This is a genomic window from Bradyrhizobium sp. Kon69, from assembly GCF_055807515.1.
Map to the genome: position 1 here is coordinate 110,076 of NZ_JBVVOS010000021.1, position 54,214 is coordinate 164,289.

Genomic DNA, 54,214 nt, shown 5'->3' on the forward strand with positions numbered 1-54,214 from the left:
AGGTCTTCTGGAAGTCGATCAGTCGCGGCAGGATCCAGAAATTGCCGGGGCCTTCCGTCACCGCGACGCGCACGGTGCCTGACATGTCGTTCGACGATCGCGAAGCACGCCGGAACACGTTGAAGGCATGACGCTCCATATGCGCGACGTCGGCGATCATCGCGCTGCCTTCGTCGCTGAGCGTGAGCCCGCTCTGGTCGCGCAGGAACAGCTTGCAGTCGATGCTCTCTTCAAGCCGGTCGATCCTGCGCATCAGGGTGGTGGAGGTGAGCCCGAGCTCCTCGGCGGCGTTGCGGAAGCTTTTATATTTTGCGCAAGCTAAAAAGAGTTTCAAATCGTCCCAGGACATCTCCAGGGCTTCTTCACGGTGCTGCATCATCGCAGCACCCCGGTGCAATAACTGCTGCATACGCCTGATCCCCAGCCGCTAAGCTCTTGGTCATAGCGGGGTACGAAAGCCGCGAACGATAGAGGGGTGACATGGGTATTGAAAGGGGCTCGTTTGCCGCAAGGCATGATTTCGACGCATTGCCGCTCAGTCCGGATGTCGACGTCCGTCGCGCCCAATTTTCCGAAATCGCCGCGCTTTCGCAGTTGGCGCACCGGCTGGTGCCGGGCGTCCGGATCGGGGCGGCGGAGCTTGCAAAATATTTCGCCTTCGATCCCGAGAGCATCCTGACTTTCAGCCGGAAGGGTAACCTCGTCGGCGGCATGGCCTTCCTGTTTCTCAACGATCGCGGGCATGATGCGCTGCTGCTCGACGAGATCTGCCTCACCGCGCCGGAGACGCGCCATCTCGCGTCCGCGAAGGAAGACGTTTCCGCCATCTACATCTGGGCGATCGCGGCGACGGGGCGCGGCGTCGCCGGTCTCGGCAAGGCCGCGGCTCATCTGAGGCAGCTAAGGTTTCGCAACGCGGATTGCTATGCGCAGCCGTCAACCGTGGCCGGACGCGACATCATGAAGGCGACGGGATTCGAGCCTGTTCCAAGCTTCCAACCCGACCTCTGGTGCTACGAGCGGCCTTGGAATCGGCAGCCGATGCGCATGCCGGGCGCGATCATTCAAGCAAGGAGTTTTGCAGATGCACGGTACTAGGATTCCTCTCGCGAAGCCCGATTCCCGCGCCATCACCATTCGCCTCGCACGCGATCTCAGCGATCTCATGCTGGTCACCTCGATCCGCTCGGCCGTCTATCTCGCCGAGCAGGATTGCCCGTTCGACGAGGAGTTCGACGGCAACGACATGGTCGCCGCGCATTTCATCGGCTATGTCGGCAACGAGCCTGCGGGCTGTCTGCGAGTGCGGTTCTTCGGCGATTTCGCCAAGGTCGAACGACTTGCGGTGCGGCACCAATATCGGCGCTCGCGGGTCTCGTTCAAGCTGGTGCAGGCCAGCGTCGACTATGTGAAGCGCAAGGGCTTTCGCAAGATCTACGGCCAGGCGCAGGACCGGCTGGTCGATTTCTGGGCCCATTTCGGCGCCAAGCCGCTCGGCCACAATCGCAAGATCACTTTCTCCGACTTCTCCTACACGGAAATGCTGCTGGAGATCGAACCGGGCCCGGATGCCATTACGCTGGACAGCGATCCGTACGTGATCATCCGCCCCGAGGGCGATTGGGACCGGCCGGGCGTGCTCGACGCCTCGGCAGGACGGGCCGTGACGTCGCCGCTGCGGGACGTCGCGCTCGCTGGCCGTTGAAACTGGTGCAGCTGCGCGCAAAAACATGCTGGTTTCCATCTCCGACGATCCGCCGATCCTGGTCTGCGCGGATCTCCAGGTCGAATATCTGACCCCCGGCCGTCGCCACGTCATCCTCGACGGCGACGCCGCGACAGCGCGCTGCGTGGAACTGTTGACGTTCTGGCGCGACAATCTCTGGCCAGTGATGCATCTAAAGCGCATCGCACAGGCGGCCTGGTTCAATCCGGCATCCAAGCTGACCGATTGGATCGCGGAGGCGAAGCCGCGGCCTGGAGAAATGACGTTCGAGCACCCGCTGCCGTCGGCCTACAGTTCGGCGCGGTTTGTGGACTACATGTCCAATATCCGCAATGTCCGTTGCGTGCTCGCGGGTTTTTCCCTGGACGAAACTGTCTTGGCCACCGCCATCGACGGGTTTCACCGCAGTCATCGCTTCCAGGTAGTGGCCGACGCGGTGGCCTGCCGGCAGCCGGGGACCGGCGATGCTGCCGCCTACAAGCATGCGGTAGTGAATGTGATCGGGAATTTTGCTACAATCCAGTCCAGCGCCGAACTGATCAGAACCAGCGGCGCCGTTGCGGTGTAGGCGGCCGCGATCGACGGATGGAGTGGGACATTGTCACGGGGAGATCAGCTCAAGGAGCTGGCAAGCGACCTGTCGCGTGCCGCCGAGGCGGCGCGCCGTCTTGGTCTGCCCACGACGGTGTATCTGCTCTCGATGGCGCTGGTGGAGGTGCGGGAGGCCGCTGCCGGCGATAGCGATGGAAATGACGACGGCGCGGCGTGACAGCTGCCCGATGTGCGGCTTTGTGCAACGCTGCTGAGCGCTTGCTGCCGACGAATTGACGTTGCAAGTTTTGCGCGGTGGCAATAGCCAAGGAGCTGGATCATCGAGTGATGACGCTGGCCGCGCCGGCGACGTGACGCTTTCAAGGATGCCTGCAAATGTCCATGCTGCCCAATTCGCAAGAGGCCCGGGATGTGGCCTATCAGCTCCATCCCTACACCAACGCGCGCGCCCATCAGCAGGCCGGTCCCCTGGTGATCGAACGCGGAGAGGGCCCTTACGTGTTCGACGCCTCGGGCAAGCGCTATTTCGAGGCGATGGCAGGCTTGTGGAGCGTCGGGCTCGGCTTCAACGAGAAGCGGCTGGTCGAAGCCGCGCACAAGCAGATGCTCGCGCTGCCGTTCTATCACACCTTCTCCGCCAAATCGCACGGGCCCTCGATTGATCTCGCCGAGAAGCTGGTGGCGCTGTCGCCGGTGCCGATGAGCAAGGTCTTCTTCACCAACTCCGGCTCGGAGGCCAACGACACCGTTCTGAAGTTGATTGCCTATCGCTCCAATGCGCTCGGCCAGCCACAGCGCAAGAAGGTGATCAGCCGGATGCGCGCCTATCACGGCGTCACGATTGCGTCCGCCAGCCTCACCGGGCTGCCGAACAACCACCGCTCTTTCGACTTGCCGCTCCCGAACATCCTGCACACCGGCTCGCCGCATTTCTACAAGGACGGCGCCCCCGGGGAGAGCGAGGAAGCCTTCGCGACGCGGCGGGCCGAGGAGCTCGATGCGCTGATCCAGAAGGAAGGCCCGGACACGATCGCGGCGTTCTTCGGCGAGCCGGTGATGGGCGCGGGCGGCGTCATCGTGCCGCCGGCGACCTATTGGGAGAAGATCCAGAAGGTTTTGAACAAGTACGACATCCTGTTGGTCGCCGACGAGGTCATCTGCGGCTTCGGCCGCACCGGCAAGATGTTCGGCTGCGAAACCTACGGCATCAAGCCCGACGCGATCGTGGTCTCCAAGCAGATCACCTCGAGCTATTTTCCGCTGTCGGCCATCATGATGAACGATCGCATGTTCGAGCCGATCGCCGACGAGAGCAACAAGATCGGCGTGCTCGGCCACGGCTTCACCGCGGGCGGCCATCCCGTCGGCTCGGCGATTGCGCTGGAGAATTTGAAAATCATCGAGGAGCGGGGCCTGGTTGCGCATGCCGCCGAGCTCGGTGGCTACATGCAAGGCAAGCTGCGTGAACTCACCAGCCATCCGTTGGTCGGCGAGGTCCGCGGTGTCGGCATGATCGCTGCGATCGAACTGGTGCTGGACAAGGCGCGCAAGACCGCGGCGGCGACGCCGGGCGCCGTCGGCGGCATGGCCAGCCGCATGCTGCAGGAGCGCGGCGTGATCTCGCGCAACATGCTCGACGCCATCGCCATCTGCCCGCCGCTGATCGTCACCAAAGCTCAGATCGACGAACTGATCGCGGCGATTTCAGGTGTGCTGGACGACATGAAGCCGGAAGTGGCGAAGCTGACGCCGGCGTAGAAGGAGCTTTCAGCTTTCACCTCGTCATTGCGAGGAGCGAAGCGACGAAGCAATCCAGACTGAATCCGAGAAAAGATTCTGGATTGCTTCGCTGCGCTCGCAATGACGATGTAGCGAGAGCGAGGGATCGGGGGCTATTCCGCCCGCTGAACCCCGATCACGCGGCCTTTCTCGACCGCCAGCGCCAGCTCGCCGCGCTTCAGTTTCAGTGCGGCCTCGCCGAACAGCTCGCGGCGCCAGCCGCGTAGTGCCGGCACGTCGGCCTCGTCGTCGGCCGCGATCTCCTCGAGATCGTCGACGGTCGCAATCACCTTGCTGGCGACCGCATGGCGCTCTGCGGTCATGCGCAACAGCACCTTCAACAGCTCGACGATCGCGGCGCCATTGTTGTTGTTGCGCGGCTTTTCCAGCTTCGGCAGCGTGGCGTGATCGCGCGCCAGCCCGCGCTCGACGGCGGCGACGATGTCGGCGCCCCATTTGGATTTTTCAAAACCCTTCGGCACCGAGCGCAGGTTTGCGAGCTTCTCGATCGTATTCGGCGCGTGGGTCGCGATGTCGCTGACGGCCTCGTCGCGCAGCACGCGGCCGCGCGGCACGTCGCGGCTCTGCGCCTCCTGCTCGCGCCAGGCGGCGACCTCCATCAGGACTGCGAGGTCCTTGGGCTTGCGCACCCGCGTCTTGAGCCGTTCCCAGGCGCGCTCCGGGTGGAAGTCGTAGGTCTTGGGCGAGGTCAGGACCTCCATCTCGATCGAGACCCATTCGCTGCGCCGGCGCTTCTTGAGGTCGGCATCGAGCGCTGCGAACACGTCGCGCAGATGCGTGACGTCGGACACGGCGTAGTGCATCTGCTCCTTGGTCAGCGGCCGGCGCGACCAGTCGGTGAAGCGATGAGTCTTGTCCGGGCGGTGTCCGGTGACCTTCTCGACCAGCGCGTCGTAGGCGATGCTGTCGCCGTAGCCGAGCACCATGGCCGCGACCTGGGTGTCGAACACGGGGTGCGGAATGATGCCCGCCTGATGCCAGATGATCTCGATGTCCTGGCGGGCGGCGTGGAACACCTTCAACACGGCCTCGTTGACCATCAGCTCGAAGAACGGCTTGAGGTCGATGCCGGCAGCCAGGGTGTCGATGACGATCGCTTCCTCGGCGCTGGCCATCTGCACCACGCACAGCAGCGGGTAATAGGTGGTCTCGCGCAGGAACTCGGTATCGACGGTAATGACGGGGTGCTTGGCCAGCCGGCTGCAGGCAGCCGCAAGGTCAGCGGTGGTGGTAATCAAATCCATGAACGGCCCATGACAAGTCCATCAGCCGTTCTGCCGAAAGCGCTGTGATGTCAAGGGGCTCGAAGCGAATTCGAGCCTTGCATTTGGGCCGGAATCGCATTTTCCGACGAAAATCCTATTCGTAGCGGACCCGCCGGGAGGGTTTGCGCGCACAAGGCAGTGCCACCACGATCACGCACATGGCGACCAGCGCCAGCCCCAGGAACTCGAAAACCAACAGATCCACGGCAAAAACCCCTCAGAAACATTGCTAGACTTGTCTGGGTTGCGTTGATGGTCTGTTAATTGTCGTGGTTACCGGCGGCGGCCCGGACTGAATGGTGGACGGGGAGTTAACGGCGCTCGGGGGGACTAGTCAGGCGCCCCCGCCAAAGGCTCCGTCGGGCCGTCGACCCATTGAACTTTTTCGGATCTGAACCGGGCCCATTTGCTGAGGCCGTGCTCGGGATCAACCTTGAGGCGGTCGCCGATCAGTCTCGTGAGTTCGTCGTGGCGTTGCCGTTCCTCGGGCAGGGCGGGGTGAGTTTTGTGGGGGGTCTTGCCCTGCCGATACGCACTTTCCCACCGCAGCCAGATCTCCCAATCCTCCAGCACCAACGAAAGCAAATCCGGATCGATAGGGCTCAGCAGGAAGCGCGACGAGTAGTCGTCTCTCTCCGCGTCGAACTGCCTTTCGTAGACGTGCGGCTTTCCCAGATAGTCGGCAACGCCAAGTTCTGGTCCGTCGTAATATTTGTTGACGGTGTAAATTTGGTCCCAGACATCTGTGCTCATCGTGCCAGCATGACAGGATCGATCGCACACCTCCAGCAGGTCATCGGCTTCATGTCATCAGCTTCGGCAAGGCCCCGGCGAGGATGTCCACGGCGGCGCGGACCTTTGGCGGCATGCGGGGTGAGCGGGGCCACAGCGCGTGGCAGTCGTAGAGGAATGCGGGCTGGCCGTCGAAGAGGCTGACCAGAGCGCCGGCGCGGATGCGCTCGCGAACCAGCCAGTAGGGCAGCCAGGCTAGCCCCATACCTTGCGCGGCGGCATCGACGATCGCCTCCAGATCGTCGAGCCTGAGCCTGCCGGCCGGCATGATCTCGCGCTGCGGCTGGTCCTCTTGCGGGAACAGCCAAGGCCGCACGCGACCGGAGCGGCGATAGATGATCGCCTGATGTGCAGCGAGATCGTCGAGCGATTTCGGCTTGCCGTTGGCGCGCAAATACGAGCGCGCGCCGCACACCACCATGCGTTGGCTTGCGATGCGCCGCGCAATCAGGCCGGACTGGTCGTCGAGATCGCCGGTCCGGATCGCAAGATCGTAGCCGGCCTCAATGATGTCAGCGATCGGATCGCCAAATGAGAGGTCGAGCTCGAGCTGCGGATATTTCCGCGCGAGCTTCATCAGCGAGGGCGCGATGCAGTGCCGTCCGAGCAGGGCGGGCATGGTGACGCGCAGCCGGCCGCGCGGCTCGGAGAGCTCGTCGGTAACGACGGCGTCGGCGGCATCGGCCTCGCTGAGTACGGCGCGGCAGCGCTCGTAATAGGCCTGGCCCGCCTCTGTCAGGCTCTGGCGTCGGGTGGTGCGGTTGAGGAGGCGGACGCCGAGCCGCTCTTCGAGGAAGCGCACATGTTTGCCGACCATCGGGCCTGAAATCTCCAGGGCGTCGGCCGCAGCCGCGAACGAGCCGAGGTCGACGGCCCTGACGAACACGGCCATGCTGGTCAGGCGGTCCATGATTGCAAACTCCTGGTTTCGACTGTTCGCACCATTCGGCGGTTTATCCGCTTCCGTGGGTTCGGCATAGCTCCATTCAGTTCAACTGTTTTGGAGTGTATCCGTGGCCCGCGTCGTTCGCTTTCATCGCCATGGCGGTCCCGAAGTGCTGCACATCGAGACGGTCGACGTCCCACCGCCGGGAACGGGAGAGGTTCAGCTTCGGGTCAGGGCCCTTGGTCTCAACCGCGCGGAAGCGCTGTTACGAACGGGCACCTATATCGAGACCGCGACATTTCCGTCGGGCCTGGGTCTGGAGGCGGCGGGCATCGTCGAGGCGGTCGGAGAGGACGTTGACGGCTTTGTGCCGGGCGACGCCGTCAGCATCGTGCCGCCGCTGTCGATGGTGCGATGGCCGGCCTACGCCGAACTCGCGAATTTTCCGGCCGATCTCGTCGTCAAGCATCCGCCCGAGCTTGGCTTCGAGGCGGCGGCTGCGGTGTGGATGCAGTATCTGACGGCTTACGGTGGGCTGGTCGATATCGCCGGACTTGGCCGAGGCGACGTCGTCGCCATCACGGCGGCATCAAGCAGCGTCGGGCTTGCCGCCATCCAGATCGCGAACCGGATCGGCGCGGTCCCGGTCGCGCTGACGCGAACCACCACCAAGCGGCGCGCCTTGCGCGATGCCGGCGCTGCCCACGTGATCGCCGCGGACGAGGAGGACACCGGAGCGCGGCTCGCGGAGGTTGCCGGTTCAAACGGCGTCCGCGTCGTGTTTGACGCGGTCGGCGGTCCTGCATTCGAGCCGCTGACCGCGGCGATGGCGCCGGGTGGCATCCTGATCGAATATGGCGGGCTCAGCCCCGAGCCGACGCCATTTCCGCTCTTCAACGTCCTGACCAAAAGCCTGACGCTGCGCGGCTATCTCGTGCACGAGATCACCCGCGAGCCCGCGCGGCTCGCGAAGGCCAAGGCTTTCATCCTCGATGGCCTGGCGGATGGGACGTTGAAGCCGATCATCGCCAGAACGTTCCGGTTCGAGGACATCGTCGCAGCGCATCGTTTCCTGGAGTCGAACACGCAATTCGGCAAGATCGTGGTGACGGTTTGAACCGGCCCGTCCAGACGAATTCGGCGCTCCGCATGGCGGAGCGCCGACGTTCGTTTGACGGTTGCAGCCGGCCTTACGGCAGCTTCAGCGATGTCTCCGCATTGTACGGTTTCAGCGTCTCGTCGGCGGCCTTCTGGGCGGCGACGAGCGCCTCCTTCGGCTGCTTCTTGCCGTTGAGAACCAGCATCACCTCGTCCTCCAGCGTCTTGCGCACCGGCACGGTCTTGTAGGTCGCAAACCACGGTTTTGCGACGTCGAGCTGCTCGACGGCGGTCTTGGCGTCCGGGTTCTTGTTCAGGAATTCGACCATGTCAGGCGTCTTGTAGGCGGCCATGTTGGGCGCGAAATATCCGGTGGCGCGGCTCCACCAGCCGCTCTTCTCGGGCGAAGTCATCCACTTGATCAGCATCCAGGCGGCCTTCTGCTTGTCGGCTTCCTGGCCGGCCGGAACGATCAGCGAGGCGCCGCCGATCGGCACGGCGTTGCGGACGTTGCGCGGGATGAAAGCGACCTTGTAGGCGAACTTGGCGTTGTCGCGCACGTAAGTGAGCGAGCCCGTCGAGAGCATCATCATCGCGGCATTGCCGGAGATGAAGGAGGTGCTGACGGCCGGACCGGGCGTGGCGCCGGGCGGGTGAACCTTGTGCTTGGTGACGAGGTCGTTCCACCAGGTCAGCGCGCCCAGCATCGAGGGCGTGTCGTAATAGACCTCGCCGCCGAACTCCTCGTTGTAATAGCGCCCGCCATTGCTCATGGTGAGCGTCTCCATCATCCAGCCGCAATAGTCGTAGGCGCAGGGGATCGCGATGCCCCATTGGGTCACCTTGTCACCCTCGCGCTTGGTGAGCTTCTTGGCCCAGTCGGTCAATTCAGCCCAGGTCTGCGGCGGCTTGCTCGGATCGAGGCCCGCTTCCTTGGCCTTGTCGGCGTTGATGTAGAGCAGCGGCGTCGAATTATGGAATGGCACGCCGTAGACTGAGCGGTTGATCACCGCGTTGCCCTGCAGCGCCGGAAAGAACTGGCCCAGAAACTGCTCCTTGGTGGTGCCGTCGGCGGCAATCAAGGGATCGAGGTTTGTGAGCTCGTTCTCGATCTGCATATCGAGCAGGAAGTTTGCCGACATGATCACGGCAGCCGGCGGCTTGCCGGCCTTGATCGAGGCGCGCGTCTTGATCAGCGTGTCGTCATAAGAGCCGGTGTAGACCGCGGTTGCCTTGATCGCCGGATGAGTGTCGTTGAATTCCTTGATCAGGGTGCCCATGTCGCGGGCGAGCTTGCCGTCGACAGGAACGGGGAAGAACAGGTCGATCTCGGTCGGGCCTTCGGCCAGCGCCGGGAAGGTGAGGGCGCTTGCCAAAGTGCCTGCAATGGCAAGGCCAAGCATGAGCCTGCGGGAAAACAGCATCGAGAAATCTCCTATTTGATGCCTGAGGTGACGAAAGAGCTGATGAAGCGTTTCTGGAAGATCAGGAAGGTGACGAGCAGCGGTGCGATCACCATCAGCGTGCCGGCGGCGATGGTGCCCCAGGCCTGCGTGCCTTCGGCGGTCGCGGTAAACACCGAGAGTCCGACCGTGAGCGGCCGCTTGTCTGGCGAATTGATCACCATCAGAGGCCACAGGAAGTCGTTACAATGGCTGGTGACCGAGATGATCGCGAAGGCGGAAAAGCTCGGCATCGACAGCGGCACGTAGATGTGGCGGATGCGCTGGAGCAGGCTGGCGCCGTCGATCAGGGCAGCGTCTTCCAGCTCGGTCGGGATAGCCTCGAACGCTTGCCGCATCAGGAAGGTGCCGAAGGCGGAAGCGAAGAACGGCATCATCACGCCGGTGAGCGTGTCGTAGAGGCCGAGCTGCGCCACCAGGCTCAAATTGGGCACGATCAACAGCACCGGCACCAGCATCAGCTGCATGAGGAAGAGGTAGAAGATCAGCGATTTTCCGGCGAAGTCGAGCCGCGCAAAGGCAAAGCCCGCCAATGTGATCGTGACGAATTGCACCAGCAGGATGCCGGTGCAGATCATGATGGTGTTGAGGGCGTAGCGTGGGAAATCACCGATCTCCCAGGCGTCCCTGACGTTGTCGAGCGTCGGCTTCAGGCTCGGCATCAGCTCGGCCATCAGATTGATGCCTTCGGATGCCGGACGCAACGTCGCCACGCCCATCCACAGGAACGGGATCAGCCAGACCACCGCGAGTAGCACGGTCAGCGCAAAGCCGAGCTTTGGCGTGATCTCACGGCGGGTCGCGAGCGGGGCGTCCTTGAGCAGCCAGTCGATCAGCTTCATGCGCCGCCCTCGCGGTTCGCCATCGCCCGGAAGGAGAGCGCGGTGAGGCCCATCAGCGCCGCAAGCGTCAGCAGTGTCGCTGCCGAGGCCTTGCCGATGTCGTAATGCTCGACCGCCTGCTGGTAGATGTAGAACAGCACGAGATTGGTCGCGTTGGACGGCCCGCCCTTGGTCATGACGAAGACATGGTCGACCTGCGTGACCGCGTTGAGCGTGGCGATGACCGTGACGAACAGGAAGGTGGGCTTGAGCTCCGGCAGGATGATGTGGCGCAGCCGCTGGTACGGCCCGGCGCCGTCGAGATGCGCGGCTTCCATGACATCTTCCGGCACTGCCTGCAGGCCGGCCAGGAAGAACAGCATGTAATAACCCGCGTTCTTCCAGATCGTGATGACCATGATCGCATAAAGCGCGATGTCGGAATCGCCGAGCCAGTTCGGCAGCACCGGAAGCAGGCCGCCGATGTAATAGTCGAGCAGCCCGACATTGGGCAGGAAGACGAACAGGAACAGCGCGGAGGCCGCGACCATCGGGATCAGCACCGGCAGGAATAGCGCGGCGCGCAGCGCGCTGGTCACGGCGTTGGTGCGCGACAGCGCCAGCGCGAACAGCAATGCGAGGGCGATGCTCGGGACCGCGGTGCCGACGGCATAGACGAGATTGTTGACGACCGCGCCGGTGAAGGCGGAGTCCGCAAGCACCGCTGCGATGTTGTCGAGACCGACGAAACGGACCGGCGCCCTGGGCGTGGCGCGCTGATAGAGCGCGTCGACGAGGACGCGGCCCATCGCACCATAGGTGAACAGCGCGAGGAAGACGAGCGAGGGCAGCAGCAGGAGATAGGCCTGCAGCGAGGTTTTGAAGCGGTGAGAAAACCGATTCAGGATATGCAGGCGCGGCGGCGCCGAGGCCGCGACCGGGAGAGCCGCGGGTTCTGCGAAGCTCATCTCATCGCGCCGGGAACTTGAGCGCATAGTCGCGGCCGTCCACTCCCGCCGGTGGCTCGAAGGGAAAGCGCAGACTGGTGTCGAGGAAGTCGTGGCTGTGCACGACCAGGTTCTCGCCGTCGATCAGCGCCACGCCGTAGGCCGGCGGCTCATGGCTGGCGAGATGCTCGGCCGCGGCGGCGTCGAGCTCGAACCAGACCTGGTGATTGGTGCCGCGGAGCGTCGAGAACGGGATCTTGCCGTAGCTGCCGAAGATCGGCCGGTGCACATGGCCGAAGAAGAGGTGGCGGATGCGCGATCGGTAGGGCGCGATCACCTCGGCGAACTCCGCGCTTTGCTTCAACGCGATCTCGTCCATGGCGTGCACGCCGACCGGGAACGGCGGATGATGCATGAAGACCACGAACGGCATGTCCGCCGGCGCGGCCGCGAGCGTGCTCGCGAGCCAGCCGAGACGCTTGGCGCACATCTCGCCGGCGTGGCTGGTCTCGTCCAGCGTGTCGAGGAAGACGAACAGGCCGTGCTCGGTGGTGCGTGTGCCCTGCACGAAGCAGTTGGGATCGCGCGGGGCGGATTTCAGGCTATCGAGGCAGCTGACGCGGCGGTCGTGATTGCCGACCATGGCGATGTACGGGATTCTCAGCGCGGACATTGCGTCTGCGAAATTGGCGTAGGATTCCGGCTCGCCCCAATGGGTGAGGTCGCCGGTCACGACCGCGAAAGCCGCATCGGACTGATGCTCGTTGATGTCGGCAATCGCAGCGTCCAGTCGGGCGCGCGGGTCGAGGCCATACAGCTTCAGCCCGGGATTCGCGAGATGCGTGTCGGTGACGTGGATGAATTTGAACGGCATGTCGCGCTTGTCAGGACCCTTGGAGGATGGACGCCTCCGGCAAGGCGGCCCTGACAGGCCGTTAGAGCGCGAGTGTTTCAGTTTGATGACAGCGGTTCCGGTGGCGCCAGGCGTCCACAAGCTCGGCTCGCTACGCCTTGCTAATCCACCCTACGCACCGAGTTTGTCGTTACGTCCCGCAGAACGTCTGCAGCACCCGCTGGTCCGGCAGCGGGGGATCGGCGTGGGCGGCGTAGTCCGGCTGGTCCTCGAACGGCTTTGCCAGCACCTTCACCAATTCCTCGAACGGCGCGTAGTTGTCATCGTTGACCGCGGCCTGGATCACGGCCTCGATGCGGTGGTTGCGCGGGATGAAGATCGGGTTGACGGCGTGCATGGCGGCTTGCCGTTCGGCTGCGCTCTGCGGCTCAAGCGCCGTGCGATCGTGCCAGCGCCTGGCCCACTCGTCGAACGCCGCGGGGTCCATGAATTGCGCGCGTGCATCGTCGGCAGTTGGATCGCCAGCTGCGTCACCGAGTTTGCGGAAGGTGAGGGTGAAGTCGGCCTGGTTCTTGGCCATGGCATCCAGCAGGTCCTGGATCAGCGCGTCGTCGCCGTCGCGCTCCGTGAACAGGCCGACCTTCTTGCGCAGGCCCGCCTGATAGGTGTCGCTGAACGTCTCGGAGAAGGCGCCGAGAATGTCCTGGGCTTCGGCGACCGCCTTTTCCTGATCGTCGGAGAACAGCGGCAGCAGGCATTCGGCCAGCCGAGTCAGATTCCACAGCGCGGTGCGCGGCTGGTTGGCATAAGCGTAGCGGCCCATCTCGTCGATCGAGGAAAACACCTGCGCCGGATTATAGGAATCCATGAAAGCGCACGGACCGTAATCGATGGTCTCGCCTGATATCGACGAGTTGTCGGTGTTCATCACGCCGTGGATGAAGCCGACCAGCAGCCAGCGTGCGACCAGATTGGCCTGGCGCGCGACGACGCCACCGAGCAGCGCGTGATAGGGCCGCTCGGCGCCGAGCAGCTCCGGATAGTGCCTCGCGATGACATGGTCGGCGAGCCGGCGAATGGCATCGGTGTCGCGGCGGACGGCGAAGAACTGGAAGGTACCGACGCGGATGTGGCTCGAGGCAACACGGGTCAGCACCGCGCCGGGCAGCGCGGTTTCGCGGATGACGTGCTCGCCGGTGACGACGGCAGCGAGTGAGCGCGTGGTCGGAATGCCGAGCGCGAACATCGCTTCGCTGACAATGTATTCGCGCAGCACCGGCCCGAGCGCGGCACGACCGTCGCCGCGGCGGGAGAACGGGGTGGGTCCCGAGCCCTTGAGCTGAATGTCGCGGCGGATGCCATCCTTGTCGATGACCTCGCCGAGCAGGACCGCCCGTCCGTCGCCCAGCTGCGGAACGAATTGCCCGAACTGGTGGCCGGCATAGGCCATGGCGATGGGATCGGCGCCGGCGGGAACCGTCTTGCCCGCCAGGATTTCGGCGCCCTCAGGGGTCTCCAGCACATCTGGATCGAGCCCTAGCTGGATCGCCAGCGGCCGATTCAGCTTGATGAGCCGGGGCGCCGCCACCGGCGTCGGTGCGACACGGGCGAAAAAGCTGTCCGGCAGCGCCGAATAGGAGTTCTGGAACGGGAAATGGACTGTCATGGCCTCAAGATAGGCGTGGAACGCCTGATGGCAAAGGCTTGAGCCCGGATTGAGCAAAAATGGGCACTTCCAGCCGAAAACGGGCCGTTCCCTTGGTTGCCGCCCCGGGCCTCGTCGGGTAAACCCTGCCGAACTTTTGGATAGGCCATTTTGGCCTACTCGATTCGACCCCTCCGACATTGATTTTGGAACGACCATGCATCGCTACCGGTCACATACATGCGGCGCGCTCCGCGAGAGCAACATCGGCGAGACGGTCCGCCTTTCAGGCTGGGTCCATCGCGTTCGCGACCATGGCGGCGTGCTGTTCATCGACCTGCGCGACCATTACGGCCTGACCCAGTGCGTGGTCGACCCGGACTCGCCGGCATTTTCGCAAGCCGAGAAGCTACGCTCGGAATTCGTGGTCAAGATGGACGGCAAGGTCCGCCGCCGCCCCGAAGGCACCGACAATGACGATTTGCCGACCGGCAAGATCGAGATCTATGTCAGCGAGATCGAGGTGCTGGGACCCGCCGGCGATCTGCCGCTGCCGGTGTTCGGCGACCAGGAATACCCTGAAGACATCCGCCTGAAGTACCGCTTCCTCGACCTGCGTCGCGAGAAGCTGCATCAGAACATCATGACGCGAGTCGAGATCATCAAGTCGATGCGCCGGCGCATGGAGGGGCAGGGCTTCTTCGAGTTCAACACGCCGATCCTGACCGCATCCTCGCCGGAGGGCGCGCGCGACTTCCTGGTGCCCTCGCGCATCCATCCCGGCAAGTTCTACGCGCTGCCCCAGGCGCCGCAGCAGTACAAGCAGCTGTTGATGATGTCGGGCTTCGACCGCTACTTCCAGATCGCGCCCTGCTTCCGCGACGAGGACCCGCGCGCGGATCGTCTGCCGGGCGAGTTCTACCAGCTCGACGTCGAGATGAGCTTTGTCACGCAGGACGACGTATTCGCCGCGATGGAGCCCGTCATCACCGGCGTGTTCGAGGAGTTTGCCAAGGGTAAGCCGGTGACCAAGGGCTGGCGCCGGATTCCGTTCGCGGAAGCCTTGCGCAAATACGGCTCCGACAAGCCGGACCTGCGCAATCCGATCGAGATGCAGGATGTGTCCGAACACTTCCGCGGCTCCGGCTTCAAGGTGTTCGCGCGCATGCTCGAAGATCCGAAGAACCAGGTGTGGGCGATCCCGGCCAAAGGTGGTGGTAGCCGCGCATTCTGCGACCGTATGAACTCGTGGGCGCAAGGCGAGGGGCAGCCAGGCCTCGGCTATATCTTCTTTGCTCAAGAAAAGGGACCAGAAGCCGGCAGTGTCCGCGAGTCCATCATGAAGGCAGTACGAGAGGAGGGGCACGAAGACGTCGCTAAATGGATGGAACTGCAAGACTTGGTCGTGGGAAGAGGCCCGGTTGCGAACAACTTAGGGCAAGGGCGGACAGAAGTCCTTCGTCACCATTTGGGATTAGAAGCTGGCGATGCCGCGTTCTTCGTCGCCGGCGATCCCGACAAGTTCTGGAAGTTTTCAGGGTTGGCCCGCAACAAGGTCGGCGAGGAGTTGAACCTCACCGACAAGGAGCGGTTTGAGCTGGCCTGGATCGTCGACTTCCCGATGTACGAGTACAACGAGGAAGACAAGAAGGTCGACTTCTCGCACAACCCGTTCTCGATGCCGCAGGGTGGCCTCGATGCCTTGAAGGGTCAGGACCCGCTGACCATCAAGGCGTTCCAGTACGACATCACCTGCAACGGCTACGAGATCGCCTCGGGTGGCATCCGCAACCACGTGCCGGAAGCGATGGTGAAGGCGTTCGAGATCGCCGGCTATGGCGAGCAGGAAGTCGTCGATCGTTTCGGCGGCATGTACCGCGCCTTCCAGTACGGCGCCCCGCCGCATGGCGGCATGGCCGCCGGCGTCGACCGCATCGTCATGCTCTTGTGCGGTACCAACAATCTGCGCGAGATCTCGCTGTTCCCGATGAACCAGCAGGCCATGGACCTCCTGATGGGCGCGCCGTCGGAGCCCAGCACCAAGCAGCTCCGCGAGCTGCATGTGAAGGTGAATCTGCCGCAGAAGTGAGGCTGTCTCCACAGCGTCATTGCGAGCGTAGCGAAGCAATCCAGAATCTTTCGGCGGAGGGACTCTGGATTGCTTCGCTACGCTCGCAATGACGGGAGGGATTTTAGCCGGTCCAAACTGCCATCCCCGCGCGCAGCGTCGTTCCCTACAGCCCCGTCGATGCCTCGATCCTGAACTGCGCCAGCGCGCTCTGTGGGTCGGTTTGCAGGAGCTGCATCAATTGCAGCAGCGGTGCCTTGGCGCGCGGCGACAGCTTGATGGAAAGCGTCTGACCCGGCGTCTCGACGAAGCGGGCGATCGCGTCCACGGCCGCGTTCGCATCCGGATTGGCGGAAGCAACTTGCTCGCGTTTGGCTTTGATGCTCTCGACGAGCGCCTGGCGTGCGGTATCGCGGCTGACATTCTGCATGCGCGCGAACTGCGCCGCGACGAGATCGACGACGCCGCTGTCGCGCAATGAGAATTCGAGCGTGCCCGCCTCGATCCGGGCCGCCTGGCCCATGAGCTGGGCCGGATCGGCCGAAAACACCTCGCGTGGTACGTTGCCGAGCGCGATATGCAATTGCGCTCTTGCGACCCCTCCGATGTCGAGGGTCGCTGGCGTCAGAGCGAAGCCTTTTGACGATTCTGTCCAGACAGCGCCGAGATCGAGGTCGATCGCGAGCTTGTCTAAGCCGGCGGCTAGCAATGGAAGCTGCTTCGGATCGGAAGGATCTGTGGGCGTGACAAATTTGGCAACCACATGCGCCTTGCTCGGGATCGAGCCGACCAGCTGCCCCCAGTCCAGGCTCAATGTGTCGATCATCACCAGCTTCTTGGTGGTCTTGAACGGCGCCGTCACGCCCTTGATCTCCGCGCCCGAGAGCACGCCAAACAGGCCCAGCATCTGATCCGGCGAGGGCGGCTGTCCGGGATGGGTGAGGCTCGCCGCCCACCGCATAAGGTTCGTGATGCTGAACGATTTGAGTGCGAAGCGCTCCATCTTGATTTGCCCTTGTGGCGTCGGCGCATCGAGGCCTTCGAGCGCGAACTCGCCCTCTTGGTATCTGATGGCCCTAAGCCGGGGCGTCCCTTGCGGGGTCGTCATCGACATGGTGCCGATCTCGATCTTGCCGACGCGAAGGCCTTCATAGAACCCGGCGAGCTTTTCCATGATCGCGCGCGATTGCGCCGGCGTGGGCGGGGCCGAGCTGTCCGCCGGCAGCAGCGCCAGGATCTCGGCGGGCCGGAATTTCGATGGTTGCACCGCGATGTCGCTGATGGCGATCCCGTCGACCTGCATTCGGATGCCGAGCGTCGAGGTCACGACATAAGTGCCGCTGGACATCTGCCCGTAGATACGATGATAGCTGTCGTCGTCGGCCTTCTGGGGATCGAGCGCAGCGGCGATCGCGGTCGAATCGAAATCATTGATGATGATGTCGGACACCTCGCCGGTCAGCTTGTCCGCCTTGCCCGGCTGCGGCACGTTGATCGTGAAACTGGCGCGCTCCGCCTTGATCGCGGCGATCTTGCCTTGGTCGAGCTTCTGGATCGCGAGACCCGAATAGACGACCTCGCCACTGCCTCCGGCGCTTTTGCCCGCATCGAAGGCGACTGCGAGGGTTGGCGCTATCACGGAAGAAGCCGTCACGTTTGCGTACTGGTCGAGCACGAAACGGTACATGTCGAACAGGGAGCCTGACGCCGGCGCGTTCTGAGCATGAATGGGACCGACGTAATCCCGCATGGTCAACCGCGGGACCTTGTAAGAGACTTTCAGCTTCCCGGCGCCAACCTCGTCGAGCGCGACTTCGAAGCCGGAGATATCGATGCTGTCGGCCGCGAAGCGTGCCTCCTCGACCTGGCGGATGCCCGCGCCCTTGATAGCGGCGATCTTGACATGAGCCTGTGGCTGGTTGGCAGGCTCAACCGCGATATCCTCGATCGTCAACGTCCGACTCGTCAGATCGAACACCACCTTGCCGTGGCTTGCCTTGCCGCCGCTGGAGCGGATGTGCGCGAAGGCCGCCTCGATCTCGGCGGTGACGCGATGCTTTGCGTAGAGATTGAAGCCGAACCATCCGCCCGCGGCCACCACGGCCGCGACGATCAGGCCGATCAGGATTCGCTTCATTCCCAGCTCCAGTTGCTCGTTTTGCACTGCGCAACCTGCCATATTCGCAAAGCAACGCGCGGTCCAGGGAAAGTGAGCGCTATCAGATATTTGACCGCGCGCGCTGTTGATGGGGCCGCAATCGGATGTTGCCACCGGGGCGCCCGGCGTGCTTCATCCCGTTTCCATGACCCGGAAATACCACCCGAAGGCGGGCCGGTCAGGACAACGTAGTTTGAGGCCGGTAACGCGAGGCGAGACACCGCATGTCGTCTTATTCCGATGATCTCCACCAAGCGGCGCTGGCCTATCACCGGCTGCCGCGCCCCGGAAAGCTCGAGATCCAGGCGAGCAAGCCGCTTGCCAACCAGCGCGACCTCGCGCTGGCCTATTCGCCGGGCGTCGCCGCCGCCTGCCTGGAGATCGCCAAGAACCCGGCGGAAGCGGCGACGCTGACGATCCGCTCCAATCTGGTCGCCGTGGTTTCGAACGGCACCGCCGTGCTCGGCCTCGGCAATATCGGTCCGCTGGCCTCGAAGCCGGTGATGGAGGGCAAGGCGGTCCTGTTCAAGAAATTCGCCGGCATCGACGTGTTCGACATCGAGATCGCGGCCGACACCATCGAGCGCGTGGTCGAGACCGTGGCCGCGCTCGAGCCGACCTTCGGCGGCATCAATCTGGAAGACATCCGCGGACCGGAATGCTTCGAGATCGAGGCGCAGCTGAAAGAGCGCATGAAGATCCCGGTCTTCCATGACGACCAGCACGGCACCGCGATCATCGTTGCCGCCGCCGTCACCAACGCCCTGCGACTCAACGGCAAGAAGCTCTCCGACGTGAAGATCGTAGCATCGGGGGCAGGGGCCGCGGCGATCGCGACCCTGAACCTGCTGGTGTCGATGGGCGCGCAGCGCAAGAACATCTGGGTCTGCGACATCGACGGCCTTGTTCACGAAGGCCGCAACACCACGATGGACCGCTGGAAGGCGGTCTATGCGCAGAAGACCGACAAGCGCACGCTTGGCGACGTCATCGGCGGCGCCGACATCTTCATCGGCCTGTCGGCACCGGGCGTGCTCAAGCCCGAGATGGCCAAGGCGATGGGTGACAAGCCGCTTATCATGGCGCTCGCTAATCCGACGCCGGAGATCATGCCGGAGGAGGCGCGCAAGGTGCGCCCCGACGCCATGATCTGCACCGGCCGCTCCGACTTTCCGAACCAGGTCAACAACGTCCTCTGCTTCCCCTTCATCTTCCGCGGCGCGCTCGACGTCGGCGCCAGCGCGATCAACGAGGAGATGAAGCTCGCCGCCGTCGAGGCCATCGCGCAGCTCGCGCGCGAGGCGCCGTCGGATGCGGTCGCGCAGGGCTTCGACACCGGCGAGACGCAAGGTTTCGGCCCGGGCTCGCTGATCCCGTCTCCGTTTGATCCGCGGTTGATTTTGCGAATCTCGCCGGCGGTCGCCAAGGCTGCGATGGATTCCGGCGTCGCGACCCGGCCCATCACCAATTTCGACGAGTACACCGCGCTGCTCGAGCGCTTTGCCTTCCGCTCCGGCCTCGTCATGAAACCGATGTTCGCGAAGGCCAAGACCCAACCGGTGCGTGTGATCTACGCCGAAGGCGAGGACGAGCGGGTGCTGCGTGCCACCCAGGTGGTGCTGGAAGAGAAGCTGGCGACGCCGATCCTGGTCGGACGTCCGTCGGTGGTCGAGGCCCGCATCGAGCGCTTCGGCCTGTCGATCAAGGCCGGCAGGGACTTCGATCTCGTCAATCCCGAGGACGATCCGCGCTACCGCTCCTACGTGCAGTCCTATGTCGAGGTCGCCGGCCGCCGCGGCGTGACGCCGGATGCGGCGCGCACGGTGGTGCGCACCAACAACACCGTTATCGCGGCGCTCGCGGTGGTGCGCGGAGAGGCGGACGCCATGCTCTGCGGCGTCGAGGGCCGCTACATGAGCCATCTTCGCCATGTCCGCGAGATCGTCGGGTTCACGCCGGGGATCAGCGACTATGCGGCGCTGGCACTGCTGATCACGAGCAAGGGCGCCTTCTTCATCGCCGACACCCAGGTGCGGCCCAATCCGAGCGCCGAAGAGCTCGCCGAGATTGCCTCGCTCGCGGCGGTCCACGTCCAGCGCTTCAACATCAAGCCGAAGATCGCCTTCGTCTCGCATTCGGATTTCGGCAGCTACGACACGGAATCCTCGCGCAAGATGCGCCGGGCGACCCAGCTTTTGAAGGAGAAGCATCCGGAGCTCGAGGCTGACGGTGAGATGCAGGGCGACACCGCGCTCTCGGCCGCGGCGCGCAAAATGGTGCTGCCGCACTCCAACCTCGAGGGCGAGGCCAACATCATGATCATGCCAAGCCTCGACACCGCCAACGTCGCCTATCAGATGATCAAGTCGCTGGCGGACGCGCTGCCCGTCGGTCCGATCCTGATCGGGCCGGCGCGTCCAGCCCACATCCTCACCCCGTCCGTGACGGCGCGAGGCATCCTCAACATGACCGCGGTGGCTGTGGTGGAAGCGCAGGAGCGCGCGTCGCGGCAGCAGCCAACGTTGTTTACGTAAGGCTGGGCTCTTCACCTCGCCCCGCTTGCGGGGAGAGGTCGAATTCGCGCGCAGCTCGAATTCGGGTGAGGGGGACTCTCCGCGAATCCAACTTTCACCGTCCCCGCTGAGGCTCCCCCTCACCCCAACCCTCTCCCCGCAAGCGGGGCGAGGGAGCGCACTTGCCGCGCGTCGGCACTTCAATGCTTTCAAAACGACTTTCGCCATTTCCCCGTTTGTAAACCGGCGAAGGACTCTCCATAATCCTTCAGTGCTTTCGCAAAAATTCCGGTTTCAAAAAGCCTGAGCAAAGAGGCCGATCATGCCAGCGTTCGTGACTTTCGGGCGGATCCTGTTCGCCGTGCTGTTCATCTACACGGGTGCGGCAAGACTGTTTGCCATGCAGGCGACCGTTGATTTCATCGCCGCCAAGGTCGTGGTGCCCGACATGATCGCGCCTTACGCCAAGCAGGTCGAGACGGCGACGGCCATGACGACGCCGCAGCTGCTGGCGATCGCGGTCGGCGTGCTCGAGATCATCGCGGGGGTGATGATCGCGCTGAATTTCGGCGCGCGCTTCTTCGCGATGCTGATGATCATCTATGTCGCGGTCGCGACCTTCCTGTTCTACGACTTCTGGAACCAGGTGCCGCCTGACAACGGCAAGATGCTGGTCGACGCGCTCAAGAACCTGTCGATCATCGGCGCGCTGTTCATGATCATGGGCTACGGCCGCGCCACGCGTCCGGCCGAGGCGGCCTACGGCGACGTGTGACGGCCAAACCACTACGTTCTGCGCCAAGGCGTGACAGTCACGTCATGCGCGGCGTCGAGCAGATACGGCGCGCCCGGCTTCAGCCCGTGTGAGGCCAGCACCTGCTGAGGCGTCCACGCCGGTACTTCGACAAAACAGCCCTCGCCGCCGGGCAGCCGCAGATGCGGGGCTTCCGACAGCCAGAACGTGTCGTAGCGGTCCATGAACATGTCGAACACGACGGGGCCGCCGATGATTGCGACGGTGCCGGAGGCGACATCGGCGAACGCGCAGGCGTCTTCGAAGCTGGCGTGGTCCGGATTCCACAAGGTCGCGTTCGGCGTTTCGGGATCGACGGTCAGCGTCTTGATCTTGCGGGTCAGGATCAGGCGCTTGCGCTTGGGTGAATTCGGCTGCTGCTCGTGCGAGTGACGGCCGTGCACGATCAGCGCAGCGCGATCGAGCGCCTGCTCGAAGAACAGCTTGTCGCCTTCGAACTTCAGGCTGTCGGGCATGACATGCGCCGCGTCGGCGAGCATGCCGTCCGCGGAGACGATGACGTAGCCCTCGATGCGAAAGGACAAGGCGTGGCTATTCGGAAACCGTCGTCACGACGCTGTTGACCGGCCGGGTGCTCACCGTCGGCAGCTTGACGTCCTTGAGCAGCTCCTGGTCGTATTCCGGCAGCGTAGAGGCCGGGAACTTGGCGCGCATCGCCACAACCTTGTAGCCGCCGGCCTTCAGGCGCTTGAGCAACTCGGGCAGGGCCTCCGCAGTGTGCTTCTGGAAGTCGTGCATCAGGATGATGCCCTTGCCCTTGCCGTCCAGCTTCTTCATGACGGTCTCGACCACCTTCTCGGGCTTCGAGGCCTTGAAGTCGAACGAGTCGATGTCGCAGGAGAAGATCGCCGTGTTGCGGTTGCCGAGATAGGTGACCATCTCCGGCGGATGCTGGAGCGCCGGGAAGCGGAAGAACGGCGAGGGCGAGATGCCGCCGAGCGCCCATTTCACTGCGGAAAGACCCTTCTCGATCTCTTCCTTGCGCTGCGCTTCCGTGAGCTTCTTGTTGTTGAGATTGGCGTGCGACCAGGTGTGGGTGCCCACGGTGTGGCCGGCCGCGTAGACCTGCTTGAGAATCTCCGGCTCGTAGGTCGCGTGCTTGCCGATCGAGAAGAAGATGCCGGTGGTGCACTCGTCGGCGAGCGCCTTCAGCACCGCGGGCGTGTTCTTGGGCCAGGGGCCGTCGTCGAAGGTCAGCACCACCTCCTTGTCGCGCAGGAAGTCGAGCTCCTTGAAATGCTCGAAGCCAAAGCCGGGGCCACCGGTGGTGTCGATCTCGACCGTGCGGGCGACCCCGAGCGCGCCCGGCGTGTTGCAGGCTGCGCGGGCGGGCTGCGGCGCCTGTTTTGGCGGGGGCGGATTGACGAAGCCCGCCGGCGCGGCTGCTGCTGCTGGAGCGGGTGCCGGAGCCGCAGCGGGTGCAGCCGCAGCCGGTGTTGCCGCCGGTGCGGCCTGCGTCGCGACAGCGGGCTTTGCAGCCGGGGTCTGCGACCATGCCGCGCCCGTCATCGCCAGAGACATCGCGCTCGCCAATATCAGTCCTGCCGCCACACGCATGGTGTTGTCCTCGAGATTGATCCCGTTGTTCCGCCGCGGCTTTTCGCCTCCGGCAAAACCATCCTGCCCCTAACGATCCTAGCCTAGATGGTGGGCCCTCGCCATTGCAACGGCTGTTTGGCGCGCCAGCCCAATTGTGCCCAACCGGGTTGGGACGCGTGGCGTCAAGTGTCGGCCAACGCCTTGGCGATCGCCGTCTTGATTCGCGTGTCGGCCGGCTCGACGGTGGATGCAAAGACGTCGGCGATATAGCCGTGCCGGCCGATCAGATATTTGTGGAAGTTCCAGCGTGGAACATCCTTGGGGCGCGCCTCTGCCGCCCATTTGTAGAACGGATGCGCCTTCGCACCGACCACGACAGCCTTGGCCGCGATTGGGAAGGTAACGCCGTATTGGTGGTGGGCGGTCTCCGAGATCTCGCTGGTGCCGCCGGGCTCCTGTCCGCCGAAGTCGTTGGAGGGCACGCCAATGACGGTGAGGCCGCGTTCGCGAAACTCGCCCCAGATGTCTTGCAGGCCGGCATATTGCGGCGTGTAACCGCAGAGCGAAGCGGTGTTGACCACCAGCAGCGGCTTGCCGGTGAAGGCCGCAAGGCGGATGTCGTCGCCTGACAGTGCCGGGAAAGAGAAGGCGTAGGCGGAGATTCGGCTCATGCCGCCCTCCGCCACTGCACGCGTCGCCGGCGCCAGCGTGCCTGCAACCGCGGCGATGAGCATGGTCCTGCGGTTCATCATGACGGCGTCCCCCGAAATGATCCAGGGCGCATGTTACCCCGCCGCTGTGAGCGGCGTCGTCAACACCGCGTTATCTGCCGCGATGAAGCGCGTCAGTACAGGCGGACGATGAAATCGGTGCCTTCGCCAGTCTCACCCTGGTTGATGCCCTGGTCGGAGACGATAATCGAGCCGCCTGACGTCAGCATTTCGTTGATCTTCGCGATCGTGTCGGCCGGGATCGAGACGCGGTCGAGGGCCTCGGCCGGGCTGTCCGGCGTGACCACAGGCTTGGCAGCGACGGGAATCACGGCCGCGCCTCGGTGGCGGCCTGTCATGCGGCCGTCATCCTCGCGCGCGGCAGAGCGGACCGACACCGGTAAGGACACCACCGACCAATGCAGTGCATTGGAATCGGCCTTGTCGAGCTCGGCGGTAAAGACATGCGTGCCGAGTGGCCGATCGCTCGCGGCGATCGTGACAGGCACCTCGAACAGCGGCGCAAAGTTCTGCCGCACGTAGAGCTTGGAATCCTTGCGGCTGATGAAGACCGCGATCTGGCCCGCCCGCTTGGGCGCTTCAGGTTTTGCCACGGGCGCCGGATCCGCGACGCGGGTCTCGTCCTTCTTGACGTCGGGTGTGGCCGCCTGCACTGCCGCCGCGGCCGGTGCATCGGGCGTCTTCGCGGGTTCGGACTTGGCGGTTTCGGACTTCGGCGTCTCCGCGGCCTCGACAGGCCTCGCTTCGGCGTTCGCAGGCTGCGCGGCGTCTCCGGCCTGGGGCTTGGCCGCGTCCGCTGCCTCAGCGGTGTTGGTCTCGGGCTTTGCCGTTGTCTCGGTCTGGTCGGCCGATACCGGGGCCTCCTCGCGGGCCGGGGCATATCCGGTGGTCACGTCCGACATCACGGTGTGGCCGACCGACGAGCGCAGCTCGAGCACGCCGTCGGCGCTGGCGGTCTTCGTTTCGGCCGGGTTTGCTGCGGCGGCTCCGGTATTGGCGGCGCCCTTGTCGGCCTTGTCGCCGGCATTGGTCTGCGGCTCCAGGCTGGCCGCGGGTTGCGGCGGAATGCGCACCGAGGCAAGCAGCGGATGTGAGAAGTTTTGCGGCGACATCTGGCCGGGCGAAACGATCACGCGCGCGCCCATCCTGGTCCAGTTCCACATCTTCACAGCGAACGCCATCGGCATGCGGATGCAGCCGTGCGAGGCCGGATAGCCCGGCAGCACACCGGCATGCATGGCAACGCCCGACCACGTAATCCGCTGCATGTACGGCATCGGCGCGCCGCTATAGATGTTGGAGTGGTGGAATTTGTGCTTCTGGATGACGCTGAACACACCCATCGGCGTCGAATGGCCCTTCATGCCCGTCGACACCGGGGATTCCGCGAACACGCCGTTGGTGTCGTAGACCGTGACCTTCTGCCGGTCGATCGAGACGACGATGACGAGGGGACCTTGCGGTTTCGTGCCGGCTTCCTTTTCGGCAACGAGGTCCTTCTTGCCGGCCGCTCCGCGCTTCTGCGGCTTCTGGCGCGGGACGTCGGGATGGCGCTCCTGGCGCCCGTACGACCCGTCGGAATAATCCGTCCAGTAATAAAATGCCGCGTCCGCCTGGCTCACCGTGCCGATCGCACCCGCCGCCGTCAAAATGGCGACCTGCCAAAATCGCGCCGGCTTGGCAGAAAAACCAGACCCGTTCACGCTGTTCATCATCGAATCCATAATCCAAATCAGATGTTAGTCTCTCAGAGGGGATACGCGTTCACCAGCACGGCGGTTCTGCGATCAGCTACTTTTGTCCAAAGCGTAGCAAAAAAGCCTCACGGAGCGGTAAACGGGCGGCCGTATCGGCCTGCCGATCGTCTTCCTGATCGGTCGCCTCATACCTACATTGCTGGGACTTGTTACTGGAGAACTTCATGTCATCTCGTTTCCCCGGTCTTTCCAGCATCCGCTTGAAAGGCCTCGCTTTATTCCTCCTGGCGCTGACCGTGCCGGCAGCGTCCGCATCCGCCGCGGACGAGCCGGATCTGATCTTCCGCCGCTCGACCGTGTTCAAATGGATGAGCCCGAACGACAAGCTTGCGACCTATGGCCTCGACGACCCCGAAGTCGAGGGCGTGGCCTGTCATTTCACAGTGCCGGAGAAGGGCGGCTTCAAGGGCTGGCTGGGCCTTGCCGAGGAGGTCTCGGACATTTCGCTCGCCTGCCGTCAGGTCGGCCCGATCAAGTTCAAGAACAAGATGGAGCAGGGCGACGACATGTTCCGCCAGCGCCGCTCGCTCTTCTTCAAGAAGATGCAGATCGTGCGCGGCTGTGACGCCAAGCGCAACGTGCTGGTCTACATGGTCTATTCGGACAGGCTGATCGAGGGCTCGCCGAAGAACTCGACCTCGACCGTCCCGGTCATGCCGTGGGGACCGGCAGACGCAAACGTCCAGAAGTGCGGAGAGTTCTTCACCCAGTGACGCGGTTGCGTTCACTCAGTGACGCTCTTGCGTTCACTCGGTGATGTCAGCGCGGCTGGCGCGCGGTTTTGCAAGATGCGAGCCGGTCAGCCGCACGAATGATTGCGGTGTGGCCTCAAACCCACGGCTCGATTGCAGCGCCATTTCGCCAGGCGAATTGGCGCTGCTGCGAACAGGCCGTTGCTCCCGGCGGTCCGTTCGTTGGTCCGCATCGCGCGTCGTTGCGCGATTCTGCGCCGTCATGATGGCCGTTCCTCACATGAACGCGCTCGGTGATTCCGGGCGTCTCGGTCTCGATAGCTTGGGTCGCCGTCGAAGCGCCCCCGGTTCGACGGGACCCAGCCTTCGTTCGGCTTCTCTTCAGCAGAAAAACGTAAAACGCGTGTGAAGGGTGTGAGGCGGGATCATGACGGCGCCAGCGGTCGGGCGCGCAGCCGAGCACGCACGGAACCTGCCAAGTCACTTTTTGCTGCCGCACGACGCATCTGAAAAGATTGAGATTTTCCGTTGAATATGTCGTCGCCGCGAGCGGGACGAAACAATTCTCACGGAGATGAAACCATTTTCCGGCTTTGGCGCATCACGCGCGAAACCGCCCATGGTTATCAACCTCACAACGACGACGGCGCACGCCGGCCACCGAATTCGGAGAGAACTCCATGCGCACGCTCAGCCTCATCCTTGCTTTCGGTTTCGTGCTTGCCGGCTCCTCGTTCGCAGGCTCGCCGGACGGCAATGTCCCAGGCATCGGCACTTTCCAGTACAGCGGCTCGCCGATCATGACCCCGGCGCCGCAGCCGATCGTGGTTGCCGCGCGCTTCTGATCGTCAACAAGAAAAATCAGCCGATAAAGGCCATCATGCTTGTTCGTACTTTCGCTGCGGCGTTCATATCCCTTCTGACGATCAGTGCCGTTCAGGCGCAGGTGCGCTCTCCCTCCAGATTACCCGATCCCCGTACTGAGTTCGTGAGGCAATGTGCGCCGCGCATGCTCGGACGGTGGGAGCATCCGGAAGAGGTTTGCGGCTGCCTGCACGATCATGCCGCGGCCGTCGTCGAGGATCGCGATCTTCGCGAGGCCCTGCTGCGCGGCATCAGCGAGACCGGGGTGCCGACGATCGAGACCGATTGGGTGCCGGCCGCAAAGCAGACCGAAATCGGCCCGACCTTCACCAAGATTGCCAAGCCGACCCTGCAATGTATGTTCGACCCGGCGAAGTAGCGCTCATCGCTTTGATTTCGGACCAAACCGCGACACGCAGGTGCTCGTCCGTGCGACGCCCTTGTCGGTCATCTTGGCGCCGCGGACTTCCTTGACCTGTCCGGCGGGGCAGGTTCCGTCGTCCACTTGCACGCGCTGGCCGAGCTTGAGATCGACGATGTCCTGCTCGCGTCCGACCGTGCCTGCGCGCGCGGTTGCGGCGAGTGCGATGAAGATCAGGAGCGAGAGGCAAGTCGCGCGGCGTATCAGCATGATGTGAGCTCCCAGCATCGGTGCCGCAATGTAGGGAGCGGCAGCCGATTCTCATAGTGAACGTTCGTCATGCCCGCCGGGCCGGCTTGCGCCTCGCACGCAAGGCCGCTCGCGATTCCCGCGCGAGCCGCTCGGCGGATGCGACGAGCTTCGGAACCGCGTGGCCGGAAAATCCCAGCACGAAACCGGGCAGGGGACGTGAGCGTGAATAGGTGTCGGCCAACAGCCAGCCTTCGGCGCCTGCGGCCTGCTTGGCGTCTGCCGCCACAGCCAGATCGACCGAGGGATCGAAGCGGGCGACAAGATGCAGACCCTGTGATGGGACCGGCACCGACAGCACGCCGTCGGATGCGGCTTCGAGCGTCCCAGCCAGCGCGTCGCGCGCCTCGCGGTAAAGCTTGCGCACGCGCTTCAGGTTCGCCGCAAACGAGCCGGAATTGAGCATGTCGGCCACCGCGCCCTCCATCAGCGTGCCGGGAAAGCGGTCGAGCGCGGCCCGCGCCGCAGTGACATCCGCAATCAAGCGCTCGGGCAGGGCGCAATAGCCGATGCGCAGGCCCGGAAACAACGTTTTGGCGAACGTGCCCATGTAGATCACGCGCTGGAGGTGATCGATGCCGGCCAGCGACATCAGCGGCGCGCCGTCGTAACGGAATTCGCTGTCGTAATCGTCTTCCAGCACGAAGGCGCCGGCCTGCCTGGCCCAGTCCAGCAGCTCGAGCCGCCGCGGCATCGACATCTGCACACCCAGCGGAAACTGGTGCGACGGCGTCACATAGGCTGCGCGCGCGGACGGCGCCGCTGCGCGGCCTCTGGCGACACGCATGCCGTGCGCGTCGACGGGAACGGACACGGCACGATAGCCGCAATGCGCGATGGTTTTCCGAGCAGCGGGGTAGCCGGGGTCTTCGCACCAGACCTGGTCGTTGGGCTTCAGGATCGCGCTCAGCACGATGCGCAGCGCGTGCAGCGTGCCTGACGTCAGCATGATCTGATCGGGATCGCAGCGCAGGCCCCGCGCCGACAACAGATGATCGGCGATCGCCGCACGCAGCTCGCGGCTGCCACGGGGATCGCCATAGTGCAGATGCTCCGCGCCGAAGGAGCGCATGCGACGGCCGACAAAGGCCCGGAAACGCTGCACGGCGCGCGCGTCGATATGGGTGCAGCCGAGCGAAAACGCGCCTTGCCCCGGCGTGTCGACGCTGATCTTCGGCCGCTTCGGCTCGGCCGCGCGCGCGGGGATACGCGCGGCGACGAACGTGCCGGAGCCGACGGTGGCGTCGGCAAAGCCGTCGGCAATCAGGCGCTCATAGGCGGTGACGACGGCGTTGCGCCGAAAGCCGGTCTGTTTGGCCAGCGTTCGCGACGGCGGCAGCGGCTCGCCGGGTTTCACGAGGCCGCCGACGATCATCTCGCACAGCGCCTGGTACAGCCGGTGCGCCGACGAGGCGCCAGCCGTGATGTGCGGGCCTGCGAGGTCGAGCGGCAGCTCGGCCTTGGCCGGCGAGGGGACAGAATTGGTCGGAATTTTTCGCATGGAATTGGCACTATCGCAGACCAAATCCGTGGCTACAACTGCGCTGGAAGTGATCCAATCCGACAGGAGCGGCCGTGAGCCAGACCGACAACCCAAATTCCTATCCGACATCCCCGCGCAACCAGGTGAAGCGCCGTCACGACCGCGGCTTCTACGATTACGACACCGTTCATCGCATCCTGGATTCCTCGATGCTCTGCCACGTCTCCTACGCCATCGACGGCCAACCCTATTGCACGCCGACCTTCTTCTGGCGCGAAGGGACCAAGCTGTATTGGCACGGCTCGAGCGCCAGCCGCATGCTGCGCAACCAGACCCGGGGCGAGCGTGTGTGCCTGACGGTCGCCCATCTCGACAGCCTGGTGCTGGCGCGCTGCGGGTTCAATCACTCGGCTGACTACCGCGCCGTGATGGCGTTCGGCACCGCCTATCTCGTCACCGATCCCGAGGAGAAGGAGCGCGCGGTCGTCGCCATGGTCGACCGCTTCTTCCCGGATCGGACCGCGAGCTTGCGGGCGAGCAACGCCCAGGAGATCAAGGCGACCTCCTTTATCGCGATGGAGATCGAGGAAGCCTCCGCGAAAGTCCGCGCCAAGGGTGTCGCCGACGACGACGAGGACTATGAATTGCCGATCTATGCCGAGCGCATCCCGGTGCGCACCGTGCTCGGCGCGCCGGAGCCTTGCCCGCGGCTGCTCGACGGCGTGCGCCGGCCGGCGACACTGAATGGCTATTCGGAGGGCCGGCTGCTCGAAGATGCATTGCGGGATGCCTATTTTGCAGAGTACCCGAACGGCTGAAATCGGTTAGCTTGCGCTCCATCGATGACCATTAATGCCCGATTGGAGTGCCTGATGAATGCCGAAACGCAGCAGAGGATTCTTGACGCCGTCGATGCCGGCTTCGAAGCCCAGCTCGCGACCACACGCGATTTCGTCGCGATCCCCTCGACCCGTGGGGCGGAGGGGCCATGCCAGGACATGATCGGCGACCTGCTGCGCGCACGCGGCTACGAGGTCGACGACTGGCATATCGATGTCAATGACCTCAAGGATCTGCGCGGCTTCGGTCCCATCGAGCATGATTTTTCGAAGGCGCGCACTGTGGTCGGCACGTATCGGCCCAAAACCGAGGCGGGCAAATCGCTGATCCTCCAGGGCCATTGCGACGTCGTACCGGCCGGCCCGCTGGAACTGTGGGACACCCCGCCGTTCTCGCCCGTTATCAAGGACGGCAAGATGTTCGGTCGCGGTGCCTGCGACATGAAGTCGGGCACCATCGCAGCGCTCTCCGCGCTCGATGCGATCAAGGCCGCGGGCCTGAGGCCGACGGCGCGGATTCACTTCCAGTCCGTGATCGAGGAGGAGAGCACCGGCGTCGGCGCACTCTCGACGCTTCAACGCGGCTATCGCGCGGATGCCTGCTTCATTCCTGAGCCGACCGGCGGCAAGATGGTGCGCTCGCAGGTCGGCGTGATCTGGTTCCGCCTGCGCGTGAAGGGCCATCCGACCCACGTCGCCTTCGCCGGCTCCGGCGCGAACGCAATCATGGCGGCCTATCATTTGATCCAGGCGCTGCAAAAACTCGAGATCGAGTGGAACGAGCGGGCGAAGGCCGATCGTCACTTCAAGACGCTGAACCATCCCATCAACTTCAACCCTGGCATCATCAAGGGCGGCGACTGGGCCTCCAGCGTGCCGGCCTGGTGCGACGTCGATTGCCGGATTGCTGTGCTGCCGGGCTGGTCGATCGCCGATCACCAGAAGGAGATCATGGCCTGCGTTGCTGCTGCCGCGCGCAACCACCGCTTCCTCGCCAACAATCCCCCGGAGGTCGAATGGTCGGGCTTCTTGTCGGAAGGCTATGAGCTGACCGACGCCGCCGCGCCGGAAGCCGCGTTCGGCAGGGCCTTCAGCGCCGTCTATGGCGGCCAAATCGAAGATCTCGTCTTCACCGCGCTCACCGACACCCGCTTCTACGGCCTCAATCACGGTATCCCGAGCCTGTGCTTCGGCGCGAGTGGCGGCGAGATGCACGGCTTCAATGAATATGTCGATCTGCAATCGCTGAAGAAGACGACCAAGGCGATGGCGCTGTTCATCGCGGATTGGTGCGGGGTGGAGAAGGGGTAGGGACAGGCTCGGCTCTCTCGGCCGTCATTGCGAGCGCAGCGAAGCAATCCAGTATCCCCCCGGCCGGGGCAGTCTGGATTGCTTCGTCGCGACGCTCCTCGCAATGACGAAACAAATATCCTGCCGGTCCGCTGCCCAATCCACCGGCGTTCCAAAATCCTTTAAGCTTAAACTAAAGACTAGGATGCCGCCCGCGCCGGTGGCAGACTGGCGCCAGGTCCACAAGGCCTTGAGTCCGTCGAGGAAGCACGATGCGCGATTGGGATGACGCTTACGCCAATTCGGCCCATATCCCGGGCTCGGACAAGATACCGGCGCTGTGGGCGGAGCGGGCGGCGGCTTATCGCGCCGGGCTGAAGGAGCTTCGCGCCGACATCGCCTATGGTGCTGGCGAGCGCCAGCGCCTCGACCTCGTCCTGCCCGACGGCGACAGCAAGGGCCTCGTCGTGTTCGTCCACGGCGGCTACTGGATGCGCTTCGACAAATCGGCATGGACCGATCTTGCCGAAGGCGCGCGTCATCATCGCTGGACGGTGGCGCTGCCGAGCTACACGCTAACGCCGGCCGCGCGCATCTCCGACATTACGGCGGAAATCACCGCAGCGATTGCCAAGGCGGCCTCGCTCGTCGCGGGCCCGATCCGGCTCGCCGGCCATTCCGCCGGCGGTCATCTCGTTACGCGCATGCTGTGCGATGACAGCCGGCTCGATCCCGCCGTCGCCAACCGCATCGCCGGGACGCTGTCCATCAGCGGCCTGCATGATCTGCGTCCGCTGCTCAAGACCAGGATGAACGAGACCCTGCGCATGACGATGGAGGAGGCGACGCTGGAAAGCGCGGCGCTGCATCTGCCGCGCGGGCCTTCGCCGGTGACGGCCTGGGTCGGTGGCAACGAGCGGCCCGAATTCATCCGCCAGTCCGATCTGATGGCCAATGTCTGGACTGGATTCGACGTGCCGACGCGTCTTGTCGTCGATCCCGGGCTGAACCATTTCACCGTGATCGACGCTCTCAAGGATCCGTCGTCGCCAATCACCGCGCGCCTGATCGGCCTCGACTGACGAGGCCTCAAAGATCGATCGAAAGGGCCTGCCATGACGTCCAGCCAATACGATCCCGCAAGCGAAGGCGCCGAGACCGATTTCGCCCGGCGCATGTCCTACGGCAACTATCTGGCGCTGGACGCGATCCTCGGCGCGCAGCATCCGCTGTCGGAAGCGCATGACGAGATGCTGTTCATCATCCAGCATCAGACCACCGAACTCTGGATGCGGCTCGCCATCCACGAGCTCAGCGCCGCACGCCGTTCGATCGCGAAGGATGAAGTGCAGCCTGCGATGAAGATGCTGGCACGGATGTCGCGCATCTTCGAGCAGCTCAACGGCGCCTGGGACGTGCTGCGCACCATGACGCCCAGCGAGTATACGCGCTTCCGCTCGCAGCTTGGCCAGTCCTCGGGCTTCCAGTCGCGGCAATACCGGTTGATCGAATTCCTGCTCGGCAACCGCAACCACGCCATGCTCAAGCCGCACGCGCACGATCTGGAAACCACGCAGCTGCTCGAAGCCGAGCTCGCGACGCCAAGCCTCTATGACGAGGTGCTGCGGCTCGCCGACCGCAACGGGCTCAAGATGCCTGCGGCCGTGCTGGCGCGCGATGTTCGCGAGACTCATAGCTTCAATGAAGGTGTGCTGCAGGCCTGGCGTATTGTCTATGAGGCGCCGGAAACGCACTGGATGCTCTACGAACTGGCCGAGAAGTTGGTCGATTTCGAGGATTATTTCCGGCGCTGGCGCTTCAACCATGTGACGACGGTCGAGCGCGTCATCGGCTTCAAGCGCGGCACCGGCGGCACCGGCGGCGTCAGCTACCTCAAGCGCATGCTGGAGATCGAGCTGTTTCCCGAGCTCTGGCGGGTGCGCACGATCCTGTAGAGATTTCCATAGAGAATTCGATGACCAAGCTTCGCGTCTATGACGACACCAAGGCGCTGTTCCATATGCCGGACAGTGTGATCTATCTTGACGGCAATTCGCTCGGCGCGTTGCCGCTTGGCGTTGCCGAGCGCGTTAGCCGCGTCATCACCGCCGAATGGGGCGACGAGCTGATCCGCGCCTGGAACACGGCGGGCTGGTACGCCCAGCCGCGCCATGTCGGCGATCGCATCGCGCGACTGATCGGCGCGGAAGCCGGCTCCGTCATGGTCGGAGATACGCTGTCGCTCAAGGTCTATCAGGCGCTCGCTGCCGCGCTCGACATGAACGCATCGCGCAAGGTCGTCCTGTCGGACACCGGCAATTTTCCGACCGACCTCTATATGGCCGAAGGCCTGATCGCGACCCTTGGCCGTGGCCATCAATTGCGCCTGGTCGCGCCGGAGGAGATCGAGGCCTCGTTGTCGGAGGAGATCGCGGTGCTCTACATCACCGAGGTCGATTACCGCACCGGACGGCGCCACGACATGGCGAAGCTGACGGCAAGAGCGCATGCGCTCGGCATCGTCACGGTGTGGGACCTCGCGCATTCGGCCGGGGCGCTGCCGGTTGACCTTGCCGGCACCAGCGCTGATTTCGCCGGCGGATGCACCTACAAATACATCAACGCCGGCCCCGGCGCGCCAGCCTTCCTCTACGTCGCGCCGCGCCATGCCGACGGCGTGCGCGCCGCTTTGTCGGGGTGGATGGGGCATGCAAAGCCGTTCGCGTTCGAGCTTGCCTATGCGGCTGCGGGCGGTGTCGAGCGCATGCGCGTCGGCACGCCGCCGGTGCTGGCGATGGCAGCGCTGGAGGCTTCGCTCGACATCTGGGACCGCGTCGATATCGGGGAAGTCCGCGCGCGTTCGCTGGTGCTCGGCGATCTCCTCATTGCCGAGGTCGAACGCCGCTGTCCGTCCTTGAAGCTTGTTACGCCGCGCATGCATGAGCGCCGCGGCTCTCAGGTCTCCTTCGCGTTCGACGGCGGCTATGCCGTGATGCAGGCCCTCATCGCCCGCGGCGTCATCGGCGATTTCCGCGCGCCTGACATCATGAGGTTTGGCATCACACCGCTGTATATCGGCGAGAGCGAGATCGTGCGGGCAGCGGAGCTCATCGAGGAGGTGATTGCGGGCGAGATTTGGCGGCGTCCGGAGTATCAGGTGGTGAATGCGGTGACGTGAGGGGGCCCGTGCCCCGGTCGCAGCGCAGCTCTGCAGCGCACCGCCGAGAGCCGTAATTCGCCCTGTGAGCAGAATGATTTGGGAGGAGATCCGATGACGCCACTCGAAAGACTTAAAGCGATGAAGATGCCGTTTGCCGAACTCAAGGGCGTCGAGTTCGTCGAGGCCGGGAAAGATCGCGTGGTGGCGCGGATGACGGTCAGGCCCGATCTCTGCACGCTTCATCACACCATCCACGGAGGCGCGGTGATGGCGCTGGCCGATTCCGTCGGCGCGGCGGCCACCGTGATCAATCTGCCAGAGGACGCCAAGGGCACGACCACGCTCGAGAGCAAGACCAATTTCATCGGCGGAGCCAAGGAGGGAACCACGGTGATCGCGACCGCTACCCCAATCCACAGAGGCCGGCGCACCCAGGTCTGGACCACCCGGCTGGAGACCGAGGACGGCAAGCTGGTCGCCGTGGTGACGCAGACCCAGCTGGTCCTCGTATGAATACGGGGGCTTGATTTTATTAACGAATTAGTCGCTGCCAATGCCCGAAACTTGGGCAGGTTCCCGTCTTGAAAAGTTTGTTGCGATGCACAATATTGGAGGCCTAGGGATTCGAACGCCTCCTCGAGGGACACCAAGAGGAGTTTTGACTTGTCACTCGCAGCAGATTTTGGACTTGAAGTAACCAGCCGCCCGAAGTCCGTTCAGGGCTACGTGCGCACGTTGAGCCAGCAGGAAGAATTGCCGCTTTTGCGCGATCATCTGCTGAGGCTCGATGCCGAAAGCCGGCACGACCGCTTCAACGGTTTTCTCGACGACAGTTTCATCGAGCGTTACGCCGCCCGCTGTGCCGAGGACGGCACCGTGATCGTCGCCTATATCGTCGACGGCGTGGTCCGCGGTGCGGCCGAGCTGCATCCGCCGGAGGGCGATTCGCTACCCGAGGTCGCCTTCAGCGTGGAAGCCTCGGCGCGGCGCCAGAACGTCGGCACCGTGCTGTTCAGCCGCCTGATCGCGGAGGCGCGCTGGAAAGGCTACAAGCGCTTGCGCATCACCACCGGCGCCGAGAATCACGCGATGCGGGCGCTCGCCAGGAAGTTCGGCGCGCATCTGCAATTCCGTCATGGCGAATCGACCGGTACGATCGATCTCGCCAAGGCGCCTGAGGACGAACTCGCTGATCTCGCGGCCTCGCCATTCACGGCCGGCCGCGCTCTGATCAGCTTCAACTCGACCTGCTGGAAGATCATCTCCAGCATCTATGGCAATCGCGCCGCCTGACCCGAGAAAGCCGACTGGAATCAAAAAGCGGACCGGCAAAACCGGTCCGCTTTTGTATTCAGAATAGCGAGCTCAGCGCTCAGGTGCCGGTGCGCTTGTCGTTGCCAAAGCGGCGCACGACACGGCGTTCGACCACCACGGAGCGCTGCGCACCCTGTTCGCCGGCGATCACGCGGGTCGAGGTGATGCGGCTGTTGGTGCGAACCTGTTTCTTGACCTCGGCCTGGACCACATCAAGCGGCATGCCCATCAGGGCTGCGGCGATCTCGGCCTGCTGCTCCTGATCATCGGTGATGCCGACGGCGGCGAAGATCGCCTCGTCCAGGGTCGGCGGATCGTGGCGCACGCGCCGCGTGCCATATTTGGTATTCCAGTCTGCGTTCATAACGGCCTCGTTTCGATGCCGGGATACCTAGTGCCGTCTATGTTGCATTGCAATATGAAATCGGTGTGGCATCTCAGCTATGCACCGGTTGGGTGTCAGGGTGGTGACGCGACACCGGCAACATCCGCAACCCGCTGCTGTGGCCAGCGTTTCAGCGCCGCGTGGCCCGCTTCCGTCAGCCCGTAGATTCCCCGTTCGGTGCGTTCGAACCAGCCATACACGTTGTTAAGCATGATCTTGCCCGCATCGGGACAGCGTTGGCGTAGTTCGCTCACCCGCCGCGGGCCTGCTGCAAGCTCCGAGGCGCAGGCCAGCGCCTGCTGCCGATAGGCCGTCATGATCGGCGCGCGCGTGCTGCCGCCCAACACCGGATCGCCGTGGCGGCGCTGATGCTCTGCGACGAGGCGCGAGCGGACCTTCGGCTCGCGCCGAGGGGCGGCCGTCGGGGGCTTCACCAGCACCTCGACCTGCCCCCGGTCGGTCACCCCGAGCATGCCGAAACCAAGGCGGCGACAGAGATTGCGATAGCGTGCGTCGGTCTCGCGTCCCTTGCCGCGCACCGACATCTTTGCGGCAATCCAGACCTCGTCGCCGGCCGGTGCACGATCGACCGCCTGAAGGATCAGCTCGAGATTGAAGGTCAGCTTGAGTTCGCCGATCACGACTACCGGCGGATCGCCGGCGCTGAGGCCCACGAGATCGCAGCCGCCGATCTCGCCCTTGACCGTGAAGCCGAGCTCTTCGAGGAAGCGTTTGACAGGCAGATAGAGCGTGGTTTCCAAAGAAAGCTTCCGAGTGTCACGTCCGGTTGGGAATCAGTAATGCGCAGTTTAGCCCGGAACGGCCTTACAGCTCTGCGCCATTTGATCGGGAACGGATGATCCGGCTATCCTGCGGGTGGGACAATCGGGCGCTTCACGAAGATGACCATCAGGAATGGGCTCTATCATATCCGCATCGAAATGCTGGATGCCGTCCAGGGCGGCAACCAGGGCGTCATGGTGATGCGCGACGGCACCATGCGGGGCGGGGATTCGTTCTTCTTCGCCTACGGCAGCTACACCTCGGCCGACGGCAAGTGGAAGGGCGAGCTGACCAACGAGGAGCATTCCCCCTCGTTCGACGAGCGCCCGGTGTGGGGCCGCAAGGTCGTGACCATCGGCTTCAGCGGTACCTATAATGACGAGACCGCGTACGGCGAGGGCATCGCGCTCGCCGGCAAGCAGAGCATCCGTTTCAAAGGAAATCTCCGGCTCTTGGTGCCGGATTGACTACACCCGCCCGCCGACCGGGATCAGCGCGCCGGTGACGCCGCTCGCGGCATCGCTGGCGAGGAACAGGATGACTTCGGCGAGCTCCTGCGGGGTCACCCATTTGGTGAAGTCGGCTTTCGGCATGTCGGCGCGGTTGGCCTTGGTGTCGATGATCGAGGGCAGCACCGCGTTCACGGTCACCTTGCCTTTCCACTCGCTCGCCAGCGCCTCGGTGAGCCGGTGGACGCCGGCTTTCGACGCCGCATAGGGGCCCATGCCGGCGCCGGCCTGAAGCGCTCCCATGGCGCCGATATTGACGATGCGGCCGGCTGTGGACGCGGCCAGATGGGGCAGCGCCGCGTGTGAGGCGTTGAGCGCCGTCAGCAGGTTGAGCGCATGCATGCGCTGCCACGTCTTGACGTCGCCGTCGCCCACGGTCTCGAAGGCGAAGCCGCCGGCGATGTTGACCAACACGTCGACCTTGCCAAAGTGTCTTGCCGCCGCCTCGACCGCCGTCTTTGCTTGTGCTGCGTCGGACAGATCGACGCCGCCGATCTCGATGCGCTCAGGCGTCGCGGAGATTTGCGATGGCGCATGGTCGATGCCGGCCACGCGCGCGCCGCGCGACTGCGCGGTCTCGGCGACGACCTTGCCGAGCGCGCCGAGTGCGCCGGTCACCACAATGACTTTTCCCTGCACGAGACTCTCCGTCCATCAATGGGCCGGACTATTGCGCGGCCCGCATTGGACTTGCAATGGCGGCCGGTTCCAAATTGGGCTATAGATACAACTTCAGATAGTGGAGGAGGCTGTTCATGGGCGACAATTTGCCGACCCTCGAGTTTCCTGCTGCGATCGTTGACTTGCAGTATCCGCTGCCGAACTTCAGGAAAGCATTGGGCGGAAGGGGGCCCGTGCGCATCGTGGCGATGGGGTCGTCCTCGACGGCCGGACTTGGCAACGTGGTTGCATATCCAGCGCGGCTCGAGCTGTATTTGAGAAAGCACTGCAAGGATGACGATCCCCATCGGGACATCCGGATAGATGTGCTCAACCGTGGCAAGGGCGGCGAAGAGGCGCCGCAAGAAGTGGCTCGGTTCAACGATGACATCTTTGCCGACAATCCTTCGCTGGTGCTCTGGCAGGTCGGAACCAACGCCGTGTTTCGCAGCAACGAATTCGACTTCGATGAGGTGTTGGCTAAGATCGCCGAGGGATTGGCCCACCTGCGCGATCATCCGGCCACAGATGTCATTCTCATCAACCCGCAATACGTCACGGCCATGCTCGGCGACAATGCCAAGCTCTCGGAGAAGATGGTCTCGGCGATCCGGGCCGCCGCGCAAGAGGCCAAAGTCAATTTGTTCCAGCGCTGGGCCCTGATGCGGCACTGGAACGAGCACAACAACGCCTCGCTCGAGCAACTGCTCGCGCCGGACGACGAGTTGAAGCTGCACCAGAGCGACTGGAGCACCATGCAAGTCGCGCGGGCTCTGCGTTCGGCGATCCTAACGGCGATCGGTGCAACACAGAGATGCTCGTGCCTGATTACGACGTGAGATAGCGTTCCCTGAGCGCCATCCGCTCGGCCGCGCCGAGCTTGAGCCCGTCCTGCAAATAGGTTTCGAGGTCGCCATATTCGGCGCCGACAGCTTCGAAAGCTGCGGCAAGGTACGACGCCTCTACGCTACCGATGGCATTGCGTACGTCCTCGGGCAGATCGGCGGCAGCCGTCGCGTCGCGCTTGTAGTGCTGGTTGGTCAGCAGATAGTCCTCGGCAATGACGTCATCCGGCACCCCGAGCGCATGCAGGATCAGTGCGCTGGCAAAGCCCGTGCGGTCCTTGCCGGCGGTGCAGTGAATGACGAGCGGCGCGCAGTCTTCCAGGAGATGCCCGAACAGGTCGCGGAAACTGGCCGTGTTGTGGCGGACGTAGTTGCGATAGGATTCGCGCATGAGTTCGAGCGCGACGGGCGCGGTCAGCCTGCCCCTGGCGAGCTCGGCGCGCAACGTGGCCACGACGGTCGGCTCGATCGGCAGTGAGTGCACGGCGATCTCGTTAACCACGCAGACACCCGCCGCGCGCTCCTCGACGCCGCGGAAATCGAAGGCGCTGCGCACGCCCAGCGCGCGGACGATCTCGACATCGGCGGTAGTGAGCTGGCCTAGATGATTGGAGCGGAAGATGTGCCGCCAGCGCGTGCTCCGGCCATCTGCGGTCGGATAGCCGCCGAGGTCGCGAAAGTTGCTGGCGCCTTGCAGGGCGAGGTGGCGGGCAGGGGCGTCTTGTCCGGAGGAGTCTTGCAGGGACTTGTCTTGCATGAGATCCGCTTGCGTTATGATTCCATTGGACGCACGACGGGCGTCCTTGGGATCTATTACAGGGGGCGAACATGAGCTGGCACAAGGCCATTCTTCTGACGGCCGCCATGCTGGCGGGCGGAATGACCGGTGCACGGCAGGCCGATGCGCAGACGTTCCGGACGTATCACTGCGCCGATGGTACGCAGTTCATCGTCGGGTTTTATGACGCCGACAAGCGCGCCTTCCTCCAGATCGACGGCGAGCCGGTCACGCTTGCGAAGCGGCTGACGGTCTCCGGCGCGCGCTATTCGGGGGCGGGGATCACGCTTGTGATCGGCAAGACCGGCAGCGCCACGGTCAAGCATCTGAAGCGGCCGGTCACGGCCTGCGCCGGGATCTGAACGGCGGCATTGCGATAGGAATCAAAAAGGGCCGAAACACCGTTGTTTCGACCCTTTTTCGAACTGACGCCGGGCATCGAGAGAGCGCGGCGGTATTGAACCGAACGCGGGCATCAGCGATCCCATTTCGGCTTGGCTTCATCGACTGCTTCCTGATGGTACCAGCTGCCGCTGCAAATCGTCTCGTTCACGGGGAGCGAGGCGTGGTTGGCGGGAAGGCGGGTCTCACCGTTGCGGCGCCCCCCGAGAGCGGAGCGGCCCCCGACAGGGAATTGGTAGATCTGTGCAGATCCGTGACTCAGTCCATTGTTCATCATTGCGGTATCTCCCGAGATCGCAGCGCTGGCCTCCATGGTGCGCCCGACTCGTTGGCTTGTGGTTACTGGAATCCCCATATCGGCCGTGCATTCCGAAATGCAAAGTGCTGAAAAGGAAATCAGCCTTGGCCTATTTTGTAGGCAGAGTGCATTCTGCTTCCTCTAAGGCAGCGCTCGGGTGGCTAACGCGTGGGCCGTTGCGAAGGTTGCGGGCGCCGGGCGCAGACTTGGCGAATATTGCCGGACGTTGATGCGCGTTTAGTCGGCAACCTCCGGCCCGGGCCTGGCTGCTCCAGAATCGGGCGTTTTCTGCGGGATTTTTGCGGTGCAGCTTCACGCAAAGGTGCGCCGCTATGACGCACGGCGCACTGGCTGATCCGCCGGGAGGGAGAGGGGGCCGGCGGCGGTGGAAAACCTCCCGCGCTGCGGCCTTTTGGCACGTTAAATGCTTGGAAAGGGTCGGCCGATGTTGGCCGGGTAAACAATCGTGCGGGGGCCTGCGGCCCCCACCTTTCGCATCATCTACAGAGAGGCTCAATGACCAAGTATAAGCTCGAGTACATCTGGCTCGACGGATATACGCCGACTCCGAACTTGCGCGGCAAAACTCAGATCAAGGAATTCGCGTCGTTCCCGACGCTCGAGCAGCTTCCGCTCTGGGGCTTCGATGGCTCCTCCACCCAGCAGGCTGAAGGCCACAGCTCCGATTGCGTGCTGAAGCCGGTCGCGGTGTTCCCGGATGGCGCCCGCACCAACGGCGTGCTCGTGATGTGCGAAGTCATGATGCCCGACGGCAAGACCCCGCACTCGACCAACAAGCGCGCCACCATCCTCGACGATTCCGGCGCCTGGTTCGGCTTCGAGCAGGAATACTTCTTCTACAAGGACGGCCGTCCACTCGGCTTCCCGGCTTCCGGCTATCCGGCGCCCCAGGGCCCGTATTACACCGGCGTCGGCTTCTCGAACGTCGGCGACGTCGCCCGCAAGATCGTCGAAGAGCATCTCGACCTCTGCCTGGCTGCCGGCATCAACCATGAAGGCATCAACGCGGAAGTCGCGAAGGGCCAGTGGGAATTCCAGATCTTCGGCAAAGGCTCCAAGAAGGCCGCTGACGAAATGTGGATGGCCCGCTACCTGATGCTGCGCCTGACCGAGAAGTACGGCATCGACATCGAGTTCCACTGCAAGCCGCTGGGCGACACGGACTGGAACGGCTCCGGCATGCACGCCAACTTCTCGACCGAGTACATGCGCACGGTCGGCGGCAAGGAGTACTTCGAGGCGCTGATGGCCGCCTTCGACAAGAACCTGATGGACCACATCGCCGTCTACGGCCCGGACAACGACAAGCGTCTGACCGGCAAGCACGAGACCGCGCCCTGGAACAAGTTCAGCTACGGCATTGCCGATCGCGGTGCTTCGATCCGCGTGCCGCACTCCTTCGTCAACAACGGTTACAAGGGCTATCTGGAAGACCGTCGTCCGAACTCGCAGGGCGACCCATACCAGATCGCTTCGCAGATCCTGAAGACGATCGCCTCCGTGCCGGCCGACAAGAAGGCCGCCGCCTAAGATCCTCCCGGCCCGGGTTAGGGGGCTGGCCCGGGTTGGACTTCGATCCGCCGAAGCCGAAAGGCTTCGGCGGATTTTTCATTCCGATCACAGCCGTTGCGGAAGACCCCTCGGATATCATGGCGCGAAACTTGTCCATCGCCGCCGAAAGCGGGATAGAGTACGGCTGGATGCGCGCAGGGCCGGGGACGGCTGGTGTTTGAAGGCTTCTACAAGACGAGATTTCAGCTCGGCGACGCCGTCGGCCGGAGCGTGATGCATGCTGGCAACGGCAAGATGCTCGGCGGTAATTCGGCTTTCGCCCATATCGGCACCTACGCCAAGACCGAAGCCGGCATCGACATCGTGATCAGCACAGTCCGCCACAACCCCGATCCGAACTACCGCGCCATGGCGGGCACGGACGATGCGACCCTGCTGGCCAAGGGCTGGGCCGACGGCGATCTCTATCGCTTCAAGGGCGAGCTCAAGGAGCTGCCCGGCGTACCCTTTCAGTCGTTGATGACGCCGATCACCGAGGACGAGATGCCGATCGCCGGCGGCGTCGGCGAGGCCGGCATCGCCGACGGGCTCTACTCGGTGCATCTGCGCATGCTCGATGGCGTCGACGGCGGTCTCACCGGCGTGATGCTGCTCAACAAGGGCCGCATCCTCGGCGGCGATGCATCATTCTACTATCTCGGCAGCTACACCGCCGCCAACGGTCGCTGGAAGGGCCAGATCCTCAACCAGGAGCACACGCCGGCCAAGGACGATCCGATCTTCGGCGGCCACGAGGTCGGCATCGGCTTCTCCGGCACTTATGATGCCGAGGAGGCGGTGCTAGAGGCAACGGCGCTCGCCGGCAAGCGCAGCCTGCGCCTGACCGCCGCGCTCAAGCTGATGCACCGCGCCTGATCGCCACGGGAATCGCTGATGGAAACAATTCGCATGCTTTCGACGCTCGGCCTGATGGGCGCGATGCGCAGCCTGTCCTCCGCGTACGAGGCCGCGACCGGTGTCCACATCGCCGCCGATTTCGCGCCGACGCTGGCGCTGCTCAAGCGGTTGCGCGACGGCGAGGCCGCCGATCTCGTGATCCTCACCCGCGAAGGGCTCGACGAGATGATCGGCGAGGGCCGCGTCGTCTCAGGGACCGCGGCCGATCTCGCGCGCTCCTTCGTCGGGATCGCGGTGCGGGCAGGGCAAGCACATCCCGACATCGCCACGGAATCCGCACTGCGCAGCACGCTGCTTGCGGCGCGGTCCTTGGCCTATTCGCGGCTGGGTGCGAGCGGGGTCTATTTCGCCCGGTTGATCGCGCAGATGGGGATTGCGGCAGAGATCAACGCCAAAGCCACCATCGTCGAGCAGGGCTTCACCGGAGAGCGGCTCGTGAGCGGCGAGGCTGACCTGGCCGTGCAGCAGATCAGCGAGCTGAAGCAGGTCGAGGGCATCGAGGTGGTCGGCCCGGTCCCGCACGATCTGCAAACGCCGGCCGTGTTCTCCGCCGGCCGGATGGCCAACGCCGAGCACGCCGACGCCGCGGACCGGCTGCTGGCCTATCTGGCATCACCCGAGGTCGTCCCCGTCTTGCGTCAATCGGGACTCGAGCCTTGAATTTGCCGGGGCGACGACGCAACCTGGCGTCCATGCGGACTTTCCTCGTTGCGATCCTTCTCACGCTTGCAGTGCCGTTGTCGGCGCATGCGCAATCGGCCGATCTCGTCCTGTGCGACCGCGTCGCCGCCGACCCCAGCGATCCCGACAAGCCGGCCGAGGTGAGGGGCGTGAGCGAGATTGCGGCCTCCGACGTCGCGACCGCCATCAAATTCTGCAAGCAGGCCGCGCCGTCATCGCGGCGCGCGATGTTCGCGCTCGGCCGCGCCTATGCGGCCAACCGGCAGACGGCGGAAGCGATGGCTGCCTGGCGCAAGGCCGCCGACAAGGGATCGAGCGCGGCGATGGTCGAGCTCGGTGTGGCCTACGGCACCGGCTCCGGTGTCGCCAGGGATGAAGCGCAGGCGCGCAAATTGTTCGAGAAGGCGGCGCAGGCCGGCAATCCGCGCGGCATCAGCAATCTCGCCGCGCTCAGTGGCACCGGCGGTGCCGCGCCGGCCGATCCCGCACAGGCGCGCGCATTGCTCGGCAAGGCCGCCGAGACCAATGCCGAGGCGCAGTACCAGCTCGGCGTGATGCTCTCCGAAGGCACGGGCGGGGCGAAGGACGACGCCGCAGCGCGCGCGCTGTTCGAGAAGGCGGCGGCGCAAAACCATCCCGGCGCGCTGGAGCGGATGGGCGCCTTCGCACAGGAAGGCCGCGGCGGGCCAAAAGACAAGGACGCCGCGAAATCCTACTACGAGCGCGCCGCAGCGCTCGGCGACGCGGATGCCAAGCAGGCGCTGGAGCGGCTGCGCTGTCCCTATGCGATCAAGGACAAGCAGGGCAAGCTCGTCACCACGCTGTGCTTCTAAAGCGCGTTGCACGCGCTTTGGATTTATTTGTGAGCATGATCTTTTCGGAAGACCGCTGCGCACTTTTCCGGATCATGCCGTAGCTCACTTGTAGTAGTAGGCGACGTTGTTGCGGGCGTCGCGATAAGTCGTCTCGAGAAAATCCGGATATTGCGCGGCCGCCCGGGCCACCGCGCGCACGACGCAGTCCCAGAAATCGCCGTCCCAGCTGAAATGCGCGAAGGTCGCGTCCTCGAACCTGACGGCGGTGACGATGGCTTGCCTGATCGCATCGTCATCGGCGCACGGATGAGCGTGCTTCATATAACTGAACATCGGCCCCTCATGGGCGTGGTCGCGATCCCGGCGGTACTTCGCGCTGCTTTGCTCCGGCGTGAGGGTGCGGTTGGCGCGAACCTCCTCGACGGTCGGGCGCCCCTCGATCGAGTCCAGTTGGGTGCGTCGGCGCCAGAGCTCGAACGCGGCATCGAGCAGCGGCAGCTTCGCCGCGCTCGCGATGAAGGTTGCAATTTCGTCCGCCGCCCATGGCTGTGACTGCTCCATGCCCGCTTTGTCGCGTGCTTGTGTCGACGGGTTCGAATGCGTCAGGAACCAGCTCAGACGCGGTCCGTTGAATCCTCGACAAGCAGGAGGCGCAACCATGATCCGCAAGCTCGCATCCGGCGAATATCGGCTCTATTCGCGCAAGGTGAATCCCAAGACCGGCAAGCGCCGCAACCTCGGCACGTTCAGGAGCCGCGCGGCGGCCGAGAAGCATGAGCGCGAGGTGCAGTATTTCAAGCGTCACTAGCGCCTGAGAGGCCGCTGGGCACCGGCCAAACAAAAAACGCGAAAAACAACCCCATGCACAGTAGCCAAGTGTTTGAAATCACAGGTCCGCAAATGGTGTGAAATCGCCACTTGCGGAATTGCCGAAATCCATTGCGCCGTCGGGCAAAACAGGCGCATGATGGCATCATGGCAGGGTGTGGCTTCGCGAATGCCCCTGCGCGAAAAAGCCCGATGGTCTTGGTGCGATAGCGGTGCTAGGTAGCGCGTGCTTTCCTTCTGATATTCCGGGTCAATTGCGTTGCTGGACGGACTCTACAAGGTTGAATACGGCGTCAACGATGCCTTCGGCCGCAGCATCATGTGCATGCATGACGGCAAGCTGCTGGGCGGCAATTCGGCCTTCGCGCATCTCGGAAGCTATTTCGAGCGCGACGGCGAGATCATCGCCGAGGTCATCACCGAACGGCATAACGACGATCCCAACTACAAGCCGCTGATGGGAGCTGATGTCGCCTCGATCGGCGCGCGCGGCCGGCTCGTCGGCAACCAGATCCGTCTCGCGGGCAGCGCGGACACGATGCCGGGCGCCGGTTTCTGGGCCAATCTCACGCGGCTCGATGACGAGGGGTTGCCGCCGCAGGGGACGATTGGTCCGGGCGGGGTGGTGAACGGGCTCTATGCGATCCACCTGCGCGCGCTCGACGGGGTCGATGCCGGGCTCTCGGGCGTCATGCTGCTGATGGACGGCCGCATCCTGGGCGGCGATGCGTTCTTCTACTATCTCGGCTCCTATTCCTCGGCTGACGGCCGCTGGAAGGGCGAGATCCTCAACCAGGAGCACACGCCGGCGAAGGGCGAAAATCCCGTGTTCGGCGGCTATGAGGTCGGGATCGGCTTCTCCGGCACCTGCACCGCCGACAGCGGCGAGCTCGAAGGCATCGCACTCGCGGGCAAGCGCAGCCTGCGGCTGGCGGCGTCGCTCAAGCTGATGCGAAGGGCGTAGGACGGTTACTCAAAAATCTGGGTGTCTGCTTTTGAGAGAGTAACGCAGGCTGACGTGCGACTCGTGGCGATGTCGGCAAACGACCTCGAAGCGGACGTGAGCCCCCTCGGAGCCTATGGTCAGCCGATGATCCAATGCGAACAACGTAGTCAGATTTGGTGAGCAGCGCGGAACCTACCGAGGCGCACACACCCTTTACTTGTACGAGCCAAATTAAGAAATCATTAGACGAGCCTCGGATATTGACATTCCAAGAGGGGTCACGGATCCGAACGATGCGATAATGGACAGAGTGATGCGAAATGAAGGCTTTGTCTTTGCCGTCCTGAATGCTTATCGATTCAGCGAAACTCTGCGCTTGTGGATCGCAATTGCAATTGTTGCAGCCGTTGACCTCATATGGCTTCGCGCCGATGGGATGACGATGGCTATCGACCCGACGCAGGCGATTGCGTTCTGCGCGGCCGCTCTTCTCTCCTTTGTTTACACGAGATTGAGGCCGGATCGGCGTATCGCAGAGCTTGCCACCGCTTTAACTCAGATCATTGCCTTTACGGTCGTGGGCGCAATCCTAAGTTATTTAACCGTCACGGCAAAGTTTCCGTTGGTCGATTCCCAACTGGCCGGCGTCGACACCCTGCTGAGACTGAATTGGCTGGCTTTCTTTGAGTGGGTCGAGGCCAGACCAACTATCAAAGCGGTCCTCGCAGTCGCGTATCATAGCTGTATGCCGCAGGTCGCTATCTTGTTGGTGTGGCTGAGTGCGTGCGGGCGATTTGAAAGGATGCGAGAGTTTGTTTGGCTGTTCGTAACATCCCTCCTCGTGATTATTCCGATCTCATGGATACTGCCGGCAGCGAGCGCATGGGTCTACTTCGGCGTCGTCGAACGAGTCGACGCGTATCATTTGATCGATTTTAACGCACTCCGAAGCGGCGAGATGACACGCATCTCGTTGACGCACGTGAATGGTCTGATCACATTTCCTTCTTTTCACGCTGCGCTGGCCATAATACTTATATACGCCAGCCGAGGCGTGAAGATGCTTTTCCCGCTATACCTTGTCTTGAACGTGCTGATGCTTGCTGCAACACCTACTGTAGGCGGCCATTATTTCATTGATGTCATCGCGGGCGCGGGTGTCATTCTCTGCCTCGCTTGCCTTCGACAGCTTCGCTGGGGCGTTTTGTTTGCGCGATGGAACACCTCGCCATCTCACGCGACCGGATAGTCATCCACGCTCTGCAGGGGGCAGAGCGATTTGTCTTTGGCAGAGGTCATCAAACGACAAACAGATCGAAGTCCGCTTGTAGCCTAACTCGCTAAAGCGAGCTGATCATGTCCGCTCCCAAACCGTGAGGAAGGGGCAACGATGCCTTCGGCCGCAGCATCATGTGCATGCATGACGGCAAGCTGCTGGGCGGCAATTCGGCTTTCGCGCATCTCGGAAGCTATTTCGAGCGCGACGGCGAGATCATTGCCGAAGTCATCACCGAACGCCATAACGACGATCCCAACTACAAGCCGCTGATGGGGGCTGATGTCGCCTCGATCGGCGCGCGCGGCCGGCTTGTCGGCAACCAGATCCGTCTCGCGGGGCAGCGCGGACACGATGCCGGGCGCCGGTTTCTGGGCCAATCTCACGCGGCTCGATGACGAGGGGTTGCCGCCGCAGGGGACGATTGGTCCGGGCGGGGTGGTGAACGGGCTCTATGCGATCCACCTGCGCGCGCTCGACGGGGTCGATGCCGGGCTCTCGGGCGTCATGCTGCTGATGGACGGCCGCATCCTGGGCGGCGATGCGTTCTTCTACTATCTCGGCTCCTATTCCTCGGCTGACGGCCGCTGGAAGGGCGAGATCCTCAACCAGGAGCACACGCCGGCGAAGGGCGAAAATCCCGTGTTCGGCGGCTATGAGGTCGGGATCGGCTTCTCCGGCACCTGCACCGCCGACAGCGGCGAACTCGAAGGCATCGCACTCGCCGGCAAGCGCAGCCTGCGGCTGGCGGCCTCGCTCAAGCTGATGCGAAGGGCGTAGGACGGTTACTCAAAAATCTGGGTGTCCGCTTGCGAAGGTAGAGCAGGCCTGACGTGCGACTGGGGCGATACCGGCAAGTGACCCAACTACGACATTGAGCCGTCACCGGATGCTTAGAAGCGCGGGGCGGCCCGATATTGTGTCGGCTCTCCAGAGCGTTCTCTTTCCAATGGACTACGGGTGTTCCGTTCAATTTGGGCAAAAAAGAAGACGGTGCCTCCCAATGTCGACGAAACAACAAATCCTAGAATAGCGAAGGATAACCCCGAACAGGACTCCAGTAGTCGCTACCTGGCCTATGCCTTGCAACCGGATGTCAACGTTGGGAGAAATTCCGAAAATGCTCGACCAGACCGCTCCAGACGCTGCACCATAAAGTCCTCCGACAAGTGTGCCGAAAAGTATCGAGAGCACTGCCATTGCTTCGACAACCCCCATCACCAACCTTCGAAAAGAAGTCATTTCACCCCTCCAGCTTGTGCTCCCATCCTAAGGCGAGACAATCGAGCAGCAATACATTTGGTCGCCCATTATCGCAGCCTGCCGAGCCACAGCGCGGCGAGCGACTGGCGACTGCGCACGCCGAACTTGGCGTAGATCGACTTGACGTGGAAATGCGTGGTGTTCGGACTTTGCTCGAGCTTCTGCGCGATCTGCCTTTCCGTGTCCCCGGCGAGCAGTCCGAGCAACACCCGGCGTTCAGCGGGTGTGAGGGGCGCGTCGGCGATGAGCAGACCGTGGCTGAGCAATTGTTGACGGTGAAACCATTTCAAGGCGCGCATTACGAAGCCCAGGCGCTGGCCGTCCTGTGCCGTAAAGCGGGGTTGCTTTGCATCGCGAAACACGAACAGGCGAATCCTCAAATCGTCATTGAGCGCAATGCGTACGGAAATGCTGTCGGCGAAGCCGACATCCAGATAGTGCCGCCGATAGTGCTTGCCCTCGAACCATGCCGGCGGCAGCGTTTCGAACAGCAGGCGGACGCGGAACGGCTCATCGCCCGACATTGACAGGATCTGCGACAGGTCGACGTCGTCCGACCAGAGCGTATCGTACTGCTTCTGCACGGATGCCGCGACCGCCGGTACCGGGTCCAGCACCCTGACGAGGCGCGGACGCCAGCCGAGCAGGGGATCGGCCCGCTTCGGCGAAGGCAATCGCACGACCACGCCCCACAGCACATTGCGTGCCGACAACATGGTGCGCAGTGCGGACATCAGGTGGGTCAGTGCAGCATCACCATCGGCGACCGAGAAGTCGGCCAGTTGATCCCAGAGTGCATAGACGTCTTGATTTTGCGGATCGATGGGATCCGTGGAGAGAAGCATGTCATTCCCAGTGCGCGTGCAGAGTTTCTCTGACCTCAGAGGTCGCCGACCTGCGCGGGCATACATAAAGCACGGCGAACCACCTTTCTAGGTAGTTCTCAGACCTATCCAGTGGCGCGATATTCGGCGCCGTGACTGGGAAGACGGATTCTCTCAGCGTAGCGACATTGGGAGATCAGCGATGCGTACGACGACGGGCGCGCGCCGGCTTAGATGGCCCGGCGAAGGCCGGACGGACAGGCGATGGCCCGGCTCTTTCTTCGTCCTGTCAGGCGCTATTCCGGCACTCGCAGCTTCCACCGGCCAGGGTGCCGGCGGTGGAGCAATGAAGTGAAGAATACGCCTGCCCGTCGACAGCGCCGCGAGCTTCTGGTGCGATCAACTCTCCTGAGCGGCACGGCTTATGCCCTGATCAGTTGCACCTGTGCGCACGCCCAGACATGTGTCCGACGGTGCCAGCCTGTCGGCGGCGATCGCGCAGGCCGACAGCAATGCCAGCGCGAGTTATGTCATCAATTTCCAGAACAACATCACGCTGACTGGCGCAGCGGCCGACACGCTGAGCGCCTTCAACACCACCAGCAACGTCACAGTGAATGGCGGCGGCTTCAGGCTGGACGGCGGTGGCGTGCAGCGCGGGTTCTTTGTCTACGCAGGCACTGTCGCCATTAACAATCTGACGATCCAGAACACCCAGGCGCTTGGCGGCGACGGGGGCAACGTTGGATTCGGTAGCGGGGGCGGCGCTGGCGGCCTCGGTGCAGGCGGCGCGCTGTTCGTGGCGAGCGGTGGCCATGTGACCGTGAGCAACGTCGTTCTTTCAGGCAACAACGCAACCGGCGGCGCCGGCGCTGTCGGCGGTGACGGCGTGCCGGGCGCAGGAACGGCCGGCGGCGCAGGCGGCGGTCTCGGCGGCCATGCAGTGGGCGGGTTCGCCGGTGGCGGTGTCGGACGCGGCGCCGATGGCGACACAGGGGCCGGAGGCGGGGCGGGCATTGTCGTTGGTGCGGCAAGTGGCGGACAGGGTTTCGGCGGCTCCCCCGGTGGCATCAACGGCGGAGGTGGCGGCGATGGAGGTGCCGGCGGGATCGGCGGAAGTTCCATATTCGGCAATGGCCAAGGCGGTTTCGGCGGCGGCGGCACTCATAGTGCTGCGGACGACAGAGGCGGCTCGGGGGGATTTGGCGGCGGCGGCGCAGGGGGTCACTCGATCGCGGGCCATCAGGGAGGCGCTGGTGGCGTTGGTGGCGGCGGCGGCGGCGGCGGCGGGGCAGACCATTTGGGTGAGGTGGCCGGAACCGGCGGGAGTAGAGGATTTGGTGGTGGCGTCGGTGGCAACGGCAGCAGCATCGCGGCGAACGGTGGCAGTGGTGGAGGCGGCGGCGGCGGCGGCGGCGCCGGATTGGGCGGCGCCATGTTCGTTCAGGAGGGCGGCTCGCTAACGATCGCCGGCGCGTTCAACGTCAACGGCGGCAGCGTCGCCGGGGGAGCCGGCGGCACGGGCGGCAACGGTTTTGGCGGCGTGGACAATGGCACGGCGGGTAGTGGCGGTTCTGCTTTCGGAGCCGGCATCTTCCTTCAAGGCAACGGCATCCTCAACTTCCAGCCCGCCGGCGGCGCGACGCAAACGCTTTCAGACGGCATCGCCGACCAGACCGGTTCTGGCGGCACGGGTGTCGACGCCGGAACATGGGGACTGAACAAGAACGGCGCCGGCACGCTGGTGCTCTCGGCGGCCAACACCTATAGCGGGGCAACGATAGTAGACGGCGGAACGCTGCGCGCCGGACATGCCGCCGCGTTCGGGACCAGCGACCAGTTTTCGGTCGCGGGCGGCGCGACGCTGGATTTGAACGGCTTCAACCAGACATTCGCCGTTTTGCAAGGCGCCGGCACGGTGACCGGCGCCAGCAGCACGATCTCCGGCATGTTTACGCCAGGCAACAGCACGCCGGGTTCGTCGATGGCGATAACGGGTAATCTCGCGTTCCAGGCGGCCGCGCAATATCTGGTCCAAATCGACCCCACGACGGCCTCATTCACGGTCGTCAACGGTACAGCGACGCTTGGCGGCGCTGCGGTGGGCGCCAGCTTTGCGCCCGGGACCTATGTGCAGAAAAAGTACATCATCCTCACCGCGACGGGCGGCGTCAGCGGTGCCTTCGGTGGCGTGATTACTTCCGGTGCGCCATCGAACTTTTCTTCGACGTTGAGCTACGATGCCAACAACGTCTACCTGGACATGGTCCTGAATTTTGGCATTCCAGGCGGCCTCAGCCCCAATCAGCAGGCGGTCGGCGACGCGCTGACGAAGTTCTTCAACACCATCGGCGGCATTCCCGCAGCGTTCGCAAACATGTCGCCGAAGGGGCTCTCGCAGGCGGCCGGCGAGACCGGAACGGGATCGCAGCAATCCACGTTCAACGCGATGAACCAGTTCATGGGCGTCATGACCGACCCGTTCATTGCCGGACGCGATGACGGCGGAACTGCCGGCGGCAACGCCCCCGGTTATGCCGACGAGGAAGCGCTCGCCTTTGCCGCGAAGAAGCGCAATCCGAATGATGCGCTGGCGGCGATTTACACCAAGGCGCCAGTGGCGGTGCCGTTCCAGCAGCGCTGGAGCGTGTGGGCGGCCGGCTTCGGCGGCTCGCAAACGACGGATGGCAACAACGTGACCGGCTCCAATGCGGCGACGTCGCAGGTCTATGGCACAGCTGTTGGTGCCGACTATCGCTTCTCGCCGTTTACCATCGCCGGCTTCTCGCTGGCCGGCGGCGGTACCAGTTTCAGCGTCGCCAATAGCGGCACCGGGCGTTCCGACCTGTTCCAGGCCGGCGCGTTCGTTCGGCACACTATCGGCGCCGCCTATGTTTCCGGCGCACTCGCCTATGGCTGGCAGGATGTCACCACCGATCGCACCGTCACCATTGCCGGTATCGATCGGCTGCGCGCGCAGTTCAACGCCAATGCCTGGTCCGGCCGCGTCGAGAGCGGTTACCGCTTCGTGGCGCCCCTGATCGGCGGGATCGGCTTCACGCCCTACGGGGCGGGCCAGTTCACCACGTTCGAACTGCCGGCCTATGCGGAAGGTGTCATCTCGGGCAACAACACCTTTACGCTCGCTTATACGGCGAAGAGCGTGACCGACACCCGCAGCGAACTCGGCGTGCGCACCGACAAATCCTTCGCCATGCAGAGCGCGATGCTGACGCTGCGCGGCCGCGTGGCCTGGGCGCATGACTTCAGTTCCGACCGCGGCATCGGTGCGACGTTCCAGACGCTGCCGGGCGCCAGCTTCTTCGTCAACGGCGCCCCGCAGGCTAGCGATTCCGCGCTTCTCACCGCATCCGCCGAAACCAAATGGATGAACGGCTGGTCGACCGCCGCGACTTTCGAAGGCGAGTTCTCCAACGTGACGCGCAGCTACGCCGGCAAAGGCGTGGTGCGATATGCGTGGTGAACTCCTCGGGTGGCAGCGTTGCCGTCGGAAATGATCAGGCCGCGCGATCACGTGATGACGCTCGGCGTGAACTACAATTTCGCTCGGACTCCGTTCCCTGGACGGAGTGCGCTTGAGAAATGAGATCGATTGGCGCGCTGTTGAGATCGCGAAGAAGCGGCGGCGCGCGGGCGCCGCCGACCCGAATGACGCTGTCTGCTTGCTACCGAGCGTCATTCTTACTGAAAGACGAGTCGAGAGCGTGACGATGAGGACGCACTGCTACCGTTCTCGAAAGCTATGAATACAGTCGATAACTTAAAAAACAGGTGGGCTTTAATGAAGAAGATCTTGATGGCCTCGGTGGCCTTACTGACTATGGTTGGCTCATCATCGGCCGCTGACTTGTACGCAAAGGCGCCGGCCCATGCCGCTCCGGTTTTCAATTGGACAGGTTTCTACGTCGGTGTGAACGCCGGATATGGCGGCGGTGAATCGGCGATCATCACTGAGTCTCCTTTCGGGAGCGGAGTGTTGGCTCTCAAGTCGAACGGATTTCTCGGCGGCGGCCAATTTGGTTACAACTGGCAGGCCGGACAGTTCTTGTATGGCTTCGAAGCTGACATTCAGGGCACCGATGTGAAGAGCAGCCTCGGGATCCCCGCGCTTTTTGGCGGCGCCGTCGGCACGACGGTGGATTATTTCGGTACGGTTCGCGGACGCATTGGTTTCCTACCGTGGGAGCGTTTCGTCGTTTACGCGACGGGCGGTCTCGCCTATGGACAGACAACAACCAACAGCGGCGTTCCACTCGGGACGAATACGAAACTCGGTTGGACCGCCGGCGCCGGCTTCGAATACATGATCGCACAAAACTGGTCTTTGAAGACCGAGTACCTTTACGTTGACCTGGGCAAGGACGCATTCAACCTTGATCAATTTGGCCTTCCCCCAGGCACCGGTTTCTCGGTCAGCGAAAAAACAGACATGCACGTCGTGCGCGCTGGTGTGAACTATCATTTCTAAGCGAACGAAGCTTAAGCGAACGAAGCTTTCAGACGTTGGCTTAGAACGAGACGCAAGAGGGGCCCCGGCGACGGAGCCCCTCAGTTATTTTTCACACTGCGTTGGTTTGCACTTACTCGGCGTCGAAGGAGTGAAGCCACGATGCACTGTCACCGTACTGCTGCTTCACTGGAGCTTATGGGTCATGCTGCGACGTCGTCAC

Annotated in this window: 55 protein-coding genes and 1 pseudogene (1 of these 56 running past the window's edge); 33 read left to right on the forward strand and 23 right to left on the reverse strand. The window is 63.7% G+C overall.

The features are described from left to right. On the reverse strand, positions 1–409 hold the beginning of the coding sequence (locus AC0L3U_RS26390; RefSeq protein ID WP_473363779.1) for a LysR family transcriptional regulator. 632 nt of this gene lie to the left of the window's left edge; the window shows 409 of its 1,041 coding nt (coding positions 1–409); it begins with the start codon at positions 407–409; the stop codon falls past the left edge of the window. Between the two features lie 71 nt (positions 410–480). Between AC0L3U_RS26390 and AC0L3U_RS26395 the strand changes: the two genes are divergently transcribed. From AC0L3U_RS26395 to AC0L3U_RS26415, 5 genes are all read left to right on the forward strand, one after another. Further along, positions 481–1,098: a hypothetical protein gene (locus AC0L3U_RS26395; protein WP_473363780.1), complete on the forward strand. Its 618-nt coding sequence runs from the start codon at positions 481–483 to the stop codon at positions 1,096–1,098. After that, complete coding sequence (locus AC0L3U_RS26400; protein WP_007591919.1) at positions 1,085–1,705, forward strand: GNAT family N-acetyltransferase; 621 nt, start codon at positions 1,085–1,087, stop codon at positions 1,703–1,705. Before AC0L3U_RS26395 ends, AC0L3U_RS26400 begins: the two co-directional genes overlap by 14 nt. A gap of 25 nt (positions 1,706–1,730) precedes the next feature. Further along, a complete protein-coding gene (locus tag AC0L3U_RS26405; protein ID WP_473363781.1) occupies positions 1,731–2,294 on the forward strand; it encodes an isochorismatase family protein in 564 nt (187 codons plus the stop codon). Between the two features lie 30 nt (positions 2,295–2,324). Beyond that, a complete protein-coding gene (locus tag AC0L3U_RS26410; RefSeq protein WP_473363782.1) occupies positions 2,325–2,495 on the forward strand; it encodes a hypothetical protein in 171 nt (56 codons plus the stop codon). 158 nt (positions 2,496–2,653) lie between these two features. After that, a complete protein-coding gene (locus tag AC0L3U_RS26415; RefSeq protein ID WP_473363783.1) occupies positions 2,654–4,036 on the forward strand; it encodes an aspartate aminotransferase family protein in 1,383 nt (460 codons plus the stop codon). A 134-nt stretch (positions 4,037–4,170) separates the two neighbouring features. Here AC0L3U_RS26415 and rnd read toward each other — a convergent pair whose 3' ends face one another. The 3 genes from rnd to AC0L3U_RS26430 all read right to left on the reverse strand — a co-directional run bounded on the left by rnd (position 4,171) and on the right by AC0L3U_RS26430 (position 7,045). Further along, positions 4,171–5,322, reverse strand: coding sequence for a ribonuclease D (gene rnd / locus AC0L3U_RS26420; RefSeq protein WP_473363784.1), 1,152 nt, complete (start codon positions 5,320–5,322; stop codon positions 4,171–4,173). A 351-nt stretch (positions 5,323–5,673) separates the two neighbouring features. Beyond that, positions 5,674–6,096, reverse strand: coding sequence for a hypothetical protein (locus tag AC0L3U_RS26425; RefSeq protein WP_473363785.1), 423 nt, complete (start codon positions 6,094–6,096; stop codon positions 5,674–5,676). Positions 6,097–6,145: 49 nt separating this feature from the next. Next, on the reverse strand, positions 6,146–7,045 hold the full coding sequence (locus AC0L3U_RS26430) for a LysR family transcriptional regulator (protein WP_473363786.1): 900 nt from the start codon (positions 7,043–7,045) through the stop codon (positions 6,146–6,148). A gap of 103 nt (positions 7,046–7,148) precedes the next feature. On the opposite strand from AC0L3U_RS26430, the gene AC0L3U_RS26435 reads away from it, so the two are divergent. Further along, a complete protein-coding gene (locus AC0L3U_RS26435) occupies positions 7,149–8,138 on the forward strand; it encodes a zinc-dependent alcohol dehydrogenase family protein (RefSeq protein WP_473363787.1) in 990 nt (329 codons plus the stop codon). A 73-nt stretch (positions 8,139–8,211) separates the two neighbouring features. Here the strand turns inward: AC0L3U_RS26435 and AC0L3U_RS26440 are convergent, their stop codons facing one another. From AC0L3U_RS26440 to AC0L3U_RS26460, 5 genes are all read right to left on the reverse strand, one after another. Continuing rightward, positions 8,212–9,543: an ABC transporter substrate-binding protein gene (locus tag AC0L3U_RS26440; RefSeq protein ID WP_473363788.1), complete on the reverse strand. Its 1,332-nt coding sequence runs from the start codon at positions 9,541–9,543 to the stop codon at positions 8,212–8,214. A gap of 11 nt (positions 9,544–9,554) precedes the next feature. Next, positions 9,555–10,424 (reverse strand): carbohydrate ABC transporter permease, encoded by an 870-nt coding sequence (locus tag AC0L3U_RS26445; protein ID WP_473363789.1) that lies wholly within the window; start codon positions 10,422–10,424, stop codon positions 9,555–9,557. Continuing rightward, on the reverse strand, positions 10,421–11,371 hold the full coding sequence (locus tag AC0L3U_RS26450; protein ID WP_473363790.1) for a carbohydrate ABC transporter permease: 951 nt from the start codon (positions 11,369–11,371) through the stop codon (positions 10,421–10,423). Before AC0L3U_RS26450 ends, AC0L3U_RS26445 begins: the two co-directional genes overlap by 4 nt. 1 nt (position 11,372) lies before the next feature. After that, positions 11,373–12,224 carry a phosphodiesterase gene (locus tag AC0L3U_RS26455; RefSeq protein ID WP_473363791.1) on the reverse strand — a complete coding sequence of 284 codons (852 nt, stop codon included), beginning with the start codon at positions 12,222–12,224 and terminating at the stop codon, positions 11,373–11,375. A gap of 169 nt (positions 12,225–12,393) precedes the next feature. Beyond that, complete coding sequence (locus tag AC0L3U_RS26460; RefSeq protein WP_473363792.1) at positions 12,394–13,869, reverse strand: protein adenylyltransferase SelO; 1,476 nt, start codon at positions 13,867–13,869, stop codon at positions 12,394–12,396. Positions 13,870–14,065: 196 nt separating this feature from the next. Here AC0L3U_RS26460 and aspS point away from each other — a divergent pair, with 196 nt between their 5' ends. Further along, entirely contained in the window at positions 14,066–15,937 is a 1,872-nt protein-coding gene (gene aspS, locus AC0L3U_RS26465) for an aspartate--tRNA ligase (protein WP_473363793.1), read from the forward strand. Positions 15,938–16,082: 145 nt separating this feature from the next. Here the strand turns inward: aspS and AC0L3U_RS26470 are convergent, their stop codons facing one another. Next, a complete protein-coding gene (locus AC0L3U_RS26470) occupies positions 16,083–18,053 on the reverse strand; it encodes a hypothetical protein (RefSeq protein ID WP_473363794.1) in 1,971 nt (656 codons plus the stop codon). A gap of 245 nt (positions 18,054–18,298) precedes the next feature. Here AC0L3U_RS26470 and AC0L3U_RS26475 point away from each other — a divergent pair, with 245 nt between their 5' ends. Both AC0L3U_RS26475 and AC0L3U_RS26480 read left to right on the forward strand, forming a co-directional pair. Further along, entirely contained in the window at positions 18,299–20,608 is a 2,310-nt protein-coding gene (locus AC0L3U_RS26475; protein WP_473287110.1) for an NADP-dependent malic enzyme, read from the forward strand. A gap of 301 nt (positions 20,609–20,909) precedes the next feature. Then, entirely contained in the window at positions 20,910–21,362 is a 453-nt protein-coding gene (locus tag AC0L3U_RS26480; protein ID WP_027569710.1) for a DoxX family protein, read from the forward strand. Between the two features lie 11 nt (positions 21,363–21,373). Here the strand turns inward: AC0L3U_RS26480 and AC0L3U_RS26485 are convergent, their stop codons facing one another. The 4 genes from AC0L3U_RS26485 to AC0L3U_RS26500 all read right to left on the reverse strand — a co-directional run bounded on the left by AC0L3U_RS26485 (position 21,374) and on the right by AC0L3U_RS26500 (position 25,383). Then, positions 21,374–21,925 (reverse strand): dihydrofolate reductase, encoded by a 552-nt coding sequence (locus AC0L3U_RS26485; protein ID WP_473363795.1) that lies wholly within the window; start codon positions 21,923–21,925, stop codon positions 21,374–21,376. Positions 21,926–21,932: 7 nt separating this feature from the next. Next, entirely contained in the window at positions 21,933–22,958 is a 1,026-nt protein-coding gene (locus AC0L3U_RS26490) for a polysaccharide deacetylase family protein (protein WP_456764622.1), read from the reverse strand. Positions 22,959–23,122: 164 nt separating this feature from the next. Continuing rightward, a complete protein-coding gene (locus AC0L3U_RS26495; RefSeq protein ID WP_473363796.1) occupies positions 23,123–23,692 on the reverse strand; it encodes a glutathione peroxidase in 570 nt (189 codons plus the stop codon). 92 nt (positions 23,693–23,784) lie between these two features. Next, complete coding sequence (locus AC0L3U_RS26500; protein ID WP_473363819.1) at positions 23,785–25,383, reverse strand: L,D-transpeptidase; 1,599 nt, start codon at positions 25,381–25,383, stop codon at positions 23,785–23,787. A gap of 209 nt (positions 25,384–25,592) precedes the next feature. Between AC0L3U_RS26500 and AC0L3U_RS26505 the strand changes: the two genes are divergently transcribed. The 3 genes from AC0L3U_RS26505 (at position 25,593) to AC0L3U_RS26515 (ending at position 27,363) form a co-directional block, all read left to right on the forward strand. Further along, positions 25,593–26,141: a CreA family protein gene (locus tag AC0L3U_RS26505; protein ID WP_247360644.1), complete on the forward strand. Its 549-nt coding sequence runs from the start codon at positions 25,593–25,595 to the stop codon at positions 26,139–26,141. A 659-nt stretch (positions 26,142–26,800) separates the two neighbouring features. Further along, positions 26,801–26,965, forward strand: a complete 165-nt coding sequence (locus AC0L3U_RS26510; protein ID WP_167552240.1) for a hypothetical protein — start codon at positions 26,801–26,803, stop codon at positions 26,963–26,965. Between the two features lie 35 nt (positions 26,966–27,000). Then, a complete protein-coding gene (locus AC0L3U_RS26515; protein WP_456764619.1) occupies positions 27,001–27,363 on the forward strand; it encodes a hypothetical protein in 363 nt (120 codons plus the stop codon). 3 nt (positions 27,364–27,366) lie between these two features. Here AC0L3U_RS26515 and AC0L3U_RS26520 read toward each other — a convergent pair whose 3' ends face one another. Together AC0L3U_RS26520 and pdxR are read right to left on the reverse strand one after the other, a co-directional pair. After that, complete coding sequence (locus tag AC0L3U_RS26520) at positions 27,367–27,615, reverse strand: DUF6719 family protein (RefSeq protein ID WP_473363797.1); 249 nt, start codon at positions 27,613–27,615, stop codon at positions 27,367–27,369. A gap of 67 nt (positions 27,616–27,682) precedes the next feature. After that, entirely contained in the window at positions 27,683–29,155 is a 1,473-nt protein-coding gene (gene pdxR, locus AC0L3U_RS26525) for a MocR-like pyridoxine biosynthesis transcription factor PdxR (RefSeq protein WP_473363798.1), read from the reverse strand. 74 nt (positions 29,156–29,229) lie between these two features. On the opposite strand from pdxR, the gene AC0L3U_RS26530 reads away from it, so the two are divergent. The 7 genes from AC0L3U_RS26530 to AC0L3U_RS26560 all read left to right on the forward strand — a co-directional run bounded on the left by AC0L3U_RS26530 (position 29,230) and on the right by AC0L3U_RS26560 (position 35,719). Further along, positions 29,230–29,955, forward strand: coding sequence for a pyridoxamine 5'-phosphate oxidase family protein (locus AC0L3U_RS26530; RefSeq protein ID WP_473363799.1), 726 nt, complete (start codon positions 29,230–29,232; stop codon positions 29,953–29,955). 54 nt (positions 29,956–30,009) lie between these two features. Continuing rightward, a complete protein-coding gene (locus AC0L3U_RS26535) occupies positions 30,010–31,287 on the forward strand; it encodes an ArgE/DapE family deacylase (protein ID WP_473363800.1) in 1,278 nt (425 codons plus the stop codon). Between the two features lie 251 nt (positions 31,288–31,538). Continuing rightward, complete coding sequence (locus AC0L3U_RS26540; protein WP_473363801.1) at positions 31,539–32,348, forward strand: alpha/beta hydrolase; 810 nt, start codon at positions 31,539–31,541, stop codon at positions 32,346–32,348. Positions 32,349–32,381: 33 nt separating this feature from the next. Then, positions 32,382–33,221, forward strand: coding sequence for a tryptophan 2,3-dioxygenase (gene kynA / locus AC0L3U_RS26545; protein WP_473363802.1), 840 nt, complete (start codon positions 32,382–32,384; stop codon positions 33,219–33,221). A 20-nt stretch (positions 33,222–33,241) separates the two neighbouring features. Beyond that, positions 33,242–34,444 carry a kynureninase gene (gene kynU / locus AC0L3U_RS26550; RefSeq protein WP_473363803.1) on the forward strand — a complete coding sequence of 401 codons (1,203 nt, stop codon included), beginning with the start codon at positions 33,242–33,244 and terminating at the stop codon, positions 34,442–34,444. Between the two features lie 93 nt (positions 34,445–34,537). Beyond that, on the forward strand, positions 34,538–34,939 hold the full coding sequence (locus tag AC0L3U_RS26555; RefSeq protein ID WP_473287098.1) for a PaaI family thioesterase: 402 nt from the start codon (positions 34,538–34,540) through the stop codon (positions 34,937–34,939). 150 nt (positions 34,940–35,089) lie between these two features. After that, positions 35,090–35,719, forward strand: a complete 630-nt coding sequence (locus tag AC0L3U_RS26560) for a GNAT family N-acetyltransferase (RefSeq protein WP_007591845.1) — start codon at positions 35,090–35,092, stop codon at positions 35,717–35,719. A gap of 79 nt (positions 35,720–35,798) precedes the next feature. Here AC0L3U_RS26560 and AC0L3U_RS26565 read toward each other — a convergent pair whose 3' ends face one another. Continuing rightward, positions 35,799–36,104 carry a hypothetical protein gene (locus AC0L3U_RS26565; protein WP_007591844.1) on the reverse strand — a complete coding sequence of 102 codons (306 nt, stop codon included), beginning with the start codon at positions 36,102–36,104 and terminating at the stop codon, positions 35,799–35,801. 95 nt (positions 36,105–36,199) lie between these two features. Next, entirely contained in the window at positions 36,200–36,886 is a 687-nt protein-coding gene (locus AC0L3U_RS26570; RefSeq protein ID WP_473363804.1) for a DUF2161 domain-containing phosphodiesterase, read from the reverse strand. Positions 36,887–37,027: 141 nt separating this feature from the next. Here AC0L3U_RS26570 and AC0L3U_RS26575 point away from each other — a divergent pair, with 141 nt between their 5' ends. Beyond that, positions 37,028–37,375, forward strand: coding sequence for a hypothetical protein (locus AC0L3U_RS26575; RefSeq protein ID WP_456764610.1), 348 nt, complete (start codon positions 37,028–37,030; stop codon positions 37,373–37,375). Here the strand turns inward: AC0L3U_RS26575 and AC0L3U_RS26580 are convergent, their stop codons facing one another. Further along, a complete protein-coding gene (locus tag AC0L3U_RS26580; protein WP_473363805.1) occupies positions 37,376–38,056 on the reverse strand; it encodes an SDR family oxidoreductase in 681 nt (226 codons plus the stop codon). Positions 38,057–38,172: 116 nt separating this feature from the next. Between AC0L3U_RS26580 and AC0L3U_RS26585 the strand changes: the two genes are divergently transcribed. Further along, complete coding sequence (locus AC0L3U_RS26585) at positions 38,173–38,916, forward strand: SGNH/GDSL hydrolase family protein (protein ID WP_473363806.1); 744 nt, start codon at positions 38,173–38,175, stop codon at positions 38,914–38,916. Here AC0L3U_RS26585 and AC0L3U_RS26590 read toward each other — a convergent pair. Beyond that, on the reverse strand, positions 38,906–39,679 hold the full coding sequence (locus tag AC0L3U_RS26590) for a tyrosine-protein phosphatase (protein WP_473363807.1): 774 nt from the start codon (positions 39,677–39,679) through the stop codon (positions 38,906–38,908). The genes AC0L3U_RS26585 and AC0L3U_RS26590 overlap by 11 nt on opposite strands. Before the next feature lie 71 nt (positions 39,680–39,750). Here AC0L3U_RS26590 and AC0L3U_RS26595 point away from each other — a divergent pair, with 71 nt between their 5' ends. Next, entirely contained in the window at positions 39,751–40,062 is a 312-nt protein-coding gene (locus tag AC0L3U_RS26595) for an MliC family protein (RefSeq protein ID WP_473363808.1), read from the forward strand. Positions 40,063–40,175: 113 nt separating this feature from the next. Here the strand turns inward: AC0L3U_RS26595 and AC0L3U_RS26600 are convergent, their stop codons facing one another. Then, positions 40,176–40,457 (reverse strand): DUF2735 domain-containing protein, encoded by a 282-nt coding sequence (locus AC0L3U_RS26600; RefSeq protein WP_373681121.1) that lies wholly within the window; start codon positions 40,455–40,457, stop codon positions 40,176–40,178. A 459-nt stretch (positions 40,458–40,916) separates the two neighbouring features. Here AC0L3U_RS26600 and AC0L3U_RS26605 point away from each other — a divergent pair, with 459 nt between their 5' ends. Genes AC0L3U_RS26605 through AC0L3U_RS26625 form a run of 5 tightly spaced genes read left to right on the forward strand, consistent with a single transcriptional unit; the run spans position 40,917 to position 44,404 of the window. Next, a complete protein-coding gene (locus AC0L3U_RS26605; RefSeq protein WP_007591833.1) occupies positions 40,917–41,951 on the forward strand; it encodes a glutamine synthetase beta-grasp domain-containing protein in 1,035 nt (344 codons plus the stop codon). A gap of 35 nt (positions 41,952–41,986) precedes the next feature. Further along, entirely contained in the window at positions 41,987–42,154 is a 168-nt protein-coding gene (locus tag AC0L3U_RS26610; protein ID WP_473363809.1) for a hypothetical protein, read from the forward strand. Next, positions 42,147–42,848 (forward strand): GrlR family regulatory protein, encoded by a 702-nt coding sequence (locus AC0L3U_RS26615; RefSeq protein ID WP_473363810.1) that lies wholly within the window; start codon positions 42,147–42,149, stop codon positions 42,846–42,848. The genes AC0L3U_RS26610 and AC0L3U_RS26615 overlap by 8 nt, the downstream gene beginning before the upstream one ends. An 18-nt stretch (positions 42,849–42,866) precedes the next feature. Beyond that, positions 42,867–43,550 carry a substrate-binding domain-containing protein gene (locus AC0L3U_RS26620; protein WP_473363811.1) on the forward strand — a complete coding sequence of 228 codons (684 nt, stop codon included), beginning with the start codon at positions 42,867–42,869 and terminating at the stop codon, positions 43,548–43,550. A gap of 32 nt (positions 43,551–43,582) precedes the next feature. Beyond that, positions 43,583–44,404, forward strand: coding sequence for a tetratricopeptide repeat protein (locus AC0L3U_RS26625; RefSeq protein ID WP_456764604.1), 822 nt, complete (start codon positions 43,583–43,585; stop codon positions 44,402–44,404). Positions 44,405–44,488: 84 nt separating this feature from the next. Here AC0L3U_RS26625 and AC0L3U_RS26630 read toward each other — a convergent pair whose 3' ends face one another. Further along, on the reverse strand, positions 44,489–45,046 hold the full coding sequence (locus AC0L3U_RS26630) for a hypothetical protein (protein WP_473363820.1): 558 nt from the start codon (positions 45,044–45,046) through the stop codon (positions 44,489–44,491). Between AC0L3U_RS26630 and AC0L3U_RS26635 the strand changes: the two genes are divergently transcribed. From AC0L3U_RS26635 to AC0L3U_RS26650, 4 genes and pseudogenes are all read left to right on the forward strand, one after another. After that, entirely contained in the window at positions 45,045–45,194 is a 150-nt protein-coding gene (locus tag AC0L3U_RS26635; protein ID WP_007591825.1) for a hypothetical protein, read from the forward strand. The two genes, AC0L3U_RS26630 and AC0L3U_RS26635, sit on opposite strands and share 2 nt — an antisense overlap. A 279-nt stretch (positions 45,195–45,473) precedes the next feature. Then, positions 45,474–46,178: a GrlR family regulatory protein gene (locus AC0L3U_RS26640; protein ID WP_247408493.1), complete on the forward strand. Its 705-nt coding sequence runs from the start codon at positions 45,474–45,476 to the stop codon at positions 46,176–46,178. Between the two features lie 283 nt (positions 46,179–46,461). After that, complete coding sequence (locus AC0L3U_RS26645) at positions 46,462–47,409, forward strand: phosphatase PAP2 family protein (RefSeq protein WP_473363812.1); 948 nt, start codon at positions 46,462–46,464, stop codon at positions 47,407–47,409. A gap of 161 nt (positions 47,410–47,570) precedes the next feature. After that, positions 47,571–48,216 (forward strand): annotated as a pseudogene (locus tag AC0L3U_RS26650) (GrlR family regulatory protein). Between the two features lie 530 nt (positions 48,217–48,746). Here the strand turns inward: AC0L3U_RS26650 and AC0L3U_RS26655 are convergent. Further along, on the reverse strand, positions 48,747–49,610 hold the full coding sequence (locus AC0L3U_RS26655) for a helix-turn-helix transcriptional regulator (RefSeq protein ID WP_473363813.1): 864 nt from the start codon (positions 49,608–49,610) through the stop codon (positions 48,747–48,749). A 376-nt stretch (positions 49,611–49,986) separates the two neighbouring features. On the opposite strand from AC0L3U_RS26655, the gene AC0L3U_RS26660 reads away from it, so the two are divergent. Together AC0L3U_RS26660 and AC0L3U_RS26665 are read left to right on the forward strand one after the other, a co-directional pair. Further along, complete coding sequence (locus tag AC0L3U_RS26660) at positions 49,987–53,007, forward strand: autotransporter domain-containing protein (RefSeq protein WP_473363814.1); 3,021 nt, start codon at positions 49,987–49,989, stop codon at positions 53,005–53,007. Between the two features lie 318 nt (positions 53,008–53,325). Beyond that, the gene (locus AC0L3U_RS26665; protein WP_473363815.1) at positions 53,326–54,012 is read left to right on the forward strand and encodes an outer membrane protein; all 687 of its coding nucleotides are present in this window, start codon (positions 53,326–53,328) and stop codon (positions 54,010–54,012) included. The last annotated feature ends 202 nt before the right edge of the window (positions 54,013–54,214 follow it).

What these genes read in the sequence shown, in the direction of transcription:
- AC0L3U_RS26395 (WP_473363780.1), top strand. Translation starts at nt 481, where the DNA reads ATGGGTATTGAAAGGGGCTCGTTTGCCGCAAGGCATGATTTCGACGCA.
- AC0L3U_RS26400 (WP_007591919.1), top strand. Translation starts at nt 1,085, where the DNA reads ATGCACGGTACTAGGATTCCTCTCGCGAAGCCCGATTCCCGCGCCATC.
- AC0L3U_RS26405 (WP_473363781.1), top strand. Translation starts at nt 1,731, where the DNA reads ATGCTGGTTTCCATCTCCGACGATCCGCCGATCCTGGTCTGCGCGGAT.
- AC0L3U_RS26415 (WP_473363783.1), top strand. Translation starts at nt 2,654, where the DNA reads ATGTCCATGCTGCCCAATTCGCAAGAGGCCCGGGATGTGGCCTATCAG.
- rnd (WP_473363784.1), bottom strand. Translation starts at nt 5,322, where the DNA reads ATGGATTTGATTACCACCACCGCTGACCTTGCGGCTGCCTGCAGCCGG.
- AC0L3U_RS26425 (WP_473363785.1), bottom strand. Translation starts at nt 6,096, where the DNA reads ATGAGCACAGATGTCTGGGACCAAATTTACACCGTCAACAAATATTAC.
- AC0L3U_RS26430 (WP_473363786.1), bottom strand. Translation starts at nt 7,045, where the DNA reads ATGGACCGCCTGACCAGCATGGCCGTGTTCGTCAGGGCCGTCGACCTC.
- AC0L3U_RS26440 (WP_473363788.1), bottom strand. Translation starts at nt 9,543, where the DNA reads ATGCTGTTTTCCCGCAGGCTCATGCTTGGCCTTGCCATTGCAGGCACT.
- AC0L3U_RS26445 (WP_473363789.1), bottom strand. Translation starts at nt 10,424, where the DNA reads ATGAAGCTGATCGACTGGCTGCTCAAGGACGCCCCGCTCGCGACCCGC.
- AC0L3U_RS26450 (WP_473363790.1), bottom strand. Translation starts at nt 11,371, where the DNA reads ATGAGCTTCGCAGAACCCGCGGCTCTCCCGGTCGCGGCCTCGGCGCCG.
- AC0L3U_RS26455 (WP_473363791.1), bottom strand. Translation starts at nt 12,224, where the DNA reads ATGCCGTTCAAATTCATCCACGTCACCGACACGCATCTCGCGAATCCC.
- AC0L3U_RS26460 (WP_473363792.1), bottom strand. Translation starts at nt 13,869, where the DNA reads ATGACAGTCCATTTCCCGTTCCAGAACTCCTATTCGGCGCTGCCGGAC.
- aspS (WP_473363793.1), top strand. Translation starts at nt 14,066, where the DNA reads ATGCATCGCTACCGGTCACATACATGCGGCGCGCTCCGCGAGAGCAAC.
- AC0L3U_RS26470 (WP_473363794.1), bottom strand. Translation starts at nt 18,053, where the DNA reads ATGAAGCGAATCCTGATCGGCCTGATCGTCGCGGCCGTGGTGGCCGCG.
- AC0L3U_RS26475 (WP_473287110.1), top strand. Translation starts at nt 18,299, where the DNA reads ATGTCGTCTTATTCCGATGATCTCCACCAAGCGGCGCTGGCCTATCAC.
- AC0L3U_RS26480 (WP_027569710.1), top strand. Translation starts at nt 20,910, where the DNA reads ATGCCAGCGTTCGTGACTTTCGGGCGGATCCTGTTCGCCGTGCTGTTC.
- AC0L3U_RS26490 (WP_456764622.1), bottom strand. Translation starts at nt 22,958, where the DNA reads ATGCGTGTGGCGGCAGGACTGATATTGGCGAGCGCGATGTCTCTGGCG.
- AC0L3U_RS26495 (WP_473363796.1), bottom strand. Translation starts at nt 23,692, where the DNA reads ATGATGAACCGCAGGACCATGCTCATCGCCGCGGTTGCAGGCACGCTG.
- AC0L3U_RS26500 (WP_473363819.1), bottom strand. Translation starts at nt 25,383, where the DNA reads ATGAACAGCGTGAACGGGTCTGGTTTTTCTGCCAAGCCGGCGCGATTT.
- AC0L3U_RS26505 (WP_247360644.1), top strand. Translation starts at nt 25,593, where the DNA reads ATGTCATCTCGTTTCCCCGGTCTTTCCAGCATCCGCTTGAAAGGCCTC.
- AC0L3U_RS26510 (WP_167552240.1), top strand. Translation starts at nt 26,801, where the DNA reads ATGCGCACGCTCAGCCTCATCCTTGCTTTCGGTTTCGTGCTTGCCGGC.
- AC0L3U_RS26515 (WP_456764619.1), top strand. Translation starts at nt 27,001, where the DNA reads ATGCTTGTTCGTACTTTCGCTGCGGCGTTCATATCCCTTCTGACGATC.
- AC0L3U_RS26520 (WP_473363797.1), bottom strand. Translation starts at nt 27,615, where the DNA reads ATGCTGATACGCCGCGCGACTTGCCTCTCGCTCCTGATCTTCATCGCA.
- pdxR (WP_473363798.1), bottom strand. Translation starts at nt 29,155, where the DNA reads ATGCGAAAAATTCCGACCAATTCTGTCCCCTCGCCGGCCAAGGCCGAG.
- AC0L3U_RS26535 (WP_473363800.1), top strand. Translation starts at nt 30,010, where the DNA reads ATGAATGCCGAAACGCAGCAGAGGATTCTTGACGCCGTCGATGCCGGC.
- AC0L3U_RS26540 (WP_473363801.1), top strand. Translation starts at nt 31,539, where the DNA reads ATGCGCGATTGGGATGACGCTTACGCCAATTCGGCCCATATCCCGGGC.
- kynA (WP_473363802.1), top strand. Translation starts at nt 32,382, where the DNA reads ATGACGTCCAGCCAATACGATCCCGCAAGCGAAGGCGCCGAGACCGAT.
- kynU (WP_473363803.1), top strand. Translation starts at nt 33,242, where the DNA reads ATGACCAAGCTTCGCGTCTATGACGACACCAAGGCGCTGTTCCATATG.
- AC0L3U_RS26555 (WP_473287098.1), top strand. Translation starts at nt 34,538, where the DNA reads ATGACGCCACTCGAAAGACTTAAAGCGATGAAGATGCCGTTTGCCGAA.
- AC0L3U_RS26565 (WP_007591844.1), bottom strand. Translation starts at nt 36,104, where the DNA reads ATGAACGCAGACTGGAATACCAAATATGGCACGCGGCGCGTGCGCCAC.
- AC0L3U_RS26575 (WP_456764610.1), top strand. Translation starts at nt 37,028, where the DNA reads ATGACCATCAGGAATGGGCTCTATCATATCCGCATCGAAATGCTGGAT.
- AC0L3U_RS26585 (WP_473363806.1), top strand. Translation starts at nt 38,173, where the DNA reads ATGGGCGACAATTTGCCGACCCTCGAGTTTCCTGCTGCGATCGTTGAC.
- AC0L3U_RS26590 (WP_473363807.1), bottom strand. Translation starts at nt 39,679, where the DNA reads ATGCAAGACAAGTCCCTGCAAGACTCCTCCGGACAAGACGCCCCTGCC.
- AC0L3U_RS26595 (WP_473363808.1), top strand. Translation starts at nt 39,751, where the DNA reads ATGAGCTGGCACAAGGCCATTCTTCTGACGGCCGCCATGCTGGCGGGC.
- AC0L3U_RS26600 (WP_373681121.1), bottom strand. Translation starts at nt 40,457, where the DNA reads ATGGGGATTCCAGTAACCACAAGCCAACGAGTCGGGCGCACCATGGAG.
- AC0L3U_RS26605 (WP_007591833.1), top strand. Translation starts at nt 40,917, where the DNA reads ATGACCAAGTATAAGCTCGAGTACATCTGGCTCGACGGATATACGCCG.
- AC0L3U_RS26620 (WP_473363811.1), top strand. Translation starts at nt 42,867, where the DNA reads ATGGAAACAATTCGCATGCTTTCGACGCTCGGCCTGATGGGCGCGATG.
- AC0L3U_RS26625 (WP_456764604.1), top strand. Translation starts at nt 43,583, where the DNA reads ATGCGGACTTTCCTCGTTGCGATCCTTCTCACGCTTGCAGTGCCGTTG.
- AC0L3U_RS26635 (WP_007591825.1), top strand. Translation starts at nt 45,045, where the DNA reads ATGATCCGCAAGCTCGCATCCGGCGAATATCGGCTCTATTCGCGCAAG.
- AC0L3U_RS26630 (WP_473363820.1), bottom strand. Translation starts at nt 45,046, where the DNA reads ATGGTTGCGCCTCCTGCTTGTCGAGGATTCAACGGACCGCGTCTGAGC.
- AC0L3U_RS26645 (WP_473363812.1), top strand. Translation starts at nt 46,462, where the DNA reads ATGGACAGAGTGATGCGAAATGAAGGCTTTGTCTTTGCCGTCCTGAAT.
- AC0L3U_RS26655 (WP_473363813.1), bottom strand. Translation starts at nt 49,610, where the DNA reads ATGTATGCCCGCGCAGGTCGGCGACCTCTGAGGTCAGAGAAACTCTGC.
- AC0L3U_RS26665 (WP_473363815.1), top strand. Translation starts at nt 53,326, where the DNA reads ATGAAGAAGATCTTGATGGCCTCGGTGGCCTTACTGACTATGGTTGGC.